Origin of the sequence: Pseudomonas sp. EA_35y_Pfl2_R5, assembly GCF_963970805.1 — a bacterium.
GTDB lineage: Bacteria > Pseudomonadota > Gammaproteobacteria > Pseudomonadales > Pseudomonadaceae > Aquipseudomonas.
In genome coordinates this window covers 1-55,744 of the sequence record NZ_CAXAOW010000018.1, presented here as the reverse complement: position 1 = coordinate 55,744, position 55,744 = coordinate 1, and the positions used below count along the sequence as shown (strand labels likewise).

At 60.6% G+C, this 55,744-nt stretch carries 53 protein-coding genes, 4 tRNA genes and 3 pseudogenes (1 of these 60 cut by a window edge); 26 read left to right on the top strand and 34 right to left on the bottom strand.

Annotated features, from left to right (window positions below; genetic code table 11):
• The 3 genes in view from mksF to mksB are tightly spaced (each overlapping or abutting the next) and all read right to left on the bottom strand, a layout consistent with a single transcriptional unit that may run on beyond the window.
• Window positions 1-834, bottom strand: partial view of an Mks condensin complex protein MksF gene (gene mksF, locus AACX99_RS20245; RefSeq protein ID WP_339414225.1) — the beginning only. Its footprint begins 2,001 nt before the window's first position; the window shows 834 of its 2,835 coding nt (coding positions 1-834); its start codon is at window positions 832-834; its stop codon lies off the left edge, out of view.
• A complete protein-coding gene (mksE, locus tag AACX99_RS20240; protein ID WP_339414224.1) occupies window positions 831-1,526 on the bottom strand; it encodes an Mks condensin complex protein MksE in 696 nt (231 codons plus the stop codon). Before mksE ends, mksF begins: the two co-directional genes overlap by 4 nt.
• Entirely contained in the window at window positions 1,523-2,770 is a 1,248-nt protein-coding gene (gene mksB, locus AACX99_RS20235; RefSeq protein WP_339414223.1) for an Mks condensin complex protein MksB, read from the bottom strand. The genes mksE and mksB overlap by 4 nt, the downstream gene beginning before the upstream one ends.
• A 290-nt stretch (window positions 2,771-3,060) precedes the next feature.
• Between mksB and AACX99_RS20230 the strand changes: the two genes are divergently transcribed.
• The 16 genes and pseudogenes from AACX99_RS20230 to AACX99_RS20155 form a co-directional block, all read left to right on the top strand.
• A complete protein-coding gene (locus AACX99_RS20230; RefSeq protein WP_339414222.1) occupies window positions 3,061-4,116 on the top strand; it encodes a DUF6160 family protein in 1,056 nt (351 codons plus the stop codon).
• A gap of 2 nt (window positions 4,117-4,118) precedes the next feature.
• A complete protein-coding gene (locus AACX99_RS20225; protein ID WP_339414221.1) occupies window positions 4,119-5,165 on the top strand; it encodes a hypothetical protein in 1,047 nt (348 codons plus the stop codon).
• Between the two features lie 49 nt (window positions 5,166-5,214).
• Window positions 5,215-5,760 (top strand): hypothetical protein, encoded by a 546-nt coding sequence (locus AACX99_RS20220; protein WP_445261891.1) that lies wholly within the window; start codon window positions 5,215-5,217, stop codon window positions 5,758-5,760.
• Between the two features lie 11 nt (window positions 5,761-5,771).
• The gene (locus tag AACX99_RS20215; protein WP_339414219.1) at window positions 5,772-8,093 is read left to right on the top strand and encodes a DUF6160 family protein; all 2,322 of its coding nucleotides are present in this window, start codon (window positions 5,772-5,774) and stop codon (window positions 8,091-8,093) included.
• A 220-nt stretch (window positions 8,094-8,313) separates the two neighbouring features.
• Window positions 8,314-9,411 carry a carboxynorspermidine decarboxylase gene (locus AACX99_RS20210; RefSeq protein ID WP_339414217.1) on the top strand — a complete coding sequence of 366 codons (1,098 nt, stop codon included), beginning with the start codon at window positions 8,314-8,316 and terminating at the stop codon, window positions 9,409-9,411.
• Between the two features lie 123 nt (window positions 9,412-9,534).
• Window positions 9,535-10,779, top strand: coding sequence for a saccharopine dehydrogenase family protein (locus tag AACX99_RS20205; RefSeq protein WP_339414216.1), 1,245 nt, complete (start codon window positions 9,535-9,537; stop codon window positions 10,777-10,779).
• 346 nt (window positions 10,780-11,125) lie between these two features.
• On the top strand, window positions 11,126-12,673 hold the full coding sequence (locus tag AACX99_RS20200) for a 2-isopropylmalate synthase (protein ID WP_339414214.1): 1,548 nt from the start codon (window positions 11,126-11,128) through the stop codon (window positions 12,671-12,673).
• On the top strand, window positions 12,670-13,479 hold the full coding sequence (locus tag AACX99_RS20195; RefSeq protein WP_339414213.1) for an energy transducer TonB: 810 nt from the start codon (window positions 12,670-12,672) through the stop codon (window positions 13,477-13,479). The genes AACX99_RS20200 and AACX99_RS20195 overlap by 4 nt, the downstream gene beginning before the upstream one ends.
• A gap of 56 nt (window positions 13,480-13,535) precedes the next feature.
• Entirely contained in the window at window positions 13,536-13,988 is a 453-nt protein-coding gene (rimI, locus tag AACX99_RS20190) for a ribosomal protein S18-alanine N-acetyltransferase (protein ID WP_339414212.1), read from the top strand.
• A gap of 134 nt (window positions 13,989-14,122) precedes the next feature.
• Complete coding sequence (locus tag AACX99_RS20185) at window positions 14,123-16,033, top strand: bifunctional metallophosphatase/5'-nucleotidase (protein WP_339414211.1); 1,911 nt, start codon at window positions 14,123-14,125, stop codon at window positions 16,031-16,033.
• A gap of 87 nt (window positions 16,034-16,120) precedes the next feature.
• Window positions 16,121-16,765 (top strand): carbonate dehydratase, encoded by a 645-nt coding sequence (gene can / locus AACX99_RS20180; RefSeq protein ID WP_339414210.1) that lies wholly within the window; start codon window positions 16,121-16,123, stop codon window positions 16,763-16,765.
• A 3-nt stretch (window positions 16,766-16,768) separates the two neighbouring features.
• Complete coding sequence (locus AACX99_RS20175) at window positions 16,769-17,668, top strand: DMT family transporter (protein ID WP_339414209.1); 900 nt, start codon at window positions 16,769-16,771, stop codon at window positions 17,666-17,668.
• Window positions 17,669-17,687: 19 nt separating this feature from the next.
• A pseudogene (locus AACX99_RS20170) lies at window positions 17,688-17,804 on the top strand (phage integrase); the annotation flags it as partial.
• Between the two features lie 85 nt (window positions 17,805-17,889).
• Window positions 17,890-18,321, top strand: coding sequence for a hypothetical protein (locus AACX99_RS20165; protein WP_339414208.1), 432 nt, complete (start codon window positions 17,890-17,892; stop codon window positions 18,319-18,321).
• A 45-nt stretch (window positions 18,322-18,366) separates the two neighbouring features.
• Window positions 18,367-18,795, top strand: a complete 429-nt coding sequence (locus AACX99_RS20160) for a glutaredoxin domain-containing protein (protein WP_339414207.1) — start codon at window positions 18,367-18,369, stop codon at window positions 18,793-18,795.
• Between the two features lie 2 nt (window positions 18,796-18,797).
• Window positions 18,798-19,250 (top strand): annotated as a pseudogene (locus AACX99_RS20155) (tyrosine-type recombinase/integrase); the annotation flags it as partial.
• A 45-nt stretch (window positions 19,251-19,295) separates the two neighbouring features.
• Here AACX99_RS20155 and AACX99_RS20150 read toward each other — a convergent pair.
• The 11 genes from AACX99_RS20150 to AACX99_RS20100 all read right to left on the bottom strand — a co-directional run bounded on the left by AACX99_RS20150 (window position 19,296) and on the right by AACX99_RS20100 (window position 27,107).
• Window positions 19,296-19,871, bottom strand: coding sequence for a hypothetical protein (locus AACX99_RS20150; RefSeq protein ID WP_339414206.1), 576 nt, complete (start codon window positions 19,869-19,871; stop codon window positions 19,296-19,298).
• Between the two features lie 113 nt (window positions 19,872-19,984).
• Window positions 19,985-20,061 (bottom strand) — tRNA-Met (locus AACX99_RS20145).
• Window positions 20,062-20,138: 77 nt separating this feature from the next.
• Window positions 20,139-21,239, bottom strand: a complete 1,101-nt coding sequence (gene ychF / locus AACX99_RS20140; RefSeq protein WP_339414205.1) for a redox-regulated ATPase YchF — start codon at window positions 21,237-21,239, stop codon at window positions 20,139-20,141.
• Window positions 21,240-21,272: 33 nt separating this feature from the next.
• The gene (gene pth, locus AACX99_RS20135) at window positions 21,273-21,863 is read right to left on the bottom strand and encodes an aminoacyl-tRNA hydrolase (protein ID WP_339414204.1); all 591 of its coding nucleotides are present in this window, start codon (window positions 21,861-21,863) and stop codon (window positions 21,273-21,275) included.
• A gap of 69 nt (window positions 21,864-21,932) precedes the next feature.
• Window positions 21,933-22,541, bottom strand: a complete 609-nt coding sequence (locus tag AACX99_RS20130) for a 50S ribosomal protein L25/general stress protein Ctc (RefSeq protein ID WP_339414203.1) — start codon at window positions 22,539-22,541, stop codon at window positions 21,933-21,935.
• Between the two features lie 114 nt (window positions 22,542-22,655).
• Complete coding sequence (locus tag AACX99_RS20125; protein ID WP_090251437.1) at window positions 22,656-23,597, bottom strand: ribose-phosphate pyrophosphokinase; 942 nt, start codon at window positions 23,595-23,597, stop codon at window positions 22,656-22,658.
• Window positions 23,598-23,642: 45 nt separating this feature from the next.
• Window positions 23,643-23,717: transfer RNA gene (locus AACX99_RS20120), tRNA-Gln, on the bottom strand.
• A gap of 52 nt (window positions 23,718-23,769) precedes the next feature.
• Window positions 23,770-23,844, bottom strand: a tRNA-Gln gene (locus AACX99_RS20115).
• Between the two features lie 43 nt (window positions 23,845-23,887).
• Window positions 23,888-24,763, bottom strand: coding sequence for a 4-(cytidine 5'-diphospho)-2-C-methyl-D-erythritol kinase (gene ispE, locus AACX99_RS20110; protein ID WP_339414202.1), 876 nt, complete (start codon window positions 24,761-24,763; stop codon window positions 23,888-23,890).
• On the bottom strand, window positions 24,760-25,377 hold the full coding sequence (lolB, locus tag AACX99_RS20105; RefSeq protein ID WP_339414201.1) for a lipoprotein insertase outer membrane protein LolB: 618 nt from the start codon (window positions 25,375-25,377) through the stop codon (window positions 24,760-24,762). The genes ispE and lolB overlap by 4 nt, the downstream gene beginning before the upstream one ends.
• Entirely contained in the window at window positions 25,377-27,107 is a 1,731-nt protein-coding gene (locus AACX99_RS20100) for a tetratricopeptide repeat protein (protein ID WP_339414200.1), read from the bottom strand. Before AACX99_RS20100 ends, lolB begins: the two co-directional genes overlap by 1 nt.
• Window positions 27,108-27,291: 184 nt before the next feature.
• Here AACX99_RS20100 and hemA point away from each other — a divergent pair, with 184 nt between their 5' ends.
• The 6 genes from hemA to AACX99_RS20070 all read left to right on the top strand — a co-directional run bounded on the left by hemA (window position 27,292) and on the right by AACX99_RS20070 (window position 32,812).
• Complete coding sequence (hemA, locus tag AACX99_RS20095; protein WP_339414199.1) at window positions 27,292-28,587, top strand: glutamyl-tRNA reductase; 1,296 nt, start codon at window positions 27,292-27,294, stop codon at window positions 28,585-28,587.
• A 9-nt stretch (window positions 28,588-28,596) separates the two neighbouring features.
• Window positions 28,597-29,679, top strand: a complete 1,083-nt coding sequence (gene prfA / locus AACX99_RS20090) for a peptide chain release factor 1 (RefSeq protein ID WP_339414198.1) — start codon at window positions 28,597-28,599, stop codon at window positions 29,677-29,679.
• A 114-nt stretch (window positions 29,680-29,793) separates the two neighbouring features.
• Complete coding sequence (prmC, locus tag AACX99_RS20085) at window positions 29,794-30,627, top strand: peptide chain release factor N(5)-glutamine methyltransferase (protein ID WP_339414197.1); 834 nt, start codon at window positions 29,794-29,796, stop codon at window positions 30,625-30,627.
• Window positions 30,628-30,646: 19 nt separating this feature from the next.
• Complete coding sequence (locus tag AACX99_RS20080; RefSeq protein ID WP_339414232.1) at window positions 30,647-31,402, top strand: molybdopterin-synthase adenylyltransferase MoeB; 756 nt, start codon at window positions 30,647-30,649, stop codon at window positions 31,400-31,402.
• A complete protein-coding gene (gene murI, locus AACX99_RS20075) occupies window positions 31,392-32,213 on the top strand; it encodes a glutamate racemase (protein ID WP_339414196.1) in 822 nt (273 codons plus the stop codon). The genes AACX99_RS20080 and murI overlap by 11 nt, the downstream gene beginning before the upstream one ends.
• Before the next feature lie 83 nt (window positions 32,214-32,296).
• Window positions 32,297-32,812 (top strand): acyloxyacyl hydrolase, encoded by a 516-nt coding sequence (locus tag AACX99_RS20070; protein WP_339414195.1) that lies wholly within the window; start codon window positions 32,297-32,299, stop codon window positions 32,810-32,812.
• A gap of 61 nt (window positions 32,813-32,873) precedes the next feature.
• Here AACX99_RS20070 and rtcA read toward each other — a convergent pair whose 3' ends face one another.
• The 7 genes from rtcA to AACX99_RS20035 all read right to left on the bottom strand — a co-directional run bounded on the left by rtcA (window position 32,874) and on the right by AACX99_RS20035 (window position 39,373).
• Window positions 32,874-33,917: an RNA 3'-terminal phosphate cyclase gene (rtcA, locus tag AACX99_RS20065; protein ID WP_339414194.1), complete on the bottom strand. Its 1,044-nt coding sequence runs from the start codon at window positions 33,915-33,917 to the stop codon at window positions 32,874-32,876.
• Window positions 33,918-33,931: 14 nt separating this feature from the next.
• Window positions 33,932-34,762, bottom strand: coding sequence for a nucleotidyltransferase domain-containing protein (locus AACX99_RS20060; protein ID WP_339414193.1), 831 nt, complete (start codon window positions 34,760-34,762; stop codon window positions 33,932-33,934).
• A 24-nt stretch (window positions 34,763-34,786) separates the two neighbouring features.
• A complete protein-coding gene (locus tag AACX99_RS20055) occupies window positions 34,787-36,169 on the bottom strand; it encodes a HEAT repeat domain-containing protein (RefSeq protein ID WP_339414192.1) in 1,383 nt (460 codons plus the stop codon).
• A 13-nt stretch (window positions 36,170-36,182) separates the two neighbouring features.
• Window positions 36,183-37,409 (bottom strand): RtcB family protein, encoded by a 1,227-nt coding sequence (locus AACX99_RS20050; RefSeq protein WP_339414191.1) that lies wholly within the window; start codon window positions 37,407-37,409, stop codon window positions 36,183-36,185.
• Window positions 37,410-37,458: 49 nt separating this feature from the next.
• Window positions 37,459-37,821, bottom strand: coding sequence for a zinc-ribbon domain containing protein (locus AACX99_RS20045; RefSeq protein ID WP_339414190.1), 363 nt, complete (start codon window positions 37,819-37,821; stop codon window positions 37,459-37,461).
• A gap of 21 nt (window positions 37,822-37,842) precedes the next feature.
• Entirely contained in the window at window positions 37,843-38,988 is a 1,146-nt protein-coding gene (locus AACX99_RS20040; RefSeq protein WP_339414189.1) for a slipin family protein, read from the bottom strand.
• 314 nt (window positions 38,989-39,302) lie between these two features.
• Window positions 39,303-39,373 (bottom strand) — tRNA-Pro (locus AACX99_RS20035).
• Between the two features lie 281 nt (window positions 39,374-39,654).
• On the opposite strand from AACX99_RS20035, the gene rtcR reads away from it, so the two are divergent.
• Window positions 39,655-41,265 carry an RNA repair transcriptional activator RtcR gene (gene rtcR, locus AACX99_RS20030; RefSeq protein WP_339414188.1) on the top strand — a complete coding sequence of 537 codons (1,611 nt, stop codon included), beginning with the start codon at window positions 39,655-39,657 and terminating at the stop codon, window positions 41,263-41,265.
• 245 nt (window positions 41,266-41,510) lie between these two features.
• Here the strand turns inward: rtcR and AACX99_RS20025 are convergent, their stop codons facing one another.
• The 12 genes from AACX99_RS20025 to AACX99_RS19970 form a co-directional block, all read right to left on the bottom strand.
• A complete protein-coding gene (locus AACX99_RS20025) occupies window positions 41,511-41,822 on the bottom strand; it encodes a YkgJ family cysteine cluster protein (RefSeq protein WP_339414187.1) in 312 nt (103 codons plus the stop codon).
• Window positions 41,823-41,967: 145 nt separating this feature from the next.
• Complete coding sequence (locus AACX99_RS20020; RefSeq protein ID WP_339414186.1) at window positions 41,968-42,495, bottom strand: DUF2878 domain-containing protein; 528 nt, start codon at window positions 42,493-42,495, stop codon at window positions 41,968-41,970.
• Window positions 42,488-43,762, bottom strand: coding sequence for a cyclopropane-fatty-acyl-phospholipid synthase family protein (locus AACX99_RS20015; RefSeq protein WP_339414185.1), 1,275 nt, complete (start codon window positions 43,760-43,762; stop codon window positions 42,488-42,490). The genes AACX99_RS20020 and AACX99_RS20015 overlap by 8 nt, the downstream gene beginning before the upstream one ends.
• On the bottom strand, window positions 43,749-44,549 hold the full coding sequence (locus tag AACX99_RS20010; RefSeq protein ID WP_339414231.1) for a DUF1365 domain-containing protein: 801 nt from the start codon (window positions 44,547-44,549) through the stop codon (window positions 43,749-43,751). Before AACX99_RS20010 ends, AACX99_RS20015 begins: the two co-directional genes overlap by 14 nt.
• Window positions 44,550-44,566: 17 nt before the next feature.
• Window positions 44,567-45,814: an NAD(P)/FAD-dependent oxidoreductase gene (locus AACX99_RS20005; protein ID WP_339414184.1), complete on the bottom strand. Its 1,248-nt coding sequence runs from the start codon at window positions 45,812-45,814 to the stop codon at window positions 44,567-44,569.
• Window positions 45,811-46,590, bottom strand: a complete 780-nt coding sequence (locus AACX99_RS20000) for an SDR family NAD(P)-dependent oxidoreductase (protein ID WP_339414183.1) — start codon at window positions 46,588-46,590, stop codon at window positions 45,811-45,813. Before AACX99_RS20000 ends, AACX99_RS20005 begins: the two co-directional genes overlap by 4 nt.
• Window positions 46,587-47,009: a nuclear transport factor 2 family protein gene (locus tag AACX99_RS19995; protein WP_339414182.1), complete on the bottom strand. Its 423-nt coding sequence runs from the start codon at window positions 47,007-47,009 to the stop codon at window positions 46,587-46,589. Before AACX99_RS19995 ends, AACX99_RS20000 begins: the two co-directional genes overlap by 4 nt.
• Window positions 47,006-48,445 carry a deoxyribodipyrimidine photo-lyase gene (phrB, locus tag AACX99_RS19990; protein ID WP_339414230.1) on the bottom strand — a complete coding sequence of 480 codons (1,440 nt, stop codon included), beginning with the start codon at window positions 48,443-48,445 and terminating at the stop codon, window positions 47,006-47,008. Before phrB ends, AACX99_RS19995 begins: the two co-directional genes overlap by 4 nt.
• Window positions 48,446-48,459: 14 nt before the next feature.
• Window positions 48,460-49,401, bottom strand: a complete 942-nt coding sequence (locus tag AACX99_RS19985) for a MerR family transcriptional regulator (protein ID WP_445261890.1) — start codon at window positions 49,399-49,401, stop codon at window positions 48,460-48,462.
• A complete protein-coding gene (locus AACX99_RS19980) occupies window positions 49,398-50,363 on the bottom strand; it encodes a YbgA family protein (protein ID WP_339414181.1) in 966 nt (321 codons plus the stop codon). Before AACX99_RS19980 ends, AACX99_RS19985 begins: the two co-directional genes overlap by 4 nt.
• A 124-nt stretch (window positions 50,364-50,487) precedes the next feature.
• Window positions 50,488-50,733, bottom strand: a complete 246-nt coding sequence (locus AACX99_RS19975; protein ID WP_339414180.1) for a TIGR02450 family Trp-rich protein — start codon at window positions 50,731-50,733, stop codon at window positions 50,488-50,490.
• Entirely contained in the window at window positions 50,730-51,722 is a 993-nt protein-coding gene (locus AACX99_RS19970) for an NAD(P)/FAD-dependent oxidoreductase (RefSeq protein WP_339414179.1), read from the bottom strand. The genes AACX99_RS19975 and AACX99_RS19970 overlap by 4 nt, the downstream gene beginning before the upstream one ends.
• Window positions 51,723-51,926: 204 nt before the next feature.
• Between AACX99_RS19970 and AACX99_RS19965 the strand changes: the two genes are divergently transcribed.
• The 3 genes from AACX99_RS19965 (at window position 51,927) to AACX99_RS19955 (ending at window position 55,608) form a co-directional block, all read left to right on the top strand.
• Window positions 51,927-52,829, top strand: a complete 903-nt coding sequence (locus tag AACX99_RS19965) for a TIGR01777 family oxidoreductase (protein ID WP_339414178.1) — start codon at window positions 51,927-51,929, stop codon at window positions 52,827-52,829.
• A gap of 12 nt (window positions 52,830-52,841) precedes the next feature.
• Window positions 52,842-53,864 (top strand): ferrochelatase, encoded by a 1,023-nt coding sequence (hemH, locus tag AACX99_RS19960; RefSeq protein ID WP_339414177.1) that lies wholly within the window; start codon window positions 52,842-52,844, stop codon window positions 53,862-53,864.
• 412 nt (window positions 53,865-54,276) lie between these two features.
• The gene (locus AACX99_RS19955) at window positions 54,277-55,608 is read left to right on the top strand and encodes a spinster family MFS transporter (RefSeq protein ID WP_339414176.1); all 1,332 of its coding nucleotides are present in this window, start codon (window positions 54,277-54,279) and stop codon (window positions 55,606-55,608) included.
• Between the two features lie 22 nt (window positions 55,609-55,630).
• On the opposite strand, the pseudogene AACX99_RS19950 reads toward AACX99_RS19955, so the two are convergent.
• A pseudogene (locus tag AACX99_RS19950) lies at window positions 55,631-55,744 on the bottom strand (IS1595 family transposase); the annotation flags it as partial.

Here is a 55,744-nt window from a genome sequence, read left to right as displayed (position 1 = left end):
CCAGGTGCCGAGCAAGGAGTCGAGCAGTGGCGAGAGGCGGTGCAGTTTGCCGCGCAGCTGTTCGCGCTGGGCCACGCCAGCGGACAGCGCTTCGATCAAGGGGCCGGCGGTGACTAATGCCTGATAGTCGCTTTCCATCCGGCGTACATCGCGGAACGCCTCTTCGGTGGCGGCGATATAGTCGACGCTGCCCGAGCGCAGGCTGTGCTCGAAAGCATCGAGGAACAACTGCTTAAGCTTGGCCGCGGTGATCTCGCGCATATGCAGCAGATTGATAAACAGCGCGCGGAAGGTCTTCAGGCTCTGCTCGCTGGTCGAGCGCAGCGGGATCAGTGTCAGGTCCAGGGGGATCGAGGTGTGCCCGCCGACCAGCAGGCGGCGCAGTTCCTCGGGTTTCAGTTCATAGGCCTTGATGCCCTCGCGCTCCAGGGCGTTGAACAACTCGCGTTGACGCAGGCAAGTGCCGTTTTTCTGGTAATGGGCTAGGTCCAGTTCGCCCTGGTAGGCGAAGAACTGGTGGCCGAAGCCGCCGCCCGGCCCGCGCCCGGCTACGCCGATCACGTGCGGGCCGTGGGGCAGGGCGACTTCGACGAGGATATAGCTGGTGTCGCTGGCGAAGTAGAACTTGCGCGACTGTTCCAGGCTGTATTTGCCGAAGCTCATGTCCGACATGCGCGCGAGAATCGGGAACTGCAGGGCGTTGATTGAAGCGGACTTGCCGAGGTTGTTGGCGCCGTAAACCGACAGCGGGTTTTCCAGAGGAAACAGACCCAGGCTGTAGCCGGCGGTGTTCAGCAGGGCGAAGCGGCGGATGCCGTAGCGTTCCTGGCTCATGCGTCTATCTCCTGTGCGGCGCGTTCTTCGGCCATGGCACGGGCCAGGGCATCTTCTTCGGATTCATCAGTATCTGTCTCGGCGAGGCTGATGATTTCGTCTTCGGCCTCATCATCGAGCAGTACCGGCGTCGGCAGCGGCAGGCTACTGTGCAAGGTGGCGGCCAGGTCGCGGTCTTGCTGTACGGAGAGGCAGACATCGAGGAAGCGGTGCATGGGCGCGAGAAAGCGGTAGATGCCGTTGTCTTCGCTGGCAAAACCCAGCTGGGTCAGGCGGCGCATAACCTTTTCTTCCAGCTCCTCAACGGTGGTGACTTCGGCCTGGAGGAACAGGTCGCGGTACTTCTCCAGTAGAGCCGGCAGTTCGTCACGACCGAGGCTGCCGCCGTCGAGTACGGCCAGGGGGTCGCGGCCCTGATCGGCGAGGTGCTCGACGAGGATAAAGGTGAACAGTGCCAGGCGCTGGGCGGTCTTGTTGACCTGGGCGCCCATCTGCTCGGGGACGAAATAGTAGAAGCCCCGGCTGTCGCAAGTCAGTTCATAGCCCAGCGCCTTGAACAAGCCGCGGTACTGGTCCTGTTGGCCGGCCAGTTGGGTATAGAGCTCCGGGTTGCTGCGGCTGATGTGGTAGCCCTTGAACAGCTCACGGAAGATCGGGGCGAGCTGGGTCAGTTCTTTCAGGTCGATATTCATACGGTGGTCCCGGCCGGCTTGATCAGGGCAAAGGAGCTCAGGCTGACCTGATGCTCGCGGGTGAGGTAGTCGCGGCGCTCCAGGCGCTCACGCTGAAAACGGCCATCGCGGGACAGGCGCGAGAACCAGTAGAGCAATTCGTCGGTGGCGCCTTCGGGCTCCTGTTCCAGTAGCCAGATCATCAGGTCCGGCAATGGCAGGGCTTGTTCGCAGCGCTCGATCATCTCCCGTGCCGTGCGTGGCGCGCGGGGCGCTTCGCCTTTGCGGCTGGCATGCGCCTTGGGGAACTGTGCCGGCTTGGGCTCGAAGCGGGCCAGGGCATATACATAGGCCTCGACCTGCGAGGCGGTGCCGAGAAAAGTGCTTTGCGGACGGCTGAACAACGGCAGTGACGCCTGCGGCACCGCGTCCAAACCCTTCTTACGGATCGCCGCCAGAGCCAGTGCCGCACCACGGGTCACGGCGTTATGCCGGCGCGCTTCCTCACGTAGCGGCAGCAGCAACTCACGGGCGCGGCGCAGGGTCAGCTGGGCGGTCGTCTGCATCTCCAGAATGCGTGCATGGGTGCGCAGCAGCAGATCGTCGTCGACCAGTTGGCCGAGGCGTTGTTGCTCGGCGAGCAGGCGCAGCAGCACGTGTTCGACGCGGTACACGCCTTGCTCGAAGGCGCCGTCGGCAGCCACCAGTTGGATCATCGGCTCAACGTATTCGTCCCAGGTAGCCAGCACCTCGGCGTAGCGCTGACGCAGGGGGATTTGCCTATCTGAGGTCTTGGCGCGCTCGGCCACGGCGACCAGGGCCTGCTCGTCGTTGGCCAGCTTCTTCAGCACATCGCGCACACGCATATCGAGCAAACGCAGTTGACGCGCCAAGTCGGCGGCGTCGCGTACCTCAAAGGCATCCTTGATATAGCCGGCCAGACGCTCCAGATGGCGCAGATAAGCTTCGATTTCCAGGCACAGGCCCAGGCGATGTTCGCGGCGCAGGTAAGCGAGGAAGTCGTGAATCTGCGCGTTCAGCTCGAAGCGATTCGGGCTCTTGGCCACCGGCACCAGGATATCCAGGCGGATCCACTGGTCGAGCAGGGCGGTGACATCGGTTGGCGTGCCTTCTGGCAGTTGAGCTCCGAGCTGGTTACGCAGCTCTACCAGGCTCAGGGTGCCCGCATCGAAGCGTTCGCATAGCGGCTCCAGCAACGTCCAGTGTTCAGCAAGGGCGCGCAGTACGCGCTTGGGATCAATCATCGGGGCATCCGCTCCGCGGGCTTTTCGCAAAAAACGCCGATTGTACTGCAAGCCGTGGCCAAGGCTTGAGTGTCAGTCATCGTCTGTTCGGAGTTCCCTGCGCGCGTGTAACCCTGGTTGTGGTGATGGGTAACAGCGTGGTGGCGCTCTGCTGTGGGGCCGAGGCGGATTTTCGGGGGATTTCTCGACTATGGGTCGGCACGTTTAGCCGGCCAGCTTTTTATAGTGCTAATCAAGGCGTGGAGTCCGCAGGGCTCTGCCATTCAAATAAGAACGACAGGGAATCAGCCATGCGTCCGACCCTTGGTTTTGCCAAAACTGCGCTCGCCTTGATCTGTGCTGGATTAATTAGCAGCACCGCCCACGCCAGAATGGTGGAGCTGGAGGACAGCGAGCTGTCGGAGGTGACCGGTCAGGCCTTTATCAACCTGACGACGGATAGCAACGCAGGGATCAACTACACCCGTATCAACTTCGGCATGAATGTCGAAACCCAGTTGAATATGAAGAAGTTGCAGCTTGGGCAATACAACGATTCGGTGACTCGTCCCGGTGAGGCGGCAGGGTCGTCTGACCTGCTGATCAATAACTTTGCATTAGGCACGGTCAATGCCGACGACACCATCAACCCGTTCAAAATCGCCAATCCTTTTCTCGAGCTGGCGTACTCGGGGAACAAGGTGGTCGGTGTGCGAATTGGTTTTGGTGAGGCTAAAGGCACGTTGTCCGGGGATATTCAGAGTCTGACAGGCAATATTCCTGTTCATATCAAGGGTACGGCTGATGCTGTGTATAACAGCGCTAATGGTCTGCAGCAGGCGGCATTGTTTCTGGGAGGGATTTACCGTTCCAGCGTGCTAGAGGCTGATGCTCAATTGGTGGCATCCAACGGAGCTGCAGACCCCGTTCGTGCCGGCCTGGCAGGGATCAAAAATGGCGACGGTCTGAACTGTACCAGCGGTTGTTTGCCAGGTATTTCTGATGCCGCGCTGGCCCTGCTTAAGTCCAACGGCTGTGCTTTGCTGGGTATCCAAACCTGTTTCTCGTTATCGCAATTCCAATCGTTGCCCGTGGGCAATATGGCTGTCAATGACTCAGCCGCCACTGCAGCGATTGAAGGCGCCGCCAAAGGCTTCTTTATTTCCATGCAAACCCAGGATGTGGCCTGGCGTGACATGGATAGCAATGCACTGATCAATACCTTGAAGGGGGCCTTTATGAACCTGCCCAAGTACCGTGATGCCAACGGCAATATGGTGGCCCCGATCAATATCGACTTCGAGCAGGCTTTCAATGGTATTCCCCGGCAGGACACCTGTCTGGGCACAGCCACTGCGGGGTGCTGATCATGCGCGCGCTGGCTGCTGTTGCTGCGTTGATGCTGCTGTCTGGGGCTGTCCAGGCGGAGTTACAGGCGTTGGATGACCAGGAACTCTCCGCCGTTCAGGGCGCAGGATTCGGATTTGTGCTGGATGGTGTGTTGCTGGATGCCTCAGGTGCGGTGATCACCATCAATGACATCAACAACGCTTCGGGGCAGAACGTGCCGATATCGGTGAAAGAGTTCTACCTGGGGGCGACCGGGAGTAATAAAGGTGCAAACCTGAATCCGGTAAATATTGGTCGTTTGGATCATCCGTTTGAGATCACTTTGGCCAAAGGGGAAACTCTGCGCACGCTGCGCGATGATGGCCAATGGGTACAGACCACGCCGAGCAGTGTCAGCGTGCTGGAGTTCAAGTTTCCCGAACGCTTGACCGGTGCTGGCGGGCAGGCCTGTATCAGCGGTTATGCGGCTGCTGGGAGCAACTGCTCCAGCCGCGCTTCCGAGCGAGTCGATTTGGGTATTCGCTTCGACTTCCAGGTCGCCGCCGGGCGCACCGACATCATCAATCTTGACTTCAGCGAACTGGTTATGGACGGCAGTTACCTGCGGCTATGGGGTGATGACCCGCGTGGGCAGTTGGTGGGTGAGGCGCGGGTGAATCTGTTCGCCAAGAGCCTGCAGCTGATGTCCTGCGCGGCCGGTACGGCCAATTGCACCACCGCCCAGGAGCAGACTGCGCGCACCCTCACGCTGAGCAATGCCTACGCCAATATTTCGCTGGGTTACGGCAAGAGCCAGCCGTTGCTGTTTGATGTCAGCAGTAACGGCCAGTTTGTGCTGGAACTGCCTAATCCGGTGAGCCGTGCCGCTAACGGCAGCGCGCGCTCGGCAGCCGAACGTAATGCGATTGCCAGTGACTTCTACGCTAACGCTCCACGCACCAATATCGTGATCGACAACCTCAAAGCCGGAACAGGAAACTTTTCAACCGGTGGCTACAACTTTGGCTACAACGCCATCCAGGGGCTCAGCATCAACTACCTGAAGGTGACCAGCCGTGATCTCTAAAACCTGGCTAGCCCTCGCTGCGCTGTTTGCCTTGCCGGCCGTTGCTGAGATGCAAGCGCTGGATGATGACACCCTGAGCAGCATGAATGGCCAGGGCGGGGTTTATCTGTCAGGTGAGTTCAGTATCAACAAGGACGGCGGCGTGCTGTGGAGCAAGCCGGCTAACAACACCCCCAGCACTTGGACGGCCGGCCAGCGCAGCTGCGCCACGGCGGGTGCCAGTACGCCGGAGAACTGCGGCATGCGTGTGGCGATTCGTTCCGAGGCCGACGGTGGCTGGTATGTGCTGGACAACCTCAAGGGCGTGTTCAGCTTTGAGGGCCTGACCCTGCGTACGCGCACCATCAACAGTGGCTTTAACGGTGATGGCGCAGCCTTTAATCAGGATGTGCTGGAGTTCGGTCTGCCCAACGAGGTGAAGTTCAAGGACGGCAGTTTTGCCTTTGGTGTGGCCAACCAGGGCGGCTGGCAGAACAAGTCCCTGAGCGTGGCCAATGGCGGGAATCCGTCGTATCAGCAGACCAATATCTTCTCGGCGAAGATCGACGGCACCATCCGCATGCAGGGCAACGTGCTGATCTTTCCGCAGAACTGAGGAGCAGGGCCATGCACCGTCATTCGCTGTTGTTGCTCGCACTTCTGAGTCCGCTGACGCAGGCCATGCAGGCGCTGGATGATCAGGCGCTGTCGTCCGTCAGCGGGCGCGATGGCATCAGCCTGCAAACCACAGGCGCAGGCTGGTCGGCCGGCAGTGTGGATTACAGCCAAGATGGTCAGACCCTCAGCCTGAAAGGCGTCAGCAGCACGCCGCAGGTTGCCGGCAGCAGCTCGACCACCACGCTCGATGTGGTCGGTGATCAGCTGCAGGTGCAGCACAGCGGCAGTGCTCAGGTGCTAAGCATCGATAACATCGAGCTGGCCGGCAGCAGCAAAAGCTTTGGTGCCTTTCGCGCGTTCTTTACTCTGGGCGCCAGTCTCAAGCTGAGCGGCGGCGGGGCCAGCGGCGTCAGCGGTTTCAGCGTCGACGACAGCCAGCTGTCGCTGAGTGCGGCGACCTTCTATTACCGCGACAATGGCTTTGACCTGATCGTTAAAGGCCTGTCGTTCGATACCTACCTGAACAACGCTTATCTGGATATCGTCAGCGGCGGCAGTGGCCAGGAGATTAAGCTGGACCTCGGCACCTCGCGCTTTGTTGGCTCGATTGCTGGCATCGGCCTCGACCTGGCCCATGGCGATCCGACCCCAGGTGTGGCGGTGACGCCGGGCAGCCCTGATCTGCGCGATGTCGATGCGCAGCGCAGCTTCGGCAAGCTGGATATGGACCTGCGCCTGGGTGGCAGCATCAGCATTGCCGGCGGTGGGGCCAGCGGCGAGGGGCTGCGGATCAAACCGAATATCACCATCGCTAACAGCCTGTTCCAGTATCAGGACGAAGGTGTGCTGCGTGCAGAGAACTTCGCCGGCAACTTGATCAGCAACGCAGGACTGACCCTGGATCTGGAGCAGGACGGCGTTGGCAGCTACGCCAAAATCGCCTTTCAGGACCTCAAATTCAACGCCACCCTCGGCGGTCTGATCATGGGTAACCCGAGCAATCAGAAGCTCGGCGGCCTGGCGGTTGAGCTGAATTTTCTCGATCAGGGCGCGCGGCAGAACTGGTTGAAACTGCGTCCGGGCGGCGACCCCAACTCCGGGCAGAAGGGCATCAGCGCCGACCTCAGTTGGAATATGGTCAACAGCTCGCTGGCCCTGACCGATAACGGCAACACCATGTGGTTCAGCGGCTTGCGCACCCACGGCACAGGCCAGTTCACTTTCGACCTGACCAAGAGTTGCGCGGCCGGTGTTAGCGCCGGCTGCTATGCAGGAACCAACAGCGACATAAACAGTGGCGGCTATAACGGCCACTTCGATGGCATGCGTTTGGGGCTGAAGAATATTGTCGGCAGCTACAGCTTCGATGGTCTGCGGGTCGGCACTGCCGATGCGCCGCTACAGGGCGGCACCGAGCTGCTGGTGCTGATGGAAATCTTCCCGGCCTACGATTTCACCCTCAATGGCCAGGTCACCCTGCGTGCCGGTGGCGCCGTCGGTGATGGCCTGCGCTATAACGCCGACTTCTATATCACCGAGGCCAATGCGGCGATCACCGTGGATGAAAACGGCCGCGGCCTGTGGCTGTCGGGCAGCAGCTATGAAATGCACTACCGCGAGGGCTCGCTGGATATCAGCAACAACGGCGTTGAGCTGCGCAAAGGGACTTATTGGTCGAAGCTGGATGTTGGCGATGTGCGCTGGGGCGACCGTCTGACTGGCAGCAGCATTGGCCGTTTGGTGCTTAAACGTTATGAGCAGGGCTCGACCCTCGCCATCAGCTCGGGCGGTGCCGGTGCATTGTGCGTCGGCGGTAGTGGTGGCACGTCGGCGGCATGTGTGGCCAGTGGCGGGCGCTGGGAGGATCGTGGCGACGAGGGGATTTCGGTCAAGCTGAAGAACGTCTTCGTGCGCGACGGTTCCGGCAATCCGGCCAACGCCGTATCGAACAACGAGAAGCGCAACCAGATCATCATCGAAACCGGGCGGGTCAATGGGGTGAACGGCACAGGCAGTCAGCTGGTGGTGGATAACTTCCACACCTCCGACGGCAACCCGAGCAACCCGAACGCAAACGCCTATGGCTTCAACGTTGACCTCAACCTCGATGTGGCGCCGACCAAGGTGTGCAACAAGACTGCATCCGGCTGTACGCCGGTGAGTCCAGATCCACTGGGCTTTGCGGTCAACGGTCGGGTGCACTTCAAGGAAGTGAATATCGACCGGATTCAGCACGTTCACCCCACCGGCGGCGCCGTGACGTCGATGTACGGGGTCAAGCTGCAGAACGCCGATATCCGCGCCAACCTGACGGCCACGCCGATCAACTAAGCGTCACGCCACTGTAATCCTCGTCCGCCATTCTGCCAGCGGCTGGGTTGCCGTTGCGAGGCGCGCGCGGGTTGCATGAAAGCGTCGCCAGCGGTCGCTGAGCCGACGAAATATCCCCGTTACTCTTTCGATATGTGTCGGTTATCGGCACAATTCGCCTCCACTTTTTGGGGGGAGCAGTCTTTGCTCGCCGTTGGCCGACCTTGCACGGGGCACCGAAATGATCAAAACGCCGTACTACCTGATCGACAAACAGAAGCTGCTGGGCAATTTGGAGAAGATCGCTTATGTGCGCGAACACTCCGGTGCCAAGGCGCTGCTGGCGCTCAAGTGCTTCGCCACCTGGTCGGTGTTCGACCTGATGCAGCAGTATATGGACGGCACCACCTCGTCCTCGCTGTACGAGCTCAAGCTCGGTCGGCAGAAGTTCGCCGGTGAAACCCACGCCTACAGCGTGGCCTGGGCGGATGATGAAGTCCCCGAGATGCTCGCCAACTGCGACAAGATCATCTTCAACTCCATCGGCCAGCTTGAGCGTTTTGCTGAGGCGTCCGCCGGCAAGGTGCGTGGCCTGCGCGTCAACCCGCAGGTGAGCAGCTCCGATTACTTGCTGGCCGACCCGGCGCGCCCATTCAGCCGCCTCGGTGAGTGGGACCCGCAAAAGATCGCCGCGGTGATGGATAAAGTCAGCGGCTTTATGTTCCACAACAACTGTGAGAACGGCAGCTTCGAGCTGTTCGACCAGATGCTGACCACTATTGAAGAGCGCTTCGGTCACCTGCTTGAGCAGGTCGAGTGGGTCAGCCTCGGTGGAGGTATTCACTTCACCGGCGACGACTATCCGCTGGATCAGTTCTGTGCGCGGCTTAAAGCCTTCTCCGAGCGCTTCGGTGTGCAGGTGTATCTGGAACCCGGCGAGGCGGCAATCACCCTGAGTTCCTCGCTGGAAGTCACGGTACTCGACACGCTGTACAACGGCAAAAATCTGGCTGTGGTCGATAGCTCCATCGAAGCGCATATGCTCGATCTGCTGATCTACCGGCTGAATGCCAAGATGGCGCCGAACGATGGCGAACATACCTATATGGTCTGCGGCAAATCCTGCCTGGCTGGCGATATCTTCGGCGAATACCAGTTCGATAAGCCGCTGCAAATTGGTGATCGACTGTCGTTTATCGATGCGGCCGGTTACACCATGGTCAAGAAAAACTGGTTCAACGGCCTGAAAATGCCGTCCATCGTGGTGAAACAACTCGACGGTAGCGTCGAGGTGGTACGCGAGTTTGGCTTTGACGATTACCTGTCCAGCCTCAGCTGACCGGTAGGGTGGACAACGCTCTTTTTGTCCACCATTGCGATCGCAGAACGGTGGACGGATGAAGCGCCGTCCACCCTACGAGCTAACTGTTTTTAATAACGCAGTACCCAGGAGGTGAAGCAATTGAAGAAGAATGTTCTGATCATTGGTGCAGGAGGTGTCGCCAAGGTGGTGGCCCACAAGTGCGCGCAGCACAACGATGAACTCGGTCGTATTGCTATCGCGTCGCGCAACATCTCCAAATGCCAGGCCATCATCGACAGCGTAAAGGCCAAAGGCAGCTTGAAGCAGCCGGCCGAAATCCAGGCTTATGCCCTCAATGCGCTGGATATTGAAGCAACCAAGACGCTGATTCGTGAAACCGAATCGCAGATCGTTATCAACGTGGGTTCGGCCTTCCTCAATATGTCGGTGCTGCGCGCCTGCATCGATACCGGCGCCGCCTACCTCGACACCGCCATCCACGAAGAACCGGGCAAGGTCTGCGAAACGCCGCCTTGGTACGGTAACTATGAGTGGAAGCACCTGGCCGAATGCCAGGACAAGGGCGTAACTGCCATCCTCGGCGTCGGTTTCGACCCGGGCGTGGTCAATGCCTATGCTGCACTGGCGCAGCAGCAGTACTTCGACAGCATCGAGTCGATCGACATCCTCGACGTCAACGCCGGTTCCCACGGCAAGTACTTCGCCACCAATTTCGACCCGGAAATCAATTTCCGTGAATTCACCGGCCAAGTCTGGAGCTGGCAGAACAGCCAGTGGACCAGCAACAGCATGTTTGAAGTCAAACGCACCGACGATCTGCCAGTGGTCGGCGAGCAGAATCTGTACCTGACCGGGCATGACGAAGTGCATTCCCTGTCCAAGCACCTGAACGTACCCAATGTGCGTTTCTGGATGAGCTTCGGTGAGCACTACATCAATGTGTTTACCGTGCTGAAAAACCTCGGCCTGCTCTCCGAGCAACCGGTAAAAACCGCCGAAGGCCTCGAAGTTGTGCCACTGAAAGTGGTCAAGGCCGTACTGCCGGACCCAGCCTCGCTGGCGCCGGGCTACAGCGGCAAGACCTGCATCGGTGACCTGGTCAAAGGCACCAAGGATGGCAAACCGGCCGAGCTGTTTATCTACAACGTTGCCGACCACAAAGATGCGTATGTAGAAACCGACAGCCAGGGCATCTCCTACACTGCGGGTGTACCGCCGGTCGCGGCGGCGCTGCTGGTGGCGCGTGGTGATTGGGATGTGTCGCGCATGGCCAACGTTGAAGAGTTGCCGGCCGAGCCGTTCCTCAAGCTGCTGGATGTGATGGGCCTGCCGACCCGGATCAAGGACGCCAACGGTGACCGTCCCTGGGATCAAGCCCTCTGATTGGCTGCGCGTCGGCCCTGCTGCGTTAAAAACAGGCTCAGACGGTGGCTTGCCACCGAACGGCCTTTAGGTCGGCCCCAAGGGCGAGCGGAGCGAGTAATGCTCATGTACAAAAGTACACTCCGCTTCTTCGCCTGTTTTTACCTTGCAGGACTCTAGCTCGCTCAATCAGCCCAACGCCCGCCATTTGGCGGGCGTTTTGTTTCTGGCGTAGACGCCGTCGGCTTAGGGGCAGAGTCGATGACTCCACGCTTCCCGCCCGTGGCATTTCACGCGACAATCAACCCTTATCGACACGCGCCCCAACGTCGGGTGCGTGCTCCGGCGACTCCGTGAGGACACCAGCATGAGCAGCAACGACCGCGTCATTATTTTCGATACCACCCTGCGTGATGGCGAGCAGAGTCCCGGCGCGTCGATGACCGGTGAAGAAAAGCTGCGCATCGCCAAGGCCCTGGAGCGTTTGCGTGTCGATGTGATCGAAGCCGGCTTCGCCATCGCCAGCCCGGGCGACTTCGCTGCGGTCAAGGCGATTGCCGATACCATCAAGGACAGCACCGTGTGCAGTCTGTCGCGAGCGCTGGATGCTGATATCGACCGCGCCGCCGAAGCGCTGAAAGGCGCCAACTCCGGGCGTATCCACACCTTTATCGCCACCAGCCCGATCCATATGCAGCACAAGTTGCGTATGCAGCCGGATCAGGTGGTTGAGCAGGCCGTGCATGCGGTCAAGCGCGCGCGCAATTTGTGCAGTGATGTCGAGTTTTCCTGCGAGGACGCCGGCCGTTCCGAGATCGATTTCCTCTGCCGCATCATCGAAGCGGCCATCGATGCCGGCGCGCGCACCATCAATATTCCCGACACCGTCGGCTACGCCATTCCGCATCAGTACGCCGACACCATCCGCCAGTTGCTCGAGCGTATTCCCAACGCCGACAAGGCGGTGTTCTCCGTGCATTGCCATAACGATCTGGGCCTGGCCGTGGCCAACTCTCTGGCCGCAGTGGTCGCCGGCGCGCGGCAGGTCGAGTGCACGATCAACGGCCTCGGCGAGCGCGCGGGTAACGCCGCGCTGGAAGAGATCGTCATGGCGATCAAGACCCGTCAGGATTTGCTCGGTGTGCATACCCGCATCGACACCCCGCATATTCTCAGCACCTCGCGCATGGTCTCCGGCATCACCGGCTTCCCAGTGCAGCCGAACAAGGCCATCGTCGGCGCCAACGCCTTCGCCCACGAATCCGGCATCCACCAGGACGGCGTGCTCAAGCACCGCGAGACCTACGAGATTATGTCGGCGCAGTCGGTGGGCTGGCACACCAACAAGCTGTCGCTGGGCAAACTGTCCGGGCGCAATGCCTTCCGTTCGCGCCTGGAAGAGTTGGGCATTCAATTGGCCGGTGAGTCCGAGTTGAACGCCGCCTTCGCCCGCTTCAAGGACCTGGCCGACAAGAAGCACGAAATTTTTGACGAGGATCTGCAAGCGCTGGTCTCCGACACCCTCGCCGAGAAAGCCCCGGAACACTTCAAGCTGGTGACCCTGGAAGTGGCGAGCAAAACCGGCGAAGTGCCGGAGGCTAAGCTGGTGGTTAGCGTCGATGGTGCCGAGCAGGCCGCCAGCGCCCAGGGTTCCGGCCCGGTGGATGCGACCTTCAAAGCCATCGAGTCGATTGCCGTATCCGAGGCCACGCTGCAGCTGTACTCGGTTAACGCCATCACCAAGGGCACCGATTCCCAGGGCGAGGTCACCGTACGCCTGGAGAAGGGCGGTCGCATCGTCAACGGCAACGGCGCCGACACCGATATCCTGGTGGCCTCGGCTAAGGCCTACATAAACGCCCTCAACCTGATGCAGGCCGGGCAGAAAGCCCATCCACAGGTAGCTGACGTTTGATCGAAGAGCTGCGCCGCCGCGCTTATCTGAGTGCCATGCAGGTAGCCAGCTGGCTGCCGCGGGTGGAACTGCCCTTTGCTGCGCCATCGCGGCCTGAGCTGCTGCAAGCTCAGGCTGCGGCTGAGCCCGAGCCGTCTGTAGCGCCAGTGGAGCGCGAGCAGGTGGCTGAGGCGGCGCCGGCGTACCTGCCGCCGGCAGCCGAAGAACTGACCGTGGTGCGGGCGAAAATTGAAATACCACGGCCAGCGGTTGCGGCGCGGCAAAGCGTCGCTGCGCAGGCCGATGCCGAAACCGAGAGCGCTGAGCCTAAGGCTGCTCCCGTGGCACCGCCACGTTTTGCCCTGCAATTGCTGCGTGCTGGTGCCTGTGCGGTGCTGGTCGAGCTGCCCACTGGCGAGCCGTTGCAAGGGCGCGACCCCGCCTACCTGCTACTCAAGGATCTGCTGCGCGCTGCGGGTCTGCCGGACAGCCCGCAACTGATCGGTGAGCCAGTGCGCTGGCCGCTGCTGGTGCGCGGGCAGATCGACCAGGGCCCGCAAGCAGCGCGGGAGTATGTGCAGAGCTTTATCGGCGCACGGCTGGAAGAGCAGGAACCGTGCAGCTGTCTGTGGCTGGTGGGCTTACCCGCCATTCGCTTTGCGGGTGAGGCTGATGCCGAGGCTTATAACCGTGAGCTGCAGATCGAAGGCCTGGGCGCTGCCTGGGCGCTGCCGGGCCTGGAGTTGCTGATGGATGAGCCCGAGCGCAAGCGCGAGCTGTGGCAGGCCATGCGCCGCGTGCGTCAGCGCTGGTTGGCCAACAATTGAATACACCTTTTCCCGGCCGCTTGGTCGTGGTTCTACTGCTTGCCGAGTCAACCTGAATGAGTGATGCAATCAGCTTCCGTCCGATGACTGCGGCGGACATCGATGCGGTGCTGAAAATCGAATACGCCGCCTTTAGCCATCCCTGGACGCGCGGCATCTTTACCGACAGCCTGACCTCCTACAACTGCTGGGTGATGTTCGAGGGCGAGCAGCAGGTTGGGCATGGCGTGATCCAGATCATCATGGATGAGGCGCACCTGCTGAATATCACCGTCAAAGCGGAAAGCCAGGGCCGTGGCCTGGGCTTGAAACTGCTCGAACACCTGATGCAGAAGGCCCAGCTGCAGGGCGCCAATGACTGCTTTTTGGAAGTGCGGGCGAGCAATCAGGTGGCGTACCGCCTGTACGAGCGCTACGGCTTTAACGAAGTCGGCAGGCGCCGCGACTACTACCCGGCCGTCGGCGGCCGTGAAGACGCTCTGGTGATGGTCTGCCCGTTGTTCGATTAAACTCTTGCCGTGGTGCTGACACGATTGGCTACCGCTGACGGCGCTATTCGCCGCTGACCTGACGCAGGGCTTGTCGCATACTGGCGCGCGCTGCCCTGCGGCAGCGATATTCGGCCCACTCCTAAGGATTTGTCATGCGCCTGTCTGCTTCGTTGCTTGCGGTGTTTTGCCTATTCACCGCCGCTCAGGCCTTCAGTGCTGAACGCAGCTTTACCATCCTGCACACCAACGATTGGCAATCACGCCTGCTCGGCTTTGGCCCGAACAATGAATATTCCCCTGCCTCCATCGGCGATGACGACACGGTCGGCGGTGTCGCGCGCTTGGCCACCTTGCTTGAGCAGCGCCGCGCAGCTGCCGGTGAACAAGCGGTGCTGCTGCTCGATGGTGGCGATTTCAGCATGGGTACGCTGTTTCATACCGTGACCCGCGAAACCGGCGGCGAACTGCGTCTGATGACCGAATTGGGCTATGACGCTGCGACCCTGGGCAATCACGAGTTTGATTTTCGCCCAGCAGGCTTGGCCGCGATGATCAGTTCGGCGCACCGGGTCAAAGGCGATGCGCTGATGCCGCTGCTGTCGAGCAATCTCGGCTTTGACCCGGTGCGCAAGGAAGACGACAGCCTGCAGGCGCACTACGAAGCTGGGCGCATTGCACCCTACAAACTGATCGACAAGGGTGGCATTCGTTTTGGTCTGTTTGGCCTGCTCGGTAACAACGCCGTGGCGGTCAGCCCGATGATCAAACCAGCGGTGTTTGCCGATCCAGTCGTGACCGCCCAGGCCATGGTCGCCAAGTTGCGCGAGGAGGGTGCTGAGGTGGTGATTCTGCTCTCGCATATGGGCGTGGTGCAGCAGGAGGACGGTAGCTGGCGCGGTGAGGAGGTCGAGCTGGTCGAGCAGGTACCGGGTATCGATATCGTCGTCGGCGGCCACTCGCACACTGCCTTGGCGCAGCCGCTACTGGTGGGCGGTCGCACGCCAGTGGTGCAGGCCGGCTCGGAGATTCAGCACCTGGGCGAGCTGCGTATGCGTCTGCCGGCGGACGGTAAACCGCAGATTGTCGATTATCAACTGCACCCGATTAATGACCAGATTGCTGGCAGCGCTGCGGTGACTGCCCAGGTCGAGGACTTCAAGCAGGTGGTCAGCGCGCAGATGCTGGCGCCAAAGGGTTACACCTTCGACCAGCCGCTGGCCAAGGTCGACAAGACCCTGAGCCGCGCCCATGACGATCCGATTCTCGGCAATCTGGTTACCGACGCGCTGCGCCACGCGACGGGCAGTGATGTGTCGTTTACCGGTAATGGCACCATTCGCGACAATATGATCATGGGCCGCTATGGCGTGCAGACGGTGTCCGACCTGTTCCGCATCGCTCCGCTGGGCGTCGGCGAGCTGGATGATGCGCCGGGTTATCCGCTGATCAAGGTGTATGTCAGCGGGCAGGAGTTGAAGAACCTGCTCGAGGTGCTGTTGCTGGCCTATCAGGTGCGGGAAAGCAAAAGCTATTACCCGCGCGTGTCAGGCCTGCGCTTCAGTTACAACCCCTGGCGCGTGCCGTTTGACCGGGTCAGCCGGATTGAGCTGGGCGATCCAATCAAGGGCTATACACCGCTGGACCTGACGGACCAGCGGTTCTACAGCATCGGCGCCACCAGTTATGTCGGCAGTTTCACCTGGCTGGTCAGCGACCTGACCAAGGGTCTGCTCAGTGTGCAACCCAAGGACGCCCAGGGTCAGCCGCTGGCGGCGATCAAAGACGCGATCATCGATGCCGATCCGCAGCAGCCCGGCGTGCAGGAATATAAAGAGTGGCAGGGCCTGCTCGACCATATTCGCGGCCTGCCCGATCTGGACGGCGACGGCCTGGCCGATATCCCGACCCAGGGTGCCGCTGCCGAGCAACGCATGCAGCGTGCCTCCAGCCTGCAGCCGGCCGAGTTGTACCGCTATGCGGGGCCGTTGCAGTGGGGCGTGAGCCTGGTGCTGTTGGCGGGCCTGCTGCTGATTCTCTGGTTGTTGCGTCGCCGCCGCGCTTGAGCTGACTGCTGTGATTGCGCGCCGCGTGTGCTTGTCAAAAGTCCGTGGCGCTCCTATGGTGCGCATCGACGAACTTGGGAGTGAAGCATGAGCGATCTACAGCACCTCTTCGACAACAATGCGCGTTGGGCCGAAGCGATCAAGGAAGAAGATCCCGAGTTCTTCGCCAAACTGGCCCAGCAGCAGGTGCCCGAGTATCTGTGGATCGGCTGCTCCGATGCGCGGGTGCCGGCCAACGAGATTGTCGGCCTGCTGCCGGGCGACCTGTTTGTCCACCGCAATGTGGCCAACGTGGTGCTGCATACCGACCTCAACTGCCTGTCGGTGATCCAGTACGCGGTCGATGTGCTCAAGGTCAAACATATCCTGGTCACCGGCCACTATGGTTGCGGCGGCGTGCGCGCCTCCATGCAAGATACTCAGTTCGGCCTGATCGACGGCTGGCTGCGTAGCATTCGCGACCTGTACTACGAACATCGTGAGCACCTGGCGCAATTGCCCTGCGAGGATGAGCAGGTCGACCGTCTGTGTGAACTCAACGTGATCCAGCAGGTGGCCAACGTCAGCCACACCACCATCGTGCAGAACGCTTGGCATCGTGGCCAGCCGTTGGCAGTGCATGGCTGCATCTATGGCATCAAGGACGGTCGCTGGAAAAACCTCAACGTCACCGTCAGCGGTATGGAGCAGCTGCCACCGCAATACCGCCTGCGCTCCCTCGGCCAGAGCTGAGGCATGCAATCCTCCGTGCGTGTTGCGCTGGCCGGTCTGCTGCTGGCCACTCTTTGCTGGTCCGGTAATGCTCTGGTAGCCCGGGCGTTTGCCGGCGAAATCCCGCCGTTCGCCCTGTCATTCTGGCGCTGGAGCCTGGCTCTGGTGCTGTTGCTGCCCTTCGTGGTCAAGCCGCTGTGGCAACACCGCGCTGCACTGCGTACCGCCAGCTGGCGCTTACTGGTGCTCGCCGGCGTCGGCGTTGCGGGCTACAACAGCCTGCTGTACGCCGCCGCGCAAACCACAGCGGCGATCAATATCACCCTGGTCAACACCTGCCTGCCGCTGATGACCTTTATCGGTGCCGGTCTGCTGCTCGGCGAGTGGCCGCAGCGCCGCGCCTGGTGGGGCATGGCCGTGGCCGCAGGCGGACTGCTGGTGCTGATCAGCAAAGGCAGCTGGACTAGCCTCAGTGGCCTGGCCTTCAACAAGGGCGATCTGATCATGCTGCTGGCGGTGGCTGACTGGGCGCTTTACTCATTGCTGCTGCGGCGTTGGGCCAGCTATCTGCTGCCGATCCCGCCCTTGGCTCTACTTGGCGTGCTGATGCTGCTGGGCGTGCCACTAATCTTGCCGTTCTATCTCTACGAGCTGGCTCGGGGCGCACACTTCAACCTGACGGCAGAGAACTTGGCCGCCATCAGCTACACCGCCATCTTCGCCTCACTGCTCGCCTATCTTGCCTGGAACCACGCCATCCGCGTACTCGGCGCCGCCAAGGCGGCGCTTTCCAACTACCTGATGCCGGTGTTTACCGCCGTATTAGGTTGGCTGCTATTGGGGGAGGGTTTGCAGAGTTACCACTGGCTTGGTGCCGCGCTGATCTTTACGGGCTTGCTGCTGGGGACGCAGCTGCGTCGTTAAGCGGAGATGTCAGATGTGAATCCTTGGGCATTCCTCCCTCACCATGACGATGCGCTATGCACACCTGTCGCCTGATCATCTTGAGTTGGCCTTGAGGCTTTCTCCGCTTCATCAAAGTGGGCACGCAATTGAGTAGCCAGGCATACAACGAGCGCCCATTGTCATCGTCTTTGCTAAGTCGCCATACTCCTGCCTCTACAGGATCAGATCTAGGGCGCTCTATGGAAAGCAGGATACCCGTACCAACCGACAACATTTTTAAGTTTTATGCGCTTTTTGGCCTGCTACTTTTTGTCTTCGCCTGCGGTGCTCTGATCTACGTGACGCAGTCTACCAACGAGTTGGTTTTCACTTCCTATGTTGAGCTTGAGACTTTAAAAGAACAGAAAACGCCTAGCCCTTCTGTTGTGGCCAAGATTGCAATGTTTGAGCGTTTGCTTGAGATCGGCCTGCAGAGCAAAGAGATGTATCGATACGTCATTGCTTTCTTTTCTGGCATTGGCTTTTGGCTATCGGTGTACGGTTTTTGGCAGTGGCACCGCCGAATTCAACCTGTCATAGATGAGATGCAGCGGGTTCAGCTAGAGCTTGCGAAGCTACAGCTGGTGAAGCTTCAGTCTGAGCAACCAAATCAAGGCGTTGGTGGGGCTTAATCATTGGCAATTAGGCTTTTTTCACCCTGCATGGAGGCTACCAAGATGGCTAAATTTTTCATTCTTCTTATCGCGGCACTGCCGCTGGTGTGTGCAGCTGAAATCTACAAATGGACGGATGAGACCGGCCGTGTCCATTTCGGGGATAAGCCGCAAGAGAAAGACAACGCGGAGCTTGTCTCGGTTAAGGTCAACTCATATGAGAGCGTGAGCTATGACTCTATTTCCCCTGTTCAAAGCGTAGAGTCGAAACGAGTCGTGATGTATTCGGCCAGTTGGTGCGGGTACTGCAAAAAAGCCCGCAACTACTTCCAGCAAAGTGGCATCAGCTACGTCGAGTACGATATCGAGAAAGACAAACGCGCCAGGCAGGCTTATGACTCCATTCGAGGGAATGGCGTGCCTGTCATCTTGGTTGGCGGTAAGAGGATGAATGGCTTCAGCGTTGCAGGCTTCCAGCGCATCTATCAGTAGCTACATACCCGGTTGCTCTGATCTGCTTGGCCACTAGTGCGCGTTGGGATGAGGCCGAGAGCCTAGGCCGTGCTGCCATCTTTGGTGGTAAGGCGCATTTCCACCGTACTAAGAACCGCCAGTCTCGCTCAGTGCCGATTCCCAAGGAAGTGGAAGAGGCTGCGCTCAAGGTAGCCATGCCTGGAACTGGCCGGCTGTTTGTCTCCTGCAGGGCTGCTTTCCGTGGTGCCTATGAGCGCTGCGGCTTCGACACGCCGGGGCAGCTAACCCACATCCTGCGGCACACCTTCGCCAGTCATTACATGATGGCCGGTGGTGACATCCTCAGCCTGCAGCGAATCCTTGGGCATTTCTCCATCACAATGACCATGCGCTATGCACATCTATCGCCAGATCACCTTGAGTCGGCACTACGGTTATCCCCGTTGGTCCAGAGTGCTCATAGAGTTATATGAGTTATTCCCGCAGCAAGGGGTATTCCGTTTGGCTTCATAGGGCCGTTATCTGTAGCTGTTCCAAAGTATTATCGGGTTCTGTCCCGGCGTATCTTCTGCGGCGGCGACTATTAAGCCGTCCTTGACTCGCCACACGACTAGCTTCTTTCCGAATGAGTCTGTGCCGAATTTTGCCCCTGGCAACTGATCTAGGCGTTGGTAGTCGGCGAGCTTTCTTGAAAGATAATCCTCTAGAAGTTCAAAGCTGCCCGCCGCGAACTCAATACGTACGTTGGTTAGCTTCTTATTGGAGAAGAAAAAAGTTACCAAGCGTGCAGGAATGTTGTCATAGGCGGTGCTGATATTCGCTGAGCAAAGATAGTCATTTTTCGCGTTTATGCGTTCTGCCGGGCCCAAATTGCCATAGCATTTCAGCTTGTGGCCACGAGCTTTATTCTCGCTGATAACAGCGTCTTGATCTCGCTCAGAGAAATAATCAGGTGACTCTGAGTAGGTGGGGGTTCCTAGGCGAGCATACCAGTCGGAAATTTCATGCTGGTAATGCAGCGGGAGCAAGCGGAAAAGCAGTGTTCCAGTGGCAAAGAGCACTGCCGCGATCAATATGAGCTTTATAATCTTCATTGGCGTCCTGCCATGTTGGGAGGTTTTGGGGAGTTGTAGTCGAGGTGTAGTCTGTTTGTGGTCTGTCTTTAAAACAAAAAAGGGCTTAGCTTTCGCTAAACCCTTGTTTTGTTTGGTGGCTACGCAGGGACTTGAACCCCGGACCCCAGCATTATGAATGCTATGCTCTAACCAGCTGAGCTACGTAGCCGAGTGGCGCGCATTATTCGCGTCTTGGGGTTGGGTGTCAACCCTGTTGAGCGAAAATTTATGCGCGCGATCAATCGCTTACACGTTAAAGCGGAAATGCATGACGTCGCCGTCTTTAACGATGTAGTCCTTGCCTTCCAGGCGCCATTTACCGGCTTCCTTGGTGCCAGCTTCACCCTTGTATTGGATGAAATCGTTGTAGGCGATGACTTCGGCGCGGATAAAGCCTTTTTCGAAGTCGGTGTGAATCACGCCAGCGGCCTGTGGGGCCGTAGCGCCGACTTTTACGGTCCAGGCGCGGACTTCTTCGACGCCTGCGGTGAAGTAGGTTTGCAGGTTGAGTAGTTCGTAGCCTGCGCGGATTACGCGGTTCAGGCCGGGCTCTTCAAGGCCTAGGGCTTCGAGGAACATGTCCTTCTCTTCACCGTCATCGAGTTCGGCGATTTCTGCTTCGATCTTGTTGCATACAGGTACCACCGGAGCGCCTTCGGCGTCAGCAATGGCCTGGACGATGTCGAGCAGTGGGTTGTTTTCGAAGCCGTCTTCGGCGACGTTGGCGATGTACATCACTGGCGTGCTGGTGAGCAGATGGAAGCCGCGTATCAGTTGCTTCTCGTCGTCACCCAAAGCCTTCATCAGGGTGCGCGCTGGCTTGCCTTCGCTGAAGTGGGGGATGAGCTTTTCCAGCAGGGCTTTCTGGGCGACAGCTTCTTTGTCACCGCCCTTGGCGTTGCGGGTGGTCTTCTGCAGTTGCTTTTCGCAGCTGTCGAGGTCGGCGAAGATCAGTTCGAGGTCGATGATCTCGATATCGCGCTTGGGGTCGACGCTGTTGGCAACGTGAATCACGTTGTCGTCTTCGAAGCAGCGCACCACGTGGGCAATAGCGTCGGTTTCACGAATGTTGGCGAGGAACTTGTTGCCCAAGCCCTCGCCCTTCGATGCGCCCTCCACTAGGCCGGCGATGTCGACGAATTCCATGGTGGTCGGCAGGATGCGCTTGGGGTTGACGATGGCCGCCAGCGCCGCGAGGCGTGGGTCGGGCATTGGTACGATGCCGCTGTTCGGCTCGATGGTGCAGAACGGAAAGTTCTCGGCCGCAATACCGGATTTGGTGAGGGCGTTGAACAGGGTGGACTTGCCGACGTTGGGCAGGCCGACGATGCCGCAGTTGAATCCCATGGTGTTGTCCCTCGCGCGAGTGGCGGTAAAGAGTTAAGAAGTGGCTTTCTGGCTGTGCAGTTTGTGCATGGCCTTGCTCCAGTCGCCCGCAAGTATTTCCGTCAGGGTGCCTAGCGCGAAGTCGATGCTGGTATCCAATAGTTCCTGTTCGCTGCGTGGTGCGCGGCCGAGGACGAAGTTGGAGACCATGCTGCTGTGCCCGGGATGGCCAATGCCAAGCCGCAGGCGGTAAAAATTATTCTGATTGCCGAGCTGGGCGATGATGTCGCGCAGCCCGTTATGCCCGCCGTGCCCGCCACCCTGTTTGAGTTTGGCGACGCCGGGGGGCATATCGAGTTCGTCGTGGGCCACCAGAATAGCTTCCGGCGGGATGCGGAAGAAATTCGCCAGCGCCGCTACGGCCTGGCCGCTGCGGTTCATAAAGGTGGTGGGGATCAGCAGGCGAACATCGCGGCCTTGATGGCTGAATTTGCCAACCAGGCCAAAATACTTTTTGTCGAGGCTCAGATTGATACGCTGGCTGTCCGCCAGGCGCTCAACGAAAAGGGCCCCTGCATTGTGCCGGGTCTGGTCGTATTCAGGGCCGGGGTTACCCAGGCCAACGATCAGTTGTACGGCAGTCATGTCAGGAGCCCTTTTGTGGAAATAGCTCGGCAGAATCGCATACCGAGCTGGTTTCCGACGCTGCGAGGTTTACTCAGCAGCGCCTTCTTCTGCGTCTTTAGCAACGCGGGAGGCGTGGATGTTAGCCACGGCCAGGTCGTTACCGTGAGCCAGTGCAACCAGCTCAACGCCTTTCGGCAGTTTCAGGTCAGCCAGGTGAACGATCTGACCGATTTCAACGGCAGCCATGTCGACTTCGATGAATTCCGGCAGGTCTTTCGGCAGGCAGGATACTTCTACTTCCGACAGAACGTGGGACACTTCGCCGCCTTGCTGCTTCACGCCAACCGAGGTTTCCTGGTTGATGAAGTGCAGGGGAACGATAGCGGTCAGTTTCTGACCCGCGACTACGCGAATGAAGTCAGCATGCAGCACATAGCCTTTGGCTGGATGACGCTGCAGGGCTTTGATGATCACGCTTTCGTTGCTGCCGGCTACGTTCAGGCTCAGCACGTGGCTGTAGGCTGCTTCGTTTTCCAGCAGTTTGGCCAGTTCTTTGGCCAGCAGGCTGATCGATTGTGGAGCTTTTTCGCCGCCGTAAATTACGGCAGGAACCATGGCAACGTTACGACGCAGGCGGCGGCTCGCACCTTTCCCCAGGTCGGAACGCACTTCGGCATTCAGGGCAAATTCAGTCATTTCACTTCTCCAAAATAACCAAACCGTCCGTTACGCTTGCGACCAGCGACGGGACGGTTGGTTGAAAAGCCTTGCCATCAGGGCAGGGCGTTTGCGCTCAGGGCGTGTGCCGAATTAACGGAACATCGCGCTGATCGATTCTTCATTGCTGATGCGGCGAACCGCTTCAGCGACTACCGGGGCGATGTCCAGTTGGCGAATACGCGAACAGGATTGCGCAGCGGCGGACAGCGGGATGGTGTTGGTCACCACCAGCTCGTCGAGTACGGATTTTTCGATGTTCTCGATGGCGCGGCCAGACAGTACAGCGTGTGTGGCGTAGGCGAAGACTTTTGAGGCGCCGTGTTCTTTCAGCGCTTTGGCCGCATGACACAGGGTGCCGGCGGTATCCACCATGTCGTCGACCAGGATGCAGGTACGGCCTTCAACATCACCGATGATGTGCATCACTTCGGAGTGGTTGGCTTTCTCGCGGCGCTTGTCAATGATCGCCAGGTCAACACCCAGGGACTTGGCCACGGCGCGTGCACGCACTACGCCGCCGATGTCTGGGGAGACGATCATCAGGTTTTCAAAGCGCTGGTCTTCGATGTCGTCCACCAGTACTGGCGAACCGTAGATGTTATCTACTGGGATATCGAAGAAGCCCTGGATCTGATCCGCGTGCAGGTCGACGGTCAACACCCGGTCGATGCCTACAACGGTGAGCATGTCAGCCACAACTTTGGCACTGATTGCCACGCGAGCGGAGCGCGGGCGGCGATCCTGGCGGGCATAGCCAAAGTAGGGGATAACTGCAGTAATTCGGGTCGCTGAGGAGCGGCGGAAGGCGTCGGCCATCACTACCAGTTCCATCAGGTTGTCGTTGGTTGGCGCGCACGTCGGTTGAATCAGGAAGACGTCTTTACCGCGGACGTTTTCGTTGATTTCAATCATGATCTCGCCGTCGGAAAATTTACCGACCGAGGCATCACCGAGGGGAATGTGCAGCTGACGTACGATACGTCGCGCCAGATCGGGGTTAGCGTTCCCCGTAAAAACCATCATCTTGGACACGCGCAGTACCTGCCGGCTGGGGGTATACCTGGATGAGTACAGAAATGGCAGGGGCGGCTGGATTCGAACCAACGCATGCCAGGATCAAAACCTGGTGCCTTACCGCTTGGCGACGCCCCTGTATCCTGTGTAACCGAATGCTTTGAGTTGTGTATCCGCTCCAGGGCGGAAATGGCAGGGGCGGCTGGATTCGAACCAACGCATGCCAGGATCAAAACCTGGTGCCTTACCGCTTGGCGACGCCCCTATTACCGTACAACTCTGTGCTCTTAATTACTAAAAGCGGACATTCACTTCCTGACCAAGGTTTCGAGCTTGCGGTGTAACATCGAAATGTTACGGCCTTGGGCAATAAAACTTGGCAAAGTGGCTGGAAGTTGGCGGGCGACTTTATCAGCATCGTCCTGGTTTGGGAAGCTCCCAAACACACAAGCTCCAGTGCCGGTTAATCGAGCCGAAACAAATTTGTTCAACAAGATCAAAGCGTTACGAACTTCTGGATAACGCTTCGTGACCACCGGCTGGCAGTCATTACGACCACCCCCCTCAAGAAGGCTGCGAACTTTAATGGGCGGCGTATCCCGTGTCAACTCGGGGTCGGAGAAAATTTCCGCTGTGCTGACAAGTACTTGCGGGATCGCGACAAGAAACCAGGGTTCGCTCAGGGGCACCGGTTGCAGCTTTTCACCCACGCCTTCGGCAAAGGCTGCATGGCCGCGCACGAATACCGGCACGTCGGCGCCTAGGCTCAGGCCCAATGTGGCCAGTTGTTCTTCGCTGCAATCGAGCTGCCACAGGTGCTTCAGGCCGAGCAGGGTGGTGGCAGCATCCGAGCTGCCACCACCGATGCCGCCGCCCATGGGCAAGCGCTTGTCCAGCCAGATATCGGCACCCAAGGTGCAGTTTGCGTGCTGTTGCAGCAGGCGCGCGGCACGTACGATCAGATTGCTGTCGTGGGGTACGCCGTCGATGGGCGTATGCAGATGAATTTCACCGTCGGAGCGCAAGGCAAAGCCCAGCTCATCGCCGAAATCGAGAAACTGAAACAGGGTTTGCAGCTCGTGATAGCCGTCGGCGCGGCGGCCGAGGATGTGCAGCATCAGGTTGAGCTTGGCCGGTGCAGGCAGAATCAGTTCGGCAGCGGCGGGTATTGCTGGAGCGCTCATTGACCGAGCTGGCGCGGTTGCCAGTCCTTGATCACCAGGGTGACTTGCAGATCGAAGCCGCTGAGCTTGATGCGCTCGGGCAGCCAGAAACCATTTTGCTCGGCATAGCTCAGGTATTCGACGTGCCAGCCGTCCTGGCTCAGTTGCGCCAGGTGGCTTTGGCTGTCGAGGTTCAGACGGCTTTTGCTATCGGGTGAGGGCAGGCCGCGAATCCACCAGAGCAGGTGCGAGACAGGCAGGTTCAAGCCTAGCTGGTTTTGCAGCAGCTGTTCCGGCGACTCGGCCTGGTAGCGGCCCTGATTGGCCACTTCCAGCTGGATTGCGCCGGGGCGGCCGGTCAGGCGTGCCGCCCCGCGACCCAGTGGGCCGGACAGGCGAATGTCGTAATAGTCCTGGCGTTGTAGCCAGAACAGGGTGCCGCTGCCGGAGTCTTTCGGTGCGCGGATGCCGACCTTGCCGTTGATCTGCCAGGCATCCAGGCTGCTGATTCGTTGTTTATGGGCTTGCCAGCTTTGCGCGTCGCCCTGGCCTTCGAGGGCTTCGCGGGAGGTCAGGCCGGCGCAGCCCGCTAATAATGTGATCAGGCTGAAAACTATCAGGTGGCGCGCAAGCATCAGAGTGTCTCTGCTCCGGTCAGGCGCAGCAGAGTGCTGCGCAGGATTGTGCTGTCTGGTTGCTGTTTAAGGGCCTCGCGCCAAAGTTTGCGCGCTTCATTCTGCTTGCCCTGCGCCCACAGCACTTCGCCCAGGTGAGCGGCAACTTCGTGGTCGGGAAATTCTTGCATGGCTTGGCGCAGCAGGCGCTCGGCCTCATCCAGGTTGCCTAGGCGGTAATTGACCCAGCCGAGGCTGTCGAGAATCGCTGGGTCTTCCGGGTTGAGCTGGTGCGCTTGCTCGATCAGCTGTTTGGCTTCGGCGTAGCGCGTGGTGCGGTCGGCCAGGGTGTAGCCTAGGGCGTTGAGCGCCATGGCGTTGTCCGGCTCGCGCTCAAGAATAAAGCGCAGGTCCTGCTCCAATAGAGTCAGATCGTCGCGCTTTTCCGCGAGCATGGCACGGGTGTAAAGCAGATTGAGGTCTTCCGGGAATTGCTCCAGGGCTTGCTGGATCAGTTGCCAGGCGCGCTCAGTGTCCTGCTGCTTGGACCAGGCCTCGGCTTCAATCAGGTACAGCTGAATGGCGTAGTCAGGCTGGCTTTCGCGGGCCTGACGCAGGCGCTCGGCGGCTTCCTTGGCGCGTTGCTCGTTGAATAGCAAGTCGCTTTGACGGGCCTGTGCGGGCAGGTAGTCATTGCCGGGGCCGACCAGGGCGTATTCGATCAGGGCGCTGGAGGTGTCGCCGAGTTCTTCGTAGGCGCGGGCCAGGTTGTAGTGCGCGGCGTCGCTATGACTACCGCGCTCGACCAGTTCTTCCAGGTAGACGATTGCTTCTTTCCATGCCTTGGCTTCCAGGCAGACCAAGGCCAGTGAAAAGCGCAGGTCATCATCGTTGGGGTATTGCTGGAGCAGTGAGGCGAACTCGCCTCTGGCGTCATCCAGGCGGTTCTCGGCGACCAGTAAGCGGGCATAGGTCAGGCGCAGGCGTTTGTCGTCCGGGTACTGCTCGATGCCTTTTTCCAGCAGCGGCAGAGCGTCGTCGTTGCGCTCAAGACTTTGCAGCAGGCGCGCATGCAGCAGGATCGATGCGATAGGACGATCTTTGCTGGGCTGTTGCTCCAGCAATTCCAGGGCTTCCTGCGGTCGGCCATCCTGTTGCAGCAGCAGGGCTTTGCCAAATTGCAGCTGGCTGTTGTCCGGGTATTTGGTTTGCAAGCGATCAAAGCTTTGCAGCAGGCCTGCGCGGGTGTCCGGGTCGGTTTCAGCGGCGGACAGGGCGAGGAAGTCGAAATGCGTATCGCCCTGACGCTGCAGAACCTGCGCCATAAAACTCATGGATTCGTCGTAACGGCCGGCGCGGGCCAGTTGCACGGCGGCAGCGCGCTGGGCGTCGATACTCTCTGGTGCGGCCTTAGCCCACAGCAGACTGGTTTCCAGGGCCGGCTGCTCGGCACCCAAATACTCGGCTATACGAAAACCGCGCTCGGCTACACCAGCATCCTGGGTGGCATTGGCCTGTTCTACGTAGTTTTCCAGGGCAATATCGAAGCGGTTGCGTTGGCCGGCTAATTCCGCGACCAGTAGCGATAGCAGGGTTTCCTGGCTGAAGTCGCGATAAACCTGCGACTGCGCTTGTGTGGCGACTACAGAGGGTTCTTCCACCGGCGGCGCGCCATCCGGGGCAGAGGGGGCAAAGGTCTGGCAGCCACTTAATAAGGCAGCGGCAGTCAGCAAGGCGAAAGATTTATTCATAGGGAGAGTATGTGGCCAACCTGCGGTCTGGGCATCATGACACAAGCATTAGGGCAAGCCCATGGGCTGCCATGATCCTGTTTATGGAGATAACTTGCCTACTTGGGACAATAGGCCGCAGTGGTTGTTCTCGCTTTGCCGAAGTAGGACAATTGCCGGCTTCCACTCCCTGTCAGCGACGTGCATGGCCTTTATTGCCCTCGGTATCAACCACAAGACCGCCTCGGTGGATGTCCGCGAGCGCGTGGCTTTCACTCCCGAGCAGTTGGTTGAGGCGTTGCAGCAGCTGTGTCAGCGCACCAGCAGTCGGGAGGCGGCGATTCTCTCGACCTGTAATCGCAGTGAGTTGTACCTCGAGCAGGATGAGTTGAGCGCTGATGAAGTGCTGGCCTGGCTGGCCAGTTACCATCGTCTGAGCCTCGATGAGCTGCGCGCCTGCGCCTATATCCATGCGGATGACGAAGCCGTGCGCCATATGATGCGCGTGGCCTCGGGTCTTGACTCCATGGTGTTGGGCGAGCCGCAGATTCTCGGTCAGATGAAATCGGCGTTTGCCGTTGCGCGCGAGGCCGGTACTCTCGGGCCGCTGCTAGGGCGGCTGTTTCAAGCCACTTTCAGCACCGCCAAGACCGTGCGCACCGATACCGCCATCGGCGAAAACCCGGTTTCCGTGGCCTTTGCCGCCGTCAGCCTGGCCAAGCAAATTTTCGCCGACCTACACCGCAGCCAGGCGCTGCTGATCGGTGCAGGCGAGACCATCAGCCTGGTGGCTCGCCATCTGCACGACCAAGGTATCAAGCGTATTGTGGTGGCCAACCGCACGCTGGAGCGTGCTAGCAGCCTGGCCGAACAGTTTGGCGCACATGCCGTGCTGCTCTCGGAAATCCCCGATGAGCTGGTTAACAGCGATATCGTGATCAGCTCCACGGCGAGTCAGCTGCCGATTCTTGGCAAGGGCGCGGTGGAGCGTGCATTGAAGCAGCGTAAGCACAAGCCGATCTTTATGGTCGACATCGCCGTGCCGCGTGATATCGAGCCGGAAGTCGGCGAGCTGGATGACGTCTACCTGTATACCGTGGATGATTTGCACGAGGTGATCGCGGAAAACCTCAAGAGTCGTCAGGGCGCGGCCCAGGCGGCCGAAGAGTTGGTCAGTTCCGGTGCCCAGGACTTTATGCTGCGCTTGCGCGAGCTGGCCGCGGTAGATGTGCTCCGCGCCTATCGCCAGCAGGCCGAGCGCCTGCGTGACGATGAGCTAAACAAGGCTCTGCGGCTGCTCAACAACGGCAGTTCGGCCGAGGATGTGCTGGCGCTACTGGCTCGTGGCCTGACCAACAAACTGCTGCATGCGCCCAGTGTGCAGCTGAAAAAATTCTCTGCTGACGGCCGCGTCGATGCGCTGGGCGTGGCCCAAGAACTGTTTGCCCTTGATGAGGGCGCGCCACCTGCTTCCACCCATAGCAGCTCGGCTAATAAATAAAGGTCCGCAATGAAAGCGTCACTGATCAATAAACTCGACCTGTTGCAGGATCGTTTCGAAGAGCTGACCGCGCTGCTCGGTGATGCCGAAGTGATCAGCAACCAGCCACAGTTTCGCGCCTACTCCAAGGAGTACGCCGAGCTTGAGCCGGTGCACCAGGCATTCAGTGCCTTCCGCAAAGTCCAGGCCGATCTCGAAGGTGCCCAGGCGCTGCTTAAAGACAGCGACCCAGATATGCGCGAGATGGCCGAGGAGGAAGTCGCCGAGGCCAAGGAACAGCTGATCGAGTTGGAAGCTACGCTGCAACGCATGCTGCTGCCGAAAGATCCCAACGACAGCCGTAACGTGTTCCTCGAAGTGCGTGCCGGCACCGGTGGCGACGAGGCGGCGATCTTCTCCGGTGACCTGTTCCGTATGTATTCGCGCTATGCCGAGAAGCAGGGCTGGCGCGTCGAGGTGCTGTCGGCCAGCGAAGGCGAGCACGGCGGTTATAAAGAGGTGATTGCTCGGGTCGAGGGCGATAACGTCTACGGCAAGCTCAAGTTCGAGTCAGGCGCGCACCGCGTGCAGCGCGTGCCAGAAACCGAATCCCAGGGCCGTATTCACACCTCGGCCTGCACAGTCGCCGTGCTGCCCGAGCCGGATGAGCAGATGGCCATCGATATCAACCCGGCTGACCTGCGTGTGGACACCTACCGCAGCTCTGGCTCCGGTGGTCAGCACGTCAACACCACCGACTCGGCGATCCGCATCACCCACATCCCCACCGGCACCGTGGTGGAATGTCAGGAAGAGCGCTCACAGCACAAGAACCGCGCCAAGGCCATGGCCTGGCTGGCGGCGAAATTGAAGGATCAGCAGGAAGCCGCCGCGCACAAGGAAATATCCGATTCGCGCAAATTGCTGGTGGGGTCCGGTGATCGATCCGAGCGCATTCGTACCTACAACTTCCCGCAAGGTCGGGTCACCGATCACCGCATCAACCTGACCCTGTATTCGCTCAATGAAGTGATTGCCGGCGGCGTCGAAGCGATTATTGAGCCGCTGCTGGTCGAGTACCAGGCCGATCAGTTGGCTGCGCTGGGCGATTGATCGCCCGATCTACGGCTGTCGCCGAGAATGTAGGGTGGATGATGCTGTTTTCATCCACCACCAGCGGTGGAAAACGCTGCGCGGTTTTCCACCCTACGAAGAGATCGTCATCGCATGACCACCATCGACCAACTGCTCGCCAGCGCCGAACTACCCGACTCGCCGACCCCGCGTCTGGACGCCGAGCTACTGCTCGCCCATGCCCTGGGCAAGTCGCGCAGCTATCTGCACACCTGGCCGGAGCGCGAGCTTGAGGCCGAGCACCTTGAGCATTATCAGGCGGCGCTGGCGCGGCGTCAGGCTGGCGAGCCGGTGGCCTATATTCTTGGCCAGCAGGGCTTCTGGAGTCTGGATCTGGAGGTCGCGGCGCACACCCTGATTCCGCGTCCGGATACCGAGTTGCTGGTGGAAACCGTTCTGGCGCTGCTGCCGGCTACGCCTGCTGCACTGCTGGATTTGGGCACTGGAACCGGTGCGATTGCCCTGGCCCTGGCCAGCGAGCGTCCGGCCTGGCGGCTAACCGGTGTGGATCGCGTACCCGATGCGGTGGCCCTGGCCGAACGCAATCGCGCGCGGCTTAAACTAAGCAATGCCAGCTTTGTTGCAAGCCACTGGTTTAGCGCCCTGGCGGGTCGGCGTTATCAGGTGATCGTCAGCAACCCGCCCTATATTGCCGCCGATGATCGCCACCTGGTCGAAGGCGATGTGCGTTTCGAACCGAGCAGCGCACTGGTGGCAGGCGCGGATGGCCTGGACGATATTCGCCTGATCATCCAACAGGCGCCGGGCTATCTTGAAGCGAGCGGCTGGTTGCTGCTGGAGCATGGCTTCGATCAGGCGGCGGCAGTGCGCGAGCTACTTAGTGCGCGCGGTTTTAGCGTGGTGGAAAGCCGGCGTGACCTAGGCGGCCACGAGCGCATCAGTCTGGGACGCTTTGATAATGAGTGATGCCATGAGCCCGCACGACATGCTGAATGACGAAGAGCTGCTGCGCTATAGCCGGCAGATCCTCCTGCAACAGATCGATATCGCTGGCCAGCTGCGCCTGAAAAACAGTCGCGCGCTGATCATCGGCCTCGGCGGTTTGGGTTCGCCGGTGGCGCTGTATCTGGCGGCTGCGGGCGTCGGTGAATTACATCTGGCGGACTTCGATACGGTCGATTTGACTAACCTGCAGCGGCAGATCGCCCATGACACCCAGAGCATCGGCCAGAGCAAGGTCGACTCGGCAAGCAAGCGCCTACTGGCGATCAATCCGCAGTTGCGCCTGCAAATGCATCGGCAGGGGCTGGACAGCGATGCTCTGGCCACAGCGGTGGCGGCAGTCGACCTGGTGCTGGATTGCTCGGATAACTTCAGCACCCGTGAGGCGGTGAATGCGGCTTGCGTGGCGGCCAAGGTACCACTGGTTAGCGGCGCGGCGATTCGCCTGGAAGGCCAGCTGTCGGTGTTCGATCCACGGCGCGATGATAGCCCTTGTTATCACTGCATCTACGGTCATGGCAGCGAGGCCGAATTGACCTGCAGCGAAGCCGGGGTGGTCGGCCCGCTGGTGGGCCTGGTCGGCAGCCTGCAGGCGTTGGAAGCCTTGAAATTATTGGCACAGTTTGGCGAGCCGTTGGTTGGCCGCTTGCTGTTGATCGATGCCTTGGGTAGCCGTTTCCGTGAGCTGCGGGTCAAGCGTGATTCGGGCTGCAGCGTTTGTGGCGCTAATGGCCAGTAACGTCTCAAGAGACGCGCCGGTTGGCGTATTCGACTCCGGCGTAGGCGGCTTGTCGGTGCTGGGCGAAATCCGCATGCTGCTGCCGAATGAGTCGCTGCTCTACATAGCCGACAGCGGCCATGTGCCCTACGGCGAAAAGAGCCCGGAATTTATCCGCGAGCGCTGCCGGGTGTTGGCCGCGTTTCTTCTGAACCAAGGGGCAAAGGCGCTGGTGCTGGCCTGCAATACCGCCACCGTGGCCGGGGTGGCCGAGCTGCGTGAGTTGTACCCGCAGCTGCCGATTATCGGTATGGAGCCTGCGGTAAAGCCTGCCGCCGCCGCGACCAAGGTCGGTGTGGTTGGCGTGCTGGCCACAACCGGAACCTTGAAAAGCGCCAAGTTTGCCGCCTTGCTCGACCGTTTTGCCTGCGATGTGCGGGTAATTACCCAGCCTTGTCCAGGTCTGGTGGAGCGTATCGAAGCCGGCGATCTGAGCAGCGAACAAACTCGCACGCTGTTACAGGGTTTTGTAACGCCGCTGCTGGAGCAGGGTTGCGACACCTTGATCCTCGGTTGCACCCATTACCCCTTTATCAAGCCCCTGCTGCAAACCCTAGTGCCGCCTTCGGTCAGCCTGATTGATACAGGCGCGGCGGTGGCGCGGCAGCTGCAACGGTTACTTGAAGAGCGAAGCCTATTGGCCAATGGCCCCGCACGGCCGGCGCAATTCTGGTCTAGCGGTAACGTCACGCAGCTAGAAAATTTATTGACCCTTTTATGGGGTGATCGGTCATTAATACAGTCGTTTGACAATATTGAGTCCGACTGCTGATATAAATCGGGTTTCTAAGTACAGACATCGCGCGACGCTTAGCTGACCCACAGGGGTTGTCTCGTCAAAAAAAGGATATTCCGATGAAGAAACTGATCACCTTGGCTGCATGCACAGCCATCTCCATGGCAGGAATTGGCGCTGCGCAAGCGGCCGATGTGACCTTCGCCATTGGCCAGAGCAGCGAGTCCACCATGGTGTATCGCCTGGGAACGCAATTCGATTTCAATCGAAGCTGGTGGCAGAGTGACGTGGGTCGACTGACGGGTTACTGGGATGCGGGCTACACCTATTGGGATGGCGACAAGACGTCGAGCAACCACAGCGTCTCGATCACACCGGTGTTCGTCTACGAGTTTGCCGGGCAGAACGTGCGGCCTTATATCGAAGCCGGTATCGGTATCGCCGCATTCGCTAACACCGAACTTGAAGACCGCGATCTGGGGTCATCCTTCCAGTTTGAAGACCGCATCGGTGTGGGCATGCGGTTCGCCGGCCAAGAAGTTGGCCTGCGAGCAATTCACTATTCCAACGCCGGTCTTAAGCAGCCTAATGACGGTGTCGAGGCCTATACCTTGCATTACCGCATGAGTTTCTAACCGTTTGCACTGTTAAAAAGCCGGATTGCCATCCGGCTTTTTATTGGTCTGCCATTTCTGCCTAGGTGCTTATTGGGGGGCTTTCAGTCCGAAGGCTAACTTGCACTCGTTCTGGGGCTAGGTTTTTGCAGTGGATACGCACTGGCAGAAAGGCTTCGATCACCTGGATATTGCTATCCAGGTGCGCGGTGCGCCGCGGGGTGGTGAAGCTACCGCCGCCAGCTAGCGCCAGAGGTAATAACAACTGATCGGCCAGATGTTCCGCCACCGCGCTCTCGCCACCTAGCCAGTCGCGGGCTTGTTTCGCGACCTGGTCGGCAACCTGCTCGGCGCGCACCCGCGGCTGGCCGAAGGCGGCGAACACTTCGGTGAGCTGCTCGCAACGCACTTCCAGTAGCAACACGTTCCCCGGCCCATGCTCTTGCGGCAGATGGACGAAATGCAGCGCTTCGTCCGGCAGTTTCAAGCGCTTGGCCAACCGCTCCAGCTCCCTCGCGCCGACATGGCCGGGCACGCCCGCCAGCAGGCAACGCGCCTGCTGGTCGAGCACCGCGCCGCGTTCCTCCAAATACAGCGGTTGCAGCTGGCCGGGCTGCACATGTAACTCCAGCTGGCCGCCGCCGGCCGGTGCGAAGCCATGGCGCAGCAAGCTCAACTCCAGCTGTGCGCCCATCCGCCGCAACAGCGGCAGCCAGGCATGCTGGAGAAAGTCGCTCGGTGGTGCCGACGGGTTATGGGTGCCGCCGCTGATCCGCAGGCGGCTGTTATCCGGTGCGCGCAACAAGGCCGGCAGCAGCGTCTGCAACACCAGGGTGCAGCTGCCGGCGGTGCCGATGCTAAAGCTGTAGTCGCCGGCCTTGATCGCACCGGGGCTGAAGCTCAGGCTCATCGAACCGAGCTGCGCGCCTTCGACCTCAGCACCACAGACCTCGGCCGCGGCCAGCACCGCGGTCAGGTGCTGGCGCAACAAACCCGGGCGGCTGCGCCGGGCGCGAATATTGACGATGCGAAACGGCCGCCCGCTGACCATCGACAGGCTTAGCGCGCTGCGTAATACCTGGCCACCGCCAATGGCGCCGTCCAGTTCCAAAAATTCCTTTTGCATACTTCTGATCCAAATTAGACAGGCCGGGCGCTCACGTGCCCGGGTTGCGAATAGCGCAGCACCGTCTCGCATAGATAACGGTCGAGATCGGTCGTATCGCCGTCCGCTTTGGGTAGTGCCGGCTGCGTTTCGGCTTGCTGCAACGCCTGCTCGATAAAGCCGTGTATCGCTTCACGACGCGGGCCATAGGCCGACTCCACCACCTGGCGCTTGAGCGTCAGCAGGGCATCGATTTCCGCCAGCAGGGCGGGGTCGCGCACTGTGGCGTCGAGCAGTGCAGCGAAGGTCATGGGCGGTCGGCCCAGTCCTGCGTCGATCCAGCGTACGGCCAGTAACGGGCGCAGCACATAGAGGTACTTTTTGAAGCGCACCTGCTCGTCCTGCAGATAGCCGCGAAAGTTCTTTTTGGCCATCGATAGGTAGTGGTGCCGCGCGGCGGTCGGGCAGTAGAACTGCTCGGCCAGTTTGCGCAGCTCTTCAGCGGCGCCCGGTTCCTGGCGGTAAACCAGCGGCGAATCCAGCCACTCCAGCAACGTAGGGTTGGATTTACGCAGCAGTTGCAGGGTCTTGCGCAGCTCCCAGCCGCCGATATCCAGCTCATCGCTCAGCGGCCGCTCGATTACATCGCGCGGCGCATCCACGCGCAGGTACCAGGGCTGGCGCTGTACATAGACGAAGCGCACGTCATAGTCGCTGTCCGGCGAGGCGAAACCCCAGGCGCGGCTACCCGACTCGCAGGCGTAGAGCACGGTGACCTCATGCTGCGCTTCTATTGCTTTCAGCTCGCGTAATACCCACTTGCGCATTTCTGTCGAGAGCGGGTGGCGTTGTTGATGCAGGTCCATCTGTTTGTTCCTTGGTACCAGTCTTCAATTTATCCAGTATTGAGGATCGCAATACGCCAGCTTTCCTGCTGCCATTAGCCTCAACAATTGGGTGCTCAGCAGAGCCTGCTGCTCAGGCGTGGGCTGCAATGCATAGGCTCTCCGTCGGTGTTTGTGCCATGTATTCAGTGCCGCCTGCAGTACTTCTCGCTGCGTCCCGTCCTCCGTTATTTCCAGTGCCTGCAGCAATTGCTGTAGATGGCTCCAGAGTGGTGTCAGGGCGGCCAAGGTAACAAGCTTGCAACTTTCTCCCTTGCTTAGCGAACTGACTATGGCTGCTGACAATTGCTCATCACCCGTGCGTATGGGCTGGCGTTTCAATAGTCGGCTGGCTGCGCGCACGACTTGGGCGGATGAGTCATCCAGAGCACTCAACAGGGTGGCCAGCACATCGTCAGGGGCTACTGCCACGATGGCTTCCAAGGCTCTGCTACGAACCACCGGCGCCGAGTGCGACAAGGCGGCTTGCAGGGTCGGCATCGCCCTTGGTTCAACCAGCTCCTTGGCCAGCCCGATAAGCCCGAGCCAGCCGTTCTTGTCTATCGGTTGCTCGGTCAGCCCTAGCATCAGCACTTCTCTACTGTTTACCTGATAGCGAGGCGCCGCCCAGCACGCCAGGCAGCGAACCGCTGGAGCGGGGTCGAGCAAGCCCAGGCGCAGCAAGTTCTGGATCTGCGGCAATTGCTCGTCTCGCGCCAGCCATTCGCGCAGCGCTGTGACTCTTATTTGCGCGCTTGAACTTGCAAAGCCCTGTCGCAAAAGCGCTCTGGCGTCTGCCAGGGGCAGGCGTCCACTGGCCGCCAATGCCATGCGTCGTACGCCTGTATCGGCGTGTTTCATGGCTATTTGTGGCGTTGTCGGCAGCGCGCCGGCTTCGCTCTTCAGCAGTAGCTCGAAAAGAAAGCGTGCGCCTTTGCCTCGGCGACCGCTCAGTGCCTCGAAAAGTGTGGCGTGCAGTTCTGGTTGAGATAGCGCTTCGGCCATTTGCTGCAGGATCGCCTCAGGGTTACAGCGGCCCTTGCCGGCTAATGCCAGCAAGGGCTCCAGGGCGTAAAGCAGTGCGTCAGCCTGATTGGGATGGAGGTAGTGCTGCACACCACGTTCGGCCAGCTGACGTATTTGCGGCACCCAGTCGTTGAGTCGCTCGACCAATGCGAGCAAAGCCTGCTTGCTCGGCGTATCGCATAGCACGTGTACGGCAACCTCGCGTACGAAGCCGTTACTGTTGCGGCTGAGTTGCGACCAATCATTTTGCTCGTCGCAATCTGTAAGCATATTCAGCGCATCCTGCTGCCAATAGTGCGCGCTGCTCAGCGGGTGTTGATGTCGATGGCGCAGGCGCTCCAGCCATTGCGTTAGGTGTTTCATTTTTCCTGTCCTTCTATCCTTTAACGCACACCACCTGTCGCAGGGTGTGCACGACTTCCACCAGCTCGCGCTGGGCGTGCATGACTTTTTCGATGTCCTTGTAGGCCATGGGGATCTCGTCGATCACGTCGGCATCCTTGCGGCATTCCACATGGGCGGTGGCGCGGATCTGGTCGTCCAGGCTGAACTGTTTTTTCGCCTGGGTACGGCTCATTACCCGGCCAGCGCCGTGGCTGCAGGAGCTGAACGCCTCCTCGTTACCCAGGCCGCGGACGATAAAGCTTTTCGCGCCCATGGAGCCGGGGATGATGCCCAGTTCGCCCTTCTGCGCCGAGACCGCGCCCTTGCGGGTGATCAGTACGTCTTCGCCGAAGTGGCGTTCCTTCTGTACATAGTTGTGGTGGCAGTTGACCGCTTGCAGGTTGGCCTCGAACGGCTTGCGGATCACCTGGCGCGCCGCGGCGATCACCGCCTGCATCATCAGTTCGCGGTTCTGTCGGGCGAAGTCCTGGGCCCAGCTCACGGCCTCCACATAGTCCTGGTAGTGCTGGCTGCCTTCTTCGAAGTAGGCCAGGTCCTTGTCCGGCAGGTTGGCGATGTGCTGGCGCATATCGGCCTTGGCCAGTTCGATATACAGGCTGCCGATGGCGTTACCCACACCGCGCGAACCGCTGTGCAGCATGAACCAGACACGCTGGGCCTCGTCCAGGCAGACCTCGATAAAGTGGTTGCCGGTACCCAGCGTTCCCAGATGTTTGCGGTTGTTGGTCTTCTCCAGCCGCGGTTGTTTATCGGTGATCAGCTTGAAGCGCCCGGCCAGGTTCGCCCAGGCCTGGTCGGTGGCGCTGGGCACGTTTTCCCAGGCGCCTTTATCGCGGCCGGCGCGGGTGCTGGTGCGGCCATGGGGCACGGCGCGCTCGATGGCATCGCGCAGCCCGCTAAGGTTATCCGGCAGGTCGCTGGCGGTCAGCGAGGTGCGCGCGGCCATCATCCCGCAGCCGATATCCACGCCGACCGCAGCGGGAATCACTGCGCCCAGGGTGGGGATCACACTGCCGATGGTCGACCCCTTACCCAGGTGCACGTCCGGCATCACGGCCAGGTGCTTGAAGATAAACGGCAGCTTGGCGGTGTTGATCAGCTGTTGCTTGGCATCGGTCTCCACCGGCACGCCCTGGGTCCAGAGCTTGATCGGTTTGCCGTTGGCGACTTCCAGCAGTTGGTAGCTTGTGTCTTTCATGGTCTTGTCTCTTGTATTCACTAAGCGCCGGCTATAGAGCCGTGCGCATCTAAATGGTTGGCTGGGCGCGGCCGGCCAGGCGGCGGATCAGGCGGCAGGGGCGGCAACGCACCGCGTGGGCATATACCGAACCTTGTACCACCTCGTACCACCATTGCTGTTGCGCGGCGGTCCAGACTTCGTCCTTGCCGCAATCGACGCAGCGAAACGGTTGATCCTGATACCAGCCGCGGGCCACAAATAGCGGCTCGCCATAGCTGTTGTAGGACGCCAGTAACGCTGGGTTAACCGTTCTCGCCTCGCTGGGCCGAAAACCCAGCGGCAGGTACTCGTCCAGTGCGCGCTGCGCCTTGGTCGCTCGCAGTCGGCGAGCTGTTTTTATTTCCCGGCGGCGTTGCTTTCCGCTTTTCATGATGCTGCCTATCCTTGCATGTTATTTCGGCGCGAGAGTCACCAGGCCATTCAGCACCTGATCCAAGCCGCCGAACACGGAAATCCGGTCGATGCGTTCGGCCACCCGCTCCAGGGTTTCCAGCTCCTTCAGGCGCAATGCCGTCGGGTTGTCTTCCATCACCTTGGCGGTGTTGAGCAGCGAGCGCGTCGCCGAGGTTTCCTCGCGGCGGCGGATCACGTTGGCCTGGGCGGATTTCTCCGCCGCCACCACCTGGGCCAGCAAGGCTTTCATCTCGCCGGGCAGGATGATGTCGCGCACGCCCAGGCTGCTGACCTCCAGGCCACAGCCCGGCAGCTTGGCGGCGAGATGGCTGCTTACCGCTTCGTCGATCAACTGCTTGTTCTCCAGTAGCTCATCCAAGGTGCGCGTACCCACCGCTGCACGCAGGCCGAATTGCAGCTCGCGGTACAGGTGCTCCTGGGGTTTGGCCAGGCGCGAATGGGCCAGCAACACGTCGCTGTAGTGCCAGTTGGCCGCCAGGTTCAGGCGCAGGCTGATCTTGTCGCGGGTGAGGATTTCCTGGCCGCTGACTTCCAGCGCCTGAATCCGCATATCCACCAGCTCGACGCTGATCTGCCGGTTGAACCGCCAGAAGCCGTAATGGCCGGCAGGCAATAGCTCGATCACCGCGCCATCGACCTTGAGTACGCCGACCTGGAACGCCGGAACCTGGGTCAGCAACACCGCATCCAGGCCCAGCAAGGTCTGGCTACGCAGGCCGGGTTGGGTGAGCAGGGCGACCAGCGCGGCGTTCAGGCGATACTCCTGGCTCAGGTCGATGCGCTCCAGGCGCTGTTCGTTCTGGCCCTTCCAGTACAGGCGATGGCTGCCGGGCGGCAATATTTCCACCAACATGCCGTCTTCATAGCGCAGGCCGGCCTCGTGCTCGGCGGTATCGAAACGTTCGAAGTGGCGTTCTATCAACGCCGGCTCATGCTTGCGCAGATAACCGGCCAGGCGGTGTTCGAAGCGCGGGCAGTTCAGGCTGAAAACCTCAACGCTCAGGCGGTTGCGCGGATCGAAGCGGCGGTACAGACCGGGCTCCAGGATGGCCTGGAAGTCGCCTTCGGCGTACAGCAGCGCGCGTTCGTTCTTTTTCACCATAAAGCGTTTGAGCATGTTCATCGTTAATTCCTTTTCTCTTTTCTTATCGGTATGGGTGTCGGCGTTCGCCGATCCGCCGGGCGTCCGTACTGGGGCTGCGGGGTGAGCGTGCATCGCGACCGTCCTGTCGTAAGACCTGCCTTGGCCCGACGTTGACTCTGCCCGCCGCTCGAGCGCGGGGCCGGGCGGATCGGCGTGGCAGTGCAATCGCTCTGCCACGCCAACGGGTACTGCGGTGTTGCGATCTAGCTGCCGTGAGAGGGCATTTTTCGAGCGGGAATCGAACCCGCGACACGTCTTCCGAAGAAGACTGCTCTACCAGTTGAGCTATCGAATGGCTGGGCAGGACTCGAACCTGCGACCGTTCTTCCGGGGAAGGGCGCTCTACCAACTGAGCTACCAAGCCAATGACCGAGCGTTGCGGTGGCGGCATGCGGGGCATCCGAACCCGAAGGTGGATCCCGGCACCGGCGGGATATGACTCCCGACCCGTTGGCCTGCCTGGCGCTGTGGTCGAGAGGGATATTGCGAGGGGCGTGCCAGAATCTTCCTGCTATCTGAATATTTTTATAAGTGTCTAATTTATAAGGAAAATATTTTTAATTTTTAAGCGTTGGAAAAACATACTCGGGTTTGGCTGCTTGCATTGCTATATTTTGTTATCGATATTTATCTTTTGGTATAAACATGTTCGCTAAGAGAACCGTTGCCATTGGCTTTGTCGGCGCCACCCTGGATCGAGTCGGCAAGGGCGCCAACCGCTGGAGCAAGTGGCGGCCCAGCGTTGGCCTGTGTCAGCAGCAGGATTTGCTGATTGACCGCCTCGAACTGATCCACAGCCCGCGCGACGCCGGGCTAGCTGGGCGTATACGCGACGATATCGCTGCGGTCTCGCCGGAAACCGAGGTGTGCCTGCATGCCATGGCCCTGCGTGATCCCTGGGATTTTCAGGAGGTCTACGGCGCCTTGCACGAGTTCGTCAGCAGCTATGCCTTCGATACCGAGCGCGAGGATTACCTCGTGCATATCACCACCGGCACCCACGTCGCGCAGATCTGCTGGTTCCTCCTGACCGAGGCGCGCTACCTGCCGGCGAGGCTGGCGCAGACATCCCCGGGGCGCCGCGCGGAGGAGGCCACGCACAGCGGCACCTGCACGCTGATCGACCTCGACCTGTCACGTTACGACGGCATCGCCACGCGCTTTCGCCGCGAGCAGCAGGAAACCCTGGCCTTTCTCAAATCCGGTATCGCCACGCGCAACCCCGCGTTCAACCGCAGCATCGAGCAGATCGAGCGGGTGGCAGTGCGTTCGCGCGCGCCGATGTTGCTGGTCGGCCCGACGGGCTCGGGCAAGTCGTTTCTCGCCCGGCGCATCTATGAACTCAAGCGCGCTCGGCATCTGCTGCAGGGGCGTTTCGTCGAGGTCAACTGCGCCACCCTGCGCGGCGACGGCGCCATGTCCGCGTTGTTCGGCCACAGCAAAGGTGCCTTTACCGGGGCGCAGACGGCGCGCGAAGGGCTATTGCGCGCGGCCGATGGCGGCATGCTGTTTCTCGATGAGATCGGCGAGCTGGGGCCGGACGAACAGGCGATGCTGCTCAAGGCCATCGAGGAGAAGCGCTTTTTTCCCTTGGGCAGCGACAAGGAAGTGGAAAGCGACTTTCTGCTGATTGCCGGCACCCACCGCGACCTGCGCGAGCGGGTGCAGCAGGGCCTGTTTCGCGAGGATCTGTTCGCCCGTATCAACCTCTGGACCTTCGAGCTGCCCGGCCTGGCCGGGCGCCGTGAGGATATCGAACCGAACCTGGAGTTCGAGCTGGAGCGCTACGCCCGCGAGCAGGGCCGTCAGGTGCGCTTCAACCTGCAGGCGCGGCAGCGTTACCTGGCTTTTGCGAGCAGCAGCGAGGCGGCCTGGAGCGGTAACTTCCGCGAGCTGTCGGCCTCGATCACTCGCATGGCCACCCTGGCCGACAGCGGGCGGATCGACGAAGCCCAGGTGGAGGAGGAAATCCTCCGCCTGCAACGCGCCTGGAGCGGCAAGGGGCCGGCGCGTGGCGGTATCGAGCAGGATTTGCAGCGGTTGCTCGGCGAGCGCTGGCAGGCGCTGGACCTGTTCGACCAACTGCAATTGCCAGGGGTGGTTGCGCTCTGTCGTGAGGCCGCCAGCCTGTCCGATGCTGGCCGCCAGTTGTTCGCCCAATCGCGCCAGGGCAAAAGCCAGCCCAACGACGCGGATCGGCTGCGCAAATACCTGGCGCGTTTTGGTCTGGATTGGCAGATGGTGCGGGAGTTGTAGAGGGGGAGGTTACTAGCGTTGTGACACAGATCGGCCTGCGGTTAAACGGACCCCGTAGGGTGGGTTAGCGGCGCTGAGTGCTAAGCGATCAGACACCACCGGCGTGGCGCGCCGCGTAACCCACCAGGCGGCTTGCCTTGAAACTGGGCCGAGTTGCGCCGATGGTGGGTTACGGCGCGGCGGATTTTGTTGAGTCATCGCTATTGGCGGTATGCGCCTAACCCACCCGGTGATTCGGCTGGCCGCTAGCGGTAGATGCCGCTCATACCTTTACGCTCGTCCAGGCATTCGGGAGAGGCGGTTTCGAACTCGCGGCAGATCAGCGGGCGCACTTCGTAGATGGTGCAGCGCATGCTGTCGCGATCCAGCGCCGCGCACCAGCCGTCGTCCAGGCGCAGCATGACTTCGCCGCCCCAGTCGTCGGTATCGATATAGCGTTGCGGCACGCCGGTGTCGGTAATCAGCATGACTTCCAGCTGGCAGCAGCAGGCGGCGCAATTGCTGCAGCTGACGGCTTCTTCGAGGGGTAACTGGAGATGGGGGATGCTTTCGCTCATGCCGCGCAGTGTACGCCATCACTGCTTTGGCGATGCTCACTGCCGACGTAGGGTGGATGGCATTTTACCCATCCATCCTAGTGAGGAGGCGCCGCGCTGATTGAAACCGCTCCGCAATTTTCAACGGGGTGGCTATCTACCTACCCTACGTGGACTGGCGAGTACGCAGCTTTTGCTCGTATTGCGCGCGATAGAGATTGGCGAAGCCATGTAGCACAGGCATGACCAGAGCCCAGATGGCGCCAATCAGCAGCAGGCTTGGCCAGGTGCCGTAGGGCAGGCCGACGCCGGCGATCTGCGCGCCGGCGTAATAGGACAGCGGCGCGCCAATCGCGCCGAGCAAACTGCCGCGCCACCAGGGTTGTGCGGTCCAGGCCAGGCAATGATTGAGCGTGGTAGCCATCAGCAGCCACAGGCAGGCTAGCCATAGCGGAATTAGCGTGCGTGGCTGGCCGAAGTCGAACACGCCGAGGTTGAGTAGAAAACTGTCCAACGCGCTGCCGGCGAGAAACACACTGATCAGCAGTTTGCCTTCCGCCGCCCAGCTGCTGGTCCACAGCAGATGCACCGCCAGCACCGCTGCGACAATCAGCAGCCACAGGCTGTCGCCGCCAAAGACGCAGGCGAACCAGCCGAGCTGAAATAGCAGGGTGTTGACGATCAATTTAGGCATTGAGATTTCCCAGTAGCGGAGCAGGACGTGCTGCCGGTTTCGCCAGCAGCAATTGCGCGGTGCCGATGGTGCGCTCGATAAAGCCACCCTCGCAATAGCACAGGTAGAACTCCCACAGACGAAAGAAGTAGTGGTCGTAGCCCTGCTGCTCCAGCTTGTGCCGCGCCTGGCGCAGGTTGTCGTGCCAGATGCGCAGGGTGCGCGCGTAGTGCAGGCCGAAGTCTTCCATGTGGTGCAGGTTCATGTCGGTCTTGGCAGTGATGATGTCCAGCATCTTGTTCACCGAAGGCAGGGCGCCGCCAGGGAAGATATAGCGCTGGATAAAGTCCACGGCGTTTTTCGCCTGCTCATAGCGCTGGTCGCGGATGGTGATGGCTTGCAGCAGCATTAGGCCGTCGGGTTTGAGCAGGCTGGCGCACTGTTCGAAATAGGTCGGTAGGAAACGATGACCCACTGCTTCAATCATCTCGATCGACACCAGTTTGTCGTACTGCCCAGCCAGGTCGCGATAGTCCTCCAGCAGCAGGGTGATCTGCCCTTGCAGACCCAGTTCGGCAATGCGTTGCTGGGTATAGGCGAACTGCTCGCGCGACAGGGTGGTAGTGGTGACCTTGCAGCCATAGTGGGTGGCGGCATAGATCGCCATGCTGCCCCAGCCAGTGCCGATTTCCAGCAGGTGGTCGCTAGGTTTCAGCGCGAGCTTCTGGCAGATGCGTTCGAGCTTGTTCAGTTGCGCCTGCTCCAGGCTGTCGTCGGCGCTTTGGAACATCGCTGCCGAGTACATCATGGTCGGGTCGAGGAACTGCTCGAACAGCCCGTTACCGAGGTCGTAATGCGCCGATATGTTTTTGCGCGAGCCTTTACGCGTATTGCGGTTTAGCCAGTGCAAGCCCTGGATCAGCGGACGGCCGAGTTGCGCCAGGCCGCTTTCCATGGCATCGAGTACGTCGAGGTTGCTGACGAATACGCGGATTACTGCCGTCAGGTCCGGAGTGGTCCAATAGCCATGTATATAAGCCTCGCCCGAACCGATTGAACCGTTGCCTGCCACCAGTCCCCAGACCGCACCATCTTGCACCTGAATCTCGGCGCAGAGGCTGGAGTGGGCATCGCCGAACTCCATGCGTTCATCCCCTTCAACGATCACCAGCAGACCATGGCGCAGTTGTTTCAGCTGGCGCATTACTGCACGGCGCAACAGGCTGGCACCGATGCCGCTGCCGGCGCGCACGGTGTGTTTTGCAGAAGCCAAGCTAGAGCTTTTCATGGGGGACTTCCTTTGATGCGGGGCGGGCGACGCGTAAATCACCCTCGGCGGCCCGATGGGTGAACAGGGGGATGCGTTTGAGCAGCAGGCGCAGGGCCTGCCAGTAGATGGCGGCAAGGGTTTTGCCGGTCATCCAGGGAAAATCCAGCAGGTAGCGGTGCAGGCTGGCGCGATTCAGGTCTGTGCGCTGCAGGCTGAGGCTGGCGTCGAAGAGCTTTTCCTCGCCTTGCCAGTCAGCCATATGGATGCCTAAGCGTTCGCCGACCGGGCTGAAGCTCATGCGGTATTCCAGATCGCGCGGCAGAAACGGCGAGACGTGAAATGCCTTGGCCACGGCGACGTGCTGATGGCCCGTACCCTCGGCCGGCAAAACGTAGTGGTAGCGCTCCCGGAAAGGCGTGTTGCTCACCTCGCAGAGAATCGCCGCCAATTGGCCATCGGCTTCATGGCAGTAGAAAAAACTCGCCGGGTTGAAGGCCAGGCCCCAGCTACGCGGCTGGGTCAGCAGGCAGATATGCCCCAGCGGTGTGCGCCCTAGGGCTTCGGTGACGCGCTGACGCACGGCATCGATCAGGTGCATGCCGGCTCCGGTGAGCTGCGGCAGGTAATCGCTTTCGCGAAAGGCAAAGGGCGCAAATCGTCCACGCCCGGCCAGCGGCGACAGTGCCAGCACCGCATCCTGCTCGCTCAGGTCGAGATAGAGCAGGCCCATGCGATAGCGAAAGTTATGCAGGCGCGGCGCAAAGCGCCGGTGCTGCACCCAGCCGCTATACAGGGCGCTATTCATTGTCATTGGGCTGTTCACTACAGCGCCTCGCCGAATTCGCGGGCCACGTGCAGCGCGCTCACCACGCCATCTTCGTGGAAGCCATTGGCCCAATAGGCGCCGCAGAAATAGCTGTGGTTGGCGCCGAGCAGTTCTTCCCCGCGTGCCTGCGCCGCAACGGCTTCGAGGCTGTACTGCGGATGGGCGTAGGTGTAGCGGGCGAGGATCTTGTCCGGGTCGATGGCATCGCTCTGGTTGAGGCTGACGCAGAATGTCGTCTCGCTTTGAATACCTTGCAGAATGTTCATGTCATAGGTAACCGCAGCAGGCTGGCTCGCCGGCCCGCCCAGGCGATAGTTCCAGCTGGCCCAGGCCAGTGGCCGTTTTGGTAGCAGGCGGGTATCGGTGTGCAGCACCACATCGTTGTCGGCATAGGGCAGCGCGCCGAGGATTTCCTTCTCGATGCGTGTGGGCTCGGCCAGTAGCGCCAGGGCCTGGTCGCTGTGGCAGGCGAAGATCACCTTGTCGAAGCGCTCGCTGCCGGCGGCGCTGTGCAGGGTAACGCCCAGGGCATCGCGCTCGACCCGGGTCACCGCGCAGTTGAGGCGGATATGCTGCTTGAAGGATTCTGTCAGCGGTGCGACATAGCTGCTGGAACCGCCCTCGACCACACACCACTGCGGGCGGTCACTGACCGACAGCAGGCCGTGGTTCTTGAAGAAGCGCACAAAGAACTGCAGCGGAAAACCAAGCATGTCATTCAGCGACATCGACCAGATCGCCGCACCCATCGGCACGATGTAATGCTGAATAAAACGCTCGCTGTAGTCATTGGCCTTGAGGTAATCACCCAGGGTCATATCGCTGGCGATGCGCTGCTGGTTAAGGTCGTTCAGCGCCTCACGATTGAAGCGCAGGATGTCGCGCACCATGCCCCAGAACTTCGGTGACAGCAGGTTACTGCGCTGAGCGAACAGGCTGTCGAGGCTGTGCCCGTTGTACTCCACGCCGCTGACTGGGTCGCTTACCGAGAAGCTCATCTCGGTGGCCTTAAAGCCGACGCCGAGCTGGCTGAGCAGGCGGATAAAGTTCGGGTAGGTCCAGTCGTTAAATACGATAAAACCAGTGTCGACCGCATAGCGCTTACCTGCCACCTCGACTTGCACGGTATGGGTATGCCCACCAATCCAGTCGCCGGCTTCGAAGACCGTGATGTCGTGGCTGCGGTTAAGCAGGTAGGCGCTGGTCAAACCGGCGATACCGCTGCCGATAATGGCGATCTTCATGAGTGGTCCTTGGTGGTGGCTGCAGAGCGGGCCATACGGGCGCCGATGGCCACCTGTAAACGCTTGGGCAGATGGCCGAGCAGCTTGAGCATGGCGATAAAGGGGCCGGGGAAGCTTATTTCAAAGGGTTGCTGGTGCAGGCGTTCGGCGATATAGCGGGCGGCTTTGTCCACCGGCCAGCGCATGGGCATGGGGAAGTCGTTCTTCTGCGTCAGTGGGGTGTCGACGAAACCGGGGCTGACCAGAGTGACGGCAATGTTTTCGGCGTGCAGATCGATGCGCAGGGCTTCCATCAGGTAGCGCATGGCGGCCTTGGAAGCGCCATAGGCTTCGGCACGTGGCAGCGGCATAAAGGTCACCGAGCTGCCGACGCCCACCAGATGCGCGCGGTTGCCCAGGCGCAGCAAGGGCAGGGCGGCTTCTATGCAGTAGCTTGCCGAGAGCAGATTGGCGCGCATCACACGCTCAACCATCGCCGCCTCGAAAGCGCTGACCTCGACATACTCACAAGTGCCGGCGTTGAGGATGACGCAATCCAGCGCGCCCCAGACCTGCGCGATATGTTCGCCAATCGCGCGTACCTGCTCGATGTCGCTGAGATCACCGGCAACCACCAGCACGTGTTCAGGGAAGCGTTTGGCCAGCGCCTGCAACGGCTCGATGCTGCGGGCGCTGAGGGCCAGGCGATGACCCTGTTCGAGCAACTGTTCGGCCAGGGCGGCGCCAATACCACTGCTGGCGCCTGTGAGCCAGATACGCCGTTCGTTCAGGTTCATGCCAACCTCCGTTTCAGCCAGCGGATCGCCGAGCCGAGTAAGGGCAGGTGCTCGTAGAGCAGGCTGCCGGCGTCGAAATAGTCGCGGTGGCGATAAACCTTGTCCTGCCACAGCAAGTGCGAGCAGCCTTCCACGCGAATCAGTTGGCCACCGGCCAGGCGCGGGTGGCGATAGCTCATGGTCCAGCGCAGGTAGCCTTCACCGTCGCGTACTTGATCAAAGCCATAGAAGTCGAAGCGCAGTTCGCTGACGTTGGCGTACAGCTCGGCAAAATAACGCTGCATATTGGTCAGCCCGCGCACCTCATGCAGCGGGTCGCAAAACAGCGCATCGTCGCTGTAGAGCTGGCCCAGGCGGTCGAGGTTGTCCTTGTTCAGCTCGGCAAAGTCCTGGGCGAACTGGCGCAGAAAGTCGCTCACAGCAGCTCCTCGCCGGCAAGGTGCGGCAGGCTTTTGAACGCCGCCAGTGCACGCGCGCGGCTCTTGCTTAGGTCGACGATTGGTGTGGGGTAATCGGCAATGCCGAACAGCCCACCGATGGCCGACGGGTTATGGATATTGGTCTTGTTCAGGCCAACCAGCTCCGGCACCCACTGGCGGATAAAACGGCCGTCCGGGTCGAATTTCTGCGATTGGCTCAGTGGGTTGAAGATGCGAAAGTAGGGCGCCGAATCGGTGCCGGTGGAGGAGCTCCACTGCCACCCGCCGTTGTTCGCCGCCAGGTCACCGTCGATCAGGTGGCGCATAAAGAAGCGCTCGCCTTCGCGCCAGTCGATCAGCAGGTTCTTGGTCAGAAACATCGCCACGATCATGCGCAAGCGGTTGTGCATCCAGCCGGTGGCCAGTAGCTGGCGCATGGCTGCATCGATGATCGGGAAGCCGGTGCGGCCGTCCTGCCAGGCTTTCAGTTCCTGCGGCGCATCGCGCCAGGCCACCGCCTCGGTTTCCGCGCGGAATGCACGGTGCATCGAAACGCGCGGGTAGCCGACCAGGATGTGCTTGTAGAACTCGCGCCAGAGCAGCTCGTTGATCCAGGTGATGACCCCGACGTTACCGCTGTCGAACTCGCCCTGGTTAGCCTGCAAGGCTGCATGCAGGCACTGGCGCGGTGAGATAACCCCAGCGGCCAGATAGGCAGACAGTTGGCTGGTGCCGGGTTGCGCGGGGAAGTCGCGGGCGCTCTGGTAGAAGTCGATCTGCTGCGCGGCAAAGTCGTCCAGACGCCGCGCAGCCTCAGCTTCACCAGCTGGCCACAGCTCACGCAGTTCGGCAGCGGGCGGGGCGAAGCCTGCAACTTGTTCAGGAATGGCATCGCTCTGGATCGCAAGCGGGGGCTGCGCTTTAGGTGTGGCGATCAGGGCCGGCAGGGCGGTGTGCAGGCGCTGATAGCAGACCTTGCGAAACTGGCTGTAGACCTGAAAGTAGCCGCCGGATTTGGTCAGCACGCTGCCGGGCTTGAAAAACAGCTGATCCAGATGGCTGCGAAAATTTACCCCCAAACCATCAAGCGTTTGCGCCACGGCCTGGTCGCGACGGGTTTCATGTACGCCGTACTCTTCGTTGACCTGCACGCTACTGATCTGCAGCTGCTGGCATAGCTCGCCGATCACCTGCGGCGCCGCGCTCCAGTTATCGGCTTCACGTACCAGCAGCGGTACGTTGAGTTTGCCCAGCTCAGCGGCCAGCTCTTGGAGATTACGCAGCCAGAAATCGACCTTGCTCGGCGCGTCATCATGGGCCAACCACTGGCCCGGGCTAAGCAGGTACAGCGCCACGGTCGGGCCATTGCTCATGGCGGCGGCTAGAGCGCTGTTGTCCTGCACGCGCAGGTCGGTACGAAACCAGATCAGTTGCAGCATGTTCAATTCCGTTAGCTCTGCAGCAAATTAAGGTCGGTAAGGCTGTGCAGCGCGGCCAGCGGGTCGGCGGCCAGGCTCAGTTCGGCGTTTTGCGCGGTGATGTTCTGCAGTTCTTCGGCGTGGATCTGCACCGCTTGCCCGACCAGCAGGCTGGGGCACTCATAGCCGCCGAGCAGGCGCTGCAGGTGCGTGTTGTTCAGCGCCTGGCTGGAATACAGCAGCACCGCCCGCGGCTGAATATGCTCGACTGCCAGGGCCAGCTCGGTCGGCGGCAGCGGCCAATCGAAGACCTCCACCGGGCAACCGGCGCTGCTCGCCAGCCAGGCGGTGAGCCACAGGCCGGGGGCCATCGGTAGGTCAGACACGTTGATCAACAGCAGCGGCGCGCCGTTGCACTGGCGGTTGTTGTGGTACAGCCGTGCGCCGAGTTTGCTGCGCAGCCAGGAGTAGAAAAACACCCGCTCGGCCTGGGCGCCGAACTGGTTGCGCCAGCGCAGTTCGAGCTCTTCGAGCAGCGGCAGTATCAGTTGTTGGCACAGGGTATGGGGCGGGTAGAGCGCCAGTTCGCTATTGAAGCAGTCATCCAGGCGCCGCTCGTTGAGGTTACAAATGGCTTCCTGCAATTTCTGGCGCTTGGCTTCCCACTGCGAGCTGGCTTCGGCAAATGCCGGCTGGTTGGAGCGCAGCAGGCCCTTGACCTGGCTGACGGACACACCGCGATCAAGCCAGGTGAGAATCGCCTGGATGCGCGCAACATGTTCCTCCGAATACAGGCGATGCCCTTTGGGCGTGCGGTGCGGCACGATCAAGCCGTAGCGTCGCTCCCAGGCGCGCAGGGTTACCGCGTTGACCCCGGTGATGCGCGCCACATCGCGGATCGGCATATAACCCTGGGCAATGGCTGTCTGGTAATCATCGGCAGCCGCACCAGCGATATTCGGCTCAAGACTCATAGGGCATTACGCAGGCTGAGGTTTTCCGGGTGCGGCTGCAGATAGACCTGCTGTGCGATGTAGTGGTCTGGATGACGGCGGAAGTGGTGCTTGAGCAGGGTCATGGGCACCACCAGCGGCACCACACCATGGCGGTACTGGCCGATCAGCTGCTGCATTTCCTGCTTTTCTTCGCCACTCAGCGATTGCTTGAGGTAACCGCTGAGGTGCTGCAGCACGTTGCTGTGGGTGCGGCGGGTGGCGCAGCTTTTCAGCGCACTCATCAGCTCGCTGAAATACCGCGGCGCCAGCTCGTTGAGGTCTTGCTGGCCGAGGCTGCCGACCATGCGCCCGAGCAGCTTGTACTGCATGGGGTGAGTGGCCATCAGCAGGTATTTGTAGCGCGAGTGGAAGTCGATCAGGCCTTTACGCGTCAGACCATCGCGCAGCAACTGTTGCCACTCCGAATAGGCAAACACGCGGGTTATGAAGTTCTCGCGCAGGATCGGATCGTTGAGGCGGCCGTCTTCTTCTACCGGCAAGTTGGGGTGCCGCGCGCAGAAGGCCTGGGCAAAGATGCCACGGCCGGGTTCGCTGGGGCGGCCGTTGTCCTGATAGACCTTGACCCGGTGCAGGCCGCAGGACGGCGACTGCTGCATAAAGATGTAGCCGCAGATATCGGTCAGCTCGCCGGCCATGCGCTCGCCATAAGCGGCCAGCGGCGCGGTGACATCCACCTCACGGTTGACCGTACCCACGGCGCGCGGCGCTAGTGGATCGCCAACCAGACGGATCGGCTCACGCGGGATACCCATGCCGATGGCCACTTCTGGGCACAGCGGGGCGAAGTCGAAATATTCGCTGAGGGTGCGGCTGCACAAGCGCGATTCTTTGTGGCCGCCGTTGTAGCGAACCTCGGAACCCAGCAGGCAGGCGCTGATACCCAGCTTGGGTTTGCCGCTGATAGTTTCGCTTGAGTGCATGGGCAACCTCTGATGAAGACTTGTACAGGTCTTTGTGCCTGTACAACTTTCTTTCATCATAGGTTTGTAATTGTACAAGTCAATATCTTTGTACAACTGCTGTAGGGTTTTGTGTGTAAGCCTGTTACTTCCAGCCCATGCGCCAGTGTTCTGGGTTTTCCAGTACGCGCCAGTCCAGCCGCTGGCAGCGTTGGTTGAGCACGGCCTGCAGCTCGATCTGCAGCACGGTGCCGTCTTCATCGCAGAACAGCTCGGTGACGAGAAAATGCTTTTCGCGGTTTTGCGGCTGCGCTGCTGTCCATTTCGACAGCAGCAGCTTGCGCGGGTTAATCCGATGCCTGGCTGGCTTAGGGCGGGGCAGAGCGCTCATTGCAAATGTTCGAGCAAACGCCGCGCGGCTTCCTGACCGCTAAGCCAGGCGCCTTCCACGCGGCCTGACAGGCACCAGTCGCCGCAGGCGTAGATGCCCAGGTCGGAATCGGCCAGTACGCCCCACTGGTGTGCGCTGGCTGGGCGGGCATAGAGCCAGCGGTGCGCCAGGCTGAAGGCCGGGGCGGGCACGGCGCAGCCGATCAGCTCGGCGAAGGCGCCGAGCAAGTGTTCGATCACCGCTTCCTTGGGCAGGTCCAGGTGCTGTTTGGTCCACTGGCTGGTGGCGTGCAGCACCCACGTGTCGAGGCTGGTATCGCGGCCGGGTTTGCTGCGGTTGCGCGCCAGCCAGTCGAGCGGCCCCTCCTGAACAAAGCAGCCTTCGACGTTGGTGTCCAGCGGGTTGGCAAAGGCCAGAGCCACGGCCCAAGTCGCGTCCATAGCTACGCTTGCCGCTGCACCAGCCAGTTTCGGTACGCTGGATAACAGTGTTGTGGCCTGCGGCGCCGGGGTGGCGACGATCACATGGCTGAACGGGCCGTGGCTGTTGCCCTCGGCATCCTGCAGGTGCCAGTGTTGCTCACCGCGAAAGACTTCGGTGATGCGGCAGGAGAAGACCACCGGCAATGCGCCGAGCATGGCGCGGCTGATCGCACTCATGCGCGGGCTGCCGACCCAACGGATCTGCTCGTCTGGCGAGGCACTGAGCTGGCCGTTACTAAAGTTGTAAAGGCTGGGGGTCCATTCGGCGACCCAGCCGCGCGCCTGCCAGTGCTGCACCACCTCGACAAAGCGCCGGTCGCGGGCGGTGAAGTACTGCGCGCCAAGGTCCAGCGCGCCGGCATCGCTGCGTTTACTGGCCATGCGGCCGCCACTGCCGCGGCTCTTGTCGAACAGTTGCACCGGGTGCCCGGCGCCGTGCAGCGCCTGTGCGGCAGACAGTCCGGCAATGCCGGTGCCGATGATGGCGATGGGGTGAAGAGCGGTCATGGTTTACCTCGTGTTTTCAAGCGTTAGGCTACGCTTTAGACAAAAGCTATACAATATGGTTTTTATGTATAGGATGTGCCGGAGTCGATCCTGCCTTCCTATAGTTAAGACAACCTGCGGCCGGATTGAAGCCACAAACGCGATTAATCCGTCGGTTGTTACTAACGATGCAGAGCTATGCAAAGGCCATGCGAGGGCAGCGTGATGCACATTCTTCTGACGGGCGGAACCGGTTTGATTGGGCGAGCGCTGTGCCGCCACTGGTTGCAACAGGGCCATCAATTAACCGTATGGAGCCGCCGTCCCGAGCAGGTCGCCACCCTATGTGGTGAGGCAGTGCGCGGCATTGGCCGGCTCGATGAGCTGGCTGAAGAGCCGCTGGATGCTGTGGTCAACCTGGCCGGGGCGCCGATTGCCGACCGGCCCTGGACGCGTAAGCGCAAGGCGTTGCTGTGGGCCAGCCGGGTCGGCTTGACCGAACAACTGCTGGCCTGGTTGGAGAGCCGCGCGCACAAGCCGCAGGTGTTGCTGTCTGGCTCAGCGGTGGGCTGGTATGGCGATGGCGGCGAGCGTGAACTGCATGAGGATTCACCGCCGGTGAGCGAGGATTTTGCCGCGCAGTTGTGTGGCGCCTGGGAAGAAACTGCCCAGCGCGCGGAGGAGTTGGGTATTCGTGTGGTACTGCTGCGCACCGGGCTGGTGCTGGCCCCTGACGGCGGGCTGCTCAAGCGCTTGCTGCTGCCGTTCAAGCTGGGTGTGGGCGGCCCACTGGGCAATGGCCGACAGTGGATGCCGTGGATTCATCTCAGCGATCAAATCGCCCTGATTGATTTTCTCCTGCAGCAGGAGCAGGCCAGCGGTCCTTATAATGCCTGCGCGCCGACGCCTGAGCGTAACCGCGCCTTCAGCCAGGCCTTGGGCCGCGAGCTGCATCGGCCGGCGTTTATGCCGGCCCCGGCATTTGCCCTGCGCCTGCTGCTGGGTGAGCTGTCGGTGCTGCTGCTCGGTGGCCAGCGCGCGCTGCCGACGCGCTTGCAAGAGGCTGGCTTCAGTTTTCGTTTTACTCATTTGGATGTGGCTCTGGCGGACTTGCTCGGCCATCACTGATTAGGATTTTGCATGACCGATCACGCCTTGCTGTTGGTAAACCTGGGCTCGCCGGCCTCCACTTCCGTGGCTGATGTGCGCCGTTACCTCAACCAGTTTCTGATGGACCCCTATGTCGTTGATCTGCCTTGGCCGCTGCGGCGGTTGCTGGTTTCGCTGATTCTGATCAAGCGTCCGGCGGCCTCGGCGCATGCTTATGCCTCGATCTGGTGGGAAGACGGTTCGCCGCTGGTGGTGCTGAGCAAACGTCTGCACGAGGCAATGAAAGCTTCCTGGAGCCACGGACCGGTAGAGCTGGCCATGCGCTATGGCGAGCCGTCGCTGCAAACCGTGCTGACCCGTCTGGCCGCCCAGGGCATCAAACAGGTCACCCTGGCGCCGCTGTACCCACAATTTGCCGACAGCACCACTACCACGGTGATCGAAGAAGCGCGGCGGGTAGTGCGTGAGCAGCAACTGCCAATCCGTTTTTCCGTCCTGCCGCCGTTCTATGACCAGCCGGAATACCTGGACGCCCTGGTCGACAGCGCCAAGCCTTATCTGGAGCAGGATTTCGATCATCTGCTGCTGAGCTTTCACGGCCTGCCGGAACGTCACCTGCACAAGCTCGACGCCAGCGGCCATTGCCTGAAAGGCGCTGATTGCTGTCGCACGGCCGCGCCCGAAGTGCTCGCCAGCTGTTACCGCGCCCAGTGTCTGCGCAGCGCCGAACTGTTTGCCCAGCGCATGGGCCTTAAGCCCGAACAGTGGTCAGTGTCGTTCCAGTCGCGCCTGGGCCGCGCCAAGTGGATTGAGCCCTACACCGAAGCGCGCCTCGACGAGCTGGCCAAACAGGGCGTGAAGAAATTGCTGGTGATGTGCCCGGCCTTTGTCGCTGACTGCATCGAAACCCTGGAGGAAATCGGCGACCGTGGCCGTGAGCAGTTTGTTGAAGCCGGCGGAGAAAGCCTGCAGCTGGTGCCGTGTCTGAACGATCATCCAAGCTGGGTGGCGGCTTTGAAGACGCTGAGCGAGCGAGCCCCGCTGATGCTCTAGCAGACCGTTGAAAGCTACCTGCGTTGGCAATACTGCGTTAAAAACGGCCTCACAGCCAAAGGCTGAACGTGCTTTAGCACGGCCCAGAAGGGGTGAGCAAAGCGAATCAAATGCTCATTTACAACACGTAAACTCCGCTTTTGACTCTCTATGTTCGTCCTGCGGGCCAGCCTGCGGCTGTTACTCCGCTTCGCTACGTTTCGGCCGTTTTTGCCTTGTCTTGCCTGCCTCGCCTACGCTTTCAACGGCCCGCTAACCGAATACGGCGCGGCTGTCATTCGCCCGAAGGGATGCCGCGCATTCGCCTCGCTGATAACACCTAAGGGCGATACTCATCGCCCTTGATATCGGCCTAAGCTGGCAGTTCTTTTAACCGTCGTGCACCGCACCAACGGTGCCGAGGAGACTGCCAGTGCCCAACAACAATAACGGCTATCCCTCTGCTACCCGCGCCTGGGTAACGGTCGCCATTCTCATGGTGGCGTACGTGCTGTCGTTTATCGATCGGCAGATTCTCAATCTGCTGGTCGGGCCGATCCGCCGTGATCTGATGATCAGTGACACGCAGATGAGCCTGCTGATGGGCCTGTCATTTGCGCTGTTCTACACCGTCTGCGGTATTCCCCTAGGCCGTCTGGCCGATACCAAGAGCCGGCGTGGGCTGATCGCCATCGGTGTGCTGTTCTGGAGTGCGGCCACCGCTGCTTGCGGCATGGCCAAGCTGTACTGGCATTTTCTGCTGTGCCGCATTGGTGTCGGTGTGGGCGAGGCGGCGTTGTCGCCGGCAGCCTACTCGCTGATTGCCGACAGCTTTCCGGCCGAGCGCCGTGCCACGGCAATTAGCGTGTATTCCATGGGCGTCTATCTCGGCTCCGGCATCGCGTTTTTGCTCGGTGGGCTGGTGATTCAGTTTGCCTCGGCCCAGGGCGATGTGATGCTGCCGGTGTTTGGCGAAGTGCGGCCATGGCAGTTGATCTTTCTGATTCTCGGCGCCGCCGGCGTGTTGTTCACCCTGCTGATGTTGGCGGTCAAGGAACCAGCGCGGCGCGGCGTTGGCGCTGGTGTAGCAGTGCCATTGGCGGACGTCGGCCGCTATATCCGCGCCAACCGCCGTACCGTGCTGTGCCATAACTTCGGTTTTGCCGGCCTGGCGTTTGCCGGTTACGGCAGTGCCGCGTGGATTCCGACCTTCTTTATCCGCACGTACGGTTGGGACGCAGGCCAGGTTGGCATCGTCTACGGCAGCATCGTGGCGGTGTTCGGTTGCCTGGGCATTGTCTTTGGTGGCCGCCTGGCAGACTGGATGGCCAAGCGCGGCAGCAGCGACGCGAATATGCGCGTTGGCCTGTATGCAGCCATTGGCGCAGTGCCGTGCGTGCTGGCCTTCCCGCTGATGGAAACCGCGCTATGGGCGGCGATTCTCACCGCGCCGGCGGTGTTTTTCCTGAGCATGCCGTTTGGCGTGGCGCCAGCGGCGATCCAGGAAATCATGCCCAACTCGATGCGCGGGCAGGCCTCGGCGATCTATCTGTTTGTTATCACCCTGATCGGCCTGGGCATCGGCCCGACGGCGGTGGCGCTGGTCACCGACTATGTATTCGCCGATGACATGGCGCTGCGTTACTCGCTGCTGATCGTCACCAGCATCGCCGTGTTCAGCTCCATCGTGCTGTTGAGTATGGGACTTAAGCCCTATCGCGAGAGTGTGGTGCGGTTGCAGGGGTGGTCGGCCAACCCTGCCTGAGTTTAACCAGCAATAAAAAAGGCTATGTCCCAATCGCGTGTTGCATGGTCCGACCAACCGCCTCCTGGATACAGTGAACGGGCTGAATACGCTGCTGATAGCGTTCAAGCATGCGGCGCCAGCCCAGGTAGTTCGG

Excerpts from the sequence above, each read along its gene's own strand:
- ychF (WP_339414205.1), bottom strand. The coding sequence starts at position 21,239 with ATGGGATTCAACTGCGGCATCGTCGGCCTGCCCAACGTCGGCAAGTCC.
- hemA (WP_339414199.1), top strand. The coding sequence starts at position 27,292 with ATGGCCTTTATTGCCCTCGGTATCAACCACAAGACCGCCTCGGTGGAT.
- AACX99_RS20040 (WP_339414189.1), bottom strand. The coding sequence starts at position 38,988 with ATGAACATGCTCAAACGCTTTATGGTGAAAAAGAACGAACGCGCGCTG.
- AACX99_RS20010 (WP_339414231.1), bottom strand. The coding sequence starts at position 44,549 with ATGAATAGCGCCCTGTATAGCGGCTGGGTGCAGCACCGGCGCTTTGCG.
- AACX99_RS19985 (WP_445261890.1), bottom strand. The coding sequence starts at position 49,401 with ATGAGTCTTGAGCCGAATATCGCTGGTGCGGCTGCCGATGATTACCAG.
- AACX99_RS20215 (WP_339414219.1), top strand. The coding sequence starts at position 5,772 with ATGCACCGTCATTCGCTGTTGTTGCTCGCACTTCTGAGTCCGCTGACG.
- AACX99_RS20070 (WP_339414195.1), top strand. The coding sequence starts at position 32,297 with ATGAAGAAACTGATCACCTTGGCTGCATGCACAGCCATCTCCATGGCA.
- AACX99_RS19970 (WP_339414179.1), bottom strand. The coding sequence starts at position 51,722 with ATGACCGCTCTTCACCCCATCGCCATCATCGGCACCGGCATTGCCGGA.
- AACX99_RS19975 (WP_339414180.1), bottom strand. The coding sequence starts at position 50,733 with ATGAGCGCTCTGCCCCGCCCTAAGCCAGCCAGGCATCGGATTAACCCG.
- AACX99_RS20160 (WP_339414207.1), top strand. The coding sequence starts at position 18,367 with ATGGCTAAATTTTTCATTCTTCTTATCGCGGCACTGCCGCTGGTGTGT.
- rtcA (WP_339414194.1), bottom strand. The coding sequence starts at position 33,917 with ATGCAAAAGGAATTTTTGGAACTGGACGGCGCCATTGGCGGTGGCCAG.
- AACX99_RS20230 (WP_339414222.1), top strand. The coding sequence starts at position 3,061 with ATGCGTCCGACCCTTGGTTTTGCCAAAACTGCGCTCGCCTTGATCTGT.
- can (WP_339414210.1), top strand. The coding sequence starts at position 16,121 with ATGAGCGATCTACAGCACCTCTTCGACAACAATGCGCGTTGGGCCGAA.
- AACX99_RS20165 (WP_339414208.1), top strand. The coding sequence starts at position 17,890 with ATGGAAAGCAGGATACCCGTACCAACCGACAACATTTTTAAGTTTTAT.
- AACX99_RS20100 (WP_339414200.1), bottom strand. The coding sequence starts at position 27,107 with ATGAATAAATCTTTCGCCTTGCTGACTGCCGCTGCCTTATTAAGTGGC.
- AACX99_RS20015 (WP_339414185.1), bottom strand. The coding sequence starts at position 43,762 with ATGAAAAGCTCTAGCTTGGCTTCTGCAAAACACACCGTGCGCGCCGGC.
- AACX99_RS20150 (WP_339414206.1), bottom strand. The coding sequence starts at position 19,871 with ATGAAGATTATAAAGCTCATATTGATCGCGGCAGTGCTCTTTGCCACT.
- AACX99_RS20045 (WP_339414190.1), bottom strand. The coding sequence starts at position 37,821 with ATGAAAAGCGGAAAGCAACGCCGCCGGGAAATAAAAACAGCTCGCCGA.
- AACX99_RS20055 (WP_339414192.1), bottom strand. The coding sequence starts at position 36,169 with ATGAAACACCTAACGCAATGGCTGGAGCGCCTGCGCCATCGACATCAA.
- AACX99_RS20185 (WP_339414211.1), top strand. The coding sequence starts at position 14,123 with ATGCGCCTGTCTGCTTCGTTGCTTGCGGTGTTTTGCCTATTCACCGCC.
- AACX99_RS20080 (WP_339414232.1), top strand. The coding sequence starts at position 30,647 with ATGCTGAATGACGAAGAGCTGCTGCGCTATAGCCGGCAGATCCTCCTG.
- AACX99_RS20050 (WP_339414191.1), bottom strand. The coding sequence starts at position 37,409 with ATGAAAGACACAAGCTACCAACTGCTGGAAGTCGCCAACGGCAAACCG.
- AACX99_RS20130 (WP_339414203.1), bottom strand. The coding sequence starts at position 22,541 with ATGACTGAATTTGCCCTGAATGCCGAAGTGCGTTCCGACCTGGGGAAA.
- AACX99_RS19965 (WP_339414178.1), top strand. The coding sequence starts at position 51,927 with ATGCACATTCTTCTGACGGGCGGAACCGGTTTGATTGGGCGAGCGCTG.
- murI (WP_339414196.1), top strand. The coding sequence starts at position 31,392 with ATGGCCAGTAACGTCTCAAGAGACGCGCCGGTTGGCGTATTCGACTCC.
- AACX99_RS20060 (WP_339414193.1), bottom strand. The coding sequence starts at position 34,762 with ATGGACCTGCATCAACAACGCCACCCGCTCTCGACAGAAATGCGCAAG.
- AACX99_RS20200 (WP_339414214.1), top strand. The coding sequence starts at position 11,126 with ATGAGCAGCAACGACCGCGTCATTATTTTCGATACCACCCTGCGTGAT.
- AACX99_RS20225 (WP_339414221.1), top strand. The coding sequence starts at position 4,119 with ATGCGCGCGCTGGCTGCTGTTGCTGCGTTGATGCTGCTGTCTGGGGCT.
- ispE (WP_339414202.1), bottom strand. The coding sequence starts at position 24,763 with ATGAGCGCTCCAGCAATACCCGCCGCTGCCGAACTGATTCTGCCTGCA.
- AACX99_RS20175 (WP_339414209.1), top strand. The coding sequence starts at position 16,769 with ATGCAATCCTCCGTGCGTGTTGCGCTGGCCGGTCTGCTGCTGGCCACT.
- prfA (WP_339414198.1), top strand. The coding sequence starts at position 28,597 with ATGAAAGCGTCACTGATCAATAAACTCGACCTGTTGCAGGATCGTTTC.
- AACX99_RS20210 (WP_339414217.1), top strand. The coding sequence starts at position 8,314 with ATGATCAAAACGCCGTACTACCTGATCGACAAACAGAAGCTGCTGGGC.
- hemH (WP_339414177.1), top strand. The coding sequence starts at position 52,842 with ATGACCGATCACGCCTTGCTGTTGGTAAACCTGGGCTCGCCGGCCTCC.
- prmC (WP_339414197.1), top strand. The coding sequence starts at position 29,794 with ATGACCACCATCGACCAACTGCTCGCCAGCGCCGAACTACCCGACTCG.
- mksE (WP_339414224.1), bottom strand. The coding sequence starts at position 1,526 with ATGAATATCGACCTGAAAGAACTGACCCAGCTCGCCCCGATCTTCCGT.
- AACX99_RS20025 (WP_339414187.1), bottom strand. The coding sequence starts at position 41,822 with ATGAGCGAAAGCATCCCCCATCTCCAGTTACCCCTCGAAGAAGCCGTC.
- rtcR (WP_339414188.1), top strand. The coding sequence starts at position 39,655 with ATGTTCGCTAAGAGAACCGTTGCCATTGGCTTTGTCGGCGCCACCCTG.
- AACX99_RS20220 (WP_445261891.1), top strand. The coding sequence starts at position 5,215 with ATGCAAGCGCTGGATGATGACACCCTGAGCAGCATGAATGGCCAGGGC.
- lolB (WP_339414201.1), bottom strand. The coding sequence starts at position 25,377 with ATGCTTGCGCGCCACCTGATAGTTTTCAGCCTGATCACATTATTAGCG.
- AACX99_RS20005 (WP_339414184.1), bottom strand. The coding sequence starts at position 45,814 with ATGAAGATCGCCATTATCGGCAGCGGTATCGCCGGTTTGACCAGCGCC.
- pth (WP_339414204.1), bottom strand. The coding sequence starts at position 21,863 with ATGACTGCCGTACAACTGATCGTTGGCCTGGGTAACCCCGGCCCTGAA.
- AACX99_RS19980 (WP_339414181.1), bottom strand. The coding sequence starts at position 50,363 with ATGCACTCAAGCGAAACTATCAGCGGCAAACCCAAGCTGGGTATCAGC.
- AACX99_RS20000 (WP_339414183.1), bottom strand. The coding sequence starts at position 46,590 with ATGAACCTGAACGAACGGCGTATCTGGCTCACAGGCGCCAGCAGTGGT.
- rimI (WP_339414212.1), top strand. The coding sequence starts at position 13,536 with ATGAGTGATGCAATCAGCTTCCGTCCGATGACTGCGGCGGACATCGAT.
- AACX99_RS20020 (WP_339414186.1), bottom strand. The coding sequence starts at position 42,495 with ATGCCTAAATTGATCGTCAACACCCTGCTATTTCAGCTCGGCTGGTTC.
- mksB (WP_339414223.1), bottom strand. The coding sequence starts at position 2,770 with ATGATTGATCCCAAGCGCGTACTGCGCGCCCTTGCTGAACACTGGACG.